The sequence below is a fragment of the Vibrio sp. JZG120 genome (assembly GCF_053890955.1).
Genome location: NZ_JBSRRK010000001.1, coordinates 1211097 through 1268113, shown reverse-complemented (window position 1 = coordinate 1268113; position 57017 = coordinate 1211097). Strand labels below are relative to the sequence as shown.

The 57017-nt window shown below is 44.7% G+C and carries 53 protein-coding genes (2 of these 53 cut by a window edge); 25 read left to right on the top strand and 28 right to left on the bottom strand.

Features of this window, described 5'->3' with window-relative positions; translation table 11 throughout:
* A protein-coding gene (locus ACWPOD_RS05495; RefSeq protein ID WP_047008435.1) for a cupin domain-containing protein crosses the window boundary here: on the bottom strand, positions 1-563 show its 5' portion. Its footprint begins 46 nt before the window's first position; only the first 563 of its 609 coding nucleotides appear in the window; the start codon lies at positions 561-563; its stop codon lies beyond the left edge, outside the window.
* A 191-nt stretch (positions 564-754) separates the two neighbouring features.
* On the opposite strand from ACWPOD_RS05495, the gene ACWPOD_RS05490 reads away from it, so the two are divergent.
* Positions 755-1864 (top strand): 1-acyl-sn-glycerol-3-phosphate acyltransferase, encoded by a 1110-nt coding sequence (locus ACWPOD_RS05490; protein WP_006742201.1) that lies wholly within the window; start codon positions 755-757, stop codon positions 1862-1864.
* Positions 1865-1938: 74 nt separating this feature from the next.
* Here ACWPOD_RS05490 and ACWPOD_RS05485 read toward each other — a convergent pair whose 3' ends face one another.
* Positions 1939-2538, bottom strand: a complete 600-nt coding sequence (locus ACWPOD_RS05485) for a hypothetical protein (RefSeq protein WP_104972836.1) — start codon at positions 2536-2538, stop codon at positions 1939-1941.
* Between the two features lie 317 nt (positions 2539-2855).
* Here ACWPOD_RS05485 and ACWPOD_RS05480 point away from each other — a divergent pair, with 317 nt between their 5' ends.
* Positions 2856-3128 carry a YnjH family protein gene (locus ACWPOD_RS05480; RefSeq protein WP_005392505.1) on the top strand — a complete coding sequence of 91 codons (273 nt, stop codon included), beginning with the start codon at positions 2856-2858 and terminating at the stop codon, positions 3126-3128.
* A gap of 74 nt (positions 3129-3202) precedes the next feature.
* Here ACWPOD_RS05480 and ACWPOD_RS05475 read toward each other — a convergent pair whose 3' ends face one another.
* Positions 3203-3502, bottom strand: a complete 300-nt coding sequence (locus ACWPOD_RS05475) for a YfcZ/YiiS family protein (RefSeq protein ID WP_074189865.1) — start codon at positions 3500-3502, stop codon at positions 3203-3205.
* Between the two features lie 607 nt (positions 3503-4109).
* On the opposite strand from ACWPOD_RS05475, the gene ACWPOD_RS05470 reads away from it, so the two are divergent.
* Positions 4110-4571, top strand: coding sequence for a TetR/AcrR family transcriptional regulator (locus ACWPOD_RS05470; protein WP_456231637.1), 462 nt, complete (start codon positions 4110-4112; stop codon positions 4569-4571).
* A gap of 191 nt (positions 4572-4762) precedes the next feature.
* Here ACWPOD_RS05470 and ACWPOD_RS05465 read toward each other — a convergent pair whose 3' ends face one another.
* From ACWPOD_RS05465 to ACWPOD_RS05440, 6 genes are read right to left on the bottom strand one after another with little or no spacing between them, the layout of a single operon-like run.
* Positions 4763-5545 carry a heme ABC transporter ATP-binding protein gene (locus ACWPOD_RS05465; protein WP_046873763.1) on the bottom strand — a complete coding sequence of 261 codons (783 nt, stop codon included), beginning with the start codon at positions 5543-5545 and terminating at the stop codon, positions 4763-4765.
* Complete coding sequence (locus tag ACWPOD_RS05460) at positions 5545-6582, bottom strand: FecCD family ABC transporter permease (RefSeq protein ID WP_109169155.1); 1038 nt, start codon at positions 6580-6582, stop codon at positions 5545-5547. Before ACWPOD_RS05460 ends, ACWPOD_RS05465 begins: the two co-directional genes overlap by 1 nt.
* Before the next feature lie 9 nt (positions 6583-6591).
* Positions 6592-7461: a heme/hemin ABC transporter substrate-binding protein gene (locus tag ACWPOD_RS05455; protein WP_456231636.1), complete on the bottom strand. Its 870-nt coding sequence runs from the start codon at positions 7459-7461 to the stop codon at positions 6592-6594.
* Between the two features lie 28 nt (positions 7462-7489).
* On the bottom strand, positions 7490-7903 hold the full coding sequence (locus tag ACWPOD_RS05450; RefSeq protein WP_048625312.1) for an ExbD/TolR family protein: 414 nt from the start codon (positions 7901-7903) through the stop codon (positions 7490-7492).
* Positions 7900-8598, bottom strand: coding sequence for a MotA/TolQ/ExbB proton channel family protein (locus ACWPOD_RS05445; RefSeq protein ID WP_005392513.1), 699 nt, complete (start codon positions 8596-8598; stop codon positions 7900-7902). The genes ACWPOD_RS05450 and ACWPOD_RS05445 overlap by 4 nt, the downstream gene beginning before the upstream one ends.
* Positions 8598-9347: an energy transducer TonB gene (locus ACWPOD_RS05440; RefSeq protein ID WP_395195086.1), complete on the bottom strand. Its 750-nt coding sequence runs from the start codon at positions 9345-9347 to the stop codon at positions 8598-8600. Before ACWPOD_RS05440 ends, ACWPOD_RS05445 begins: the two co-directional genes overlap by 1 nt.
* Positions 9348-9507: 160 nt before the next feature.
* On the opposite strand from ACWPOD_RS05440, the gene hutW reads away from it, so the two are divergent.
* From hutW to ACWPOD_RS05420, 4 genes are all read left to right on the top strand, one after another.
* Positions 9508-10878, top strand: coding sequence for a heme anaerobic degradation radical SAM methyltransferase ChuW/HutW (hutW, locus tag ACWPOD_RS05435; RefSeq protein ID WP_456231635.1), 1371 nt, complete (start codon positions 9508-9510; stop codon positions 10876-10878).
* Between the two features lie 29 nt (positions 10879-10907).
* Complete coding sequence (gene hutX, locus ACWPOD_RS05430) at positions 10908-11411, top strand: heme utilization cystosolic carrier protein HutX (RefSeq protein ID WP_047008487.1); 504 nt, start codon at positions 10908-10910, stop codon at positions 11409-11411.
* A 56-nt stretch (positions 11412-11467) separates the two neighbouring features.
* Positions 11468-11998 carry a heme utilization protein HutZ gene (hutZ, locus tag ACWPOD_RS05425; RefSeq protein WP_065645732.1) on the top strand — a complete coding sequence of 177 codons (531 nt, stop codon included), beginning with the start codon at positions 11468-11470 and terminating at the stop codon, positions 11996-11998.
* 97 nt (positions 11999-12095) lie between these two features.
* A complete protein-coding gene (locus ACWPOD_RS05420; protein WP_048625311.1) occupies positions 12096-12632 on the top strand; it encodes an ATP:cob(I)alamin adenosyltransferase in 537 nt (178 codons plus the stop codon).
* Positions 12633-12732: 100 nt separating this feature from the next.
* Here the strand turns inward: ACWPOD_RS05420 and ACWPOD_RS05415 are convergent, their stop codons facing one another.
* On the bottom strand, positions 12733-13647 hold the full coding sequence (locus ACWPOD_RS05415; RefSeq protein WP_005392519.1) for a chemotaxis protein: 915 nt from the start codon (positions 13645-13647) through the stop codon (positions 12733-12735).
* 214 nt (positions 13648-13861) lie between these two features.
* Between ACWPOD_RS05415 and ppiC the strand changes: the two genes are divergently transcribed.
* Positions 13862-14203 (top strand): peptidylprolyl isomerase PpiC, encoded by a 342-nt coding sequence (gene ppiC / locus ACWPOD_RS05410; protein ID WP_074189873.1) that lies wholly within the window; start codon positions 13862-13864, stop codon positions 14201-14203.
* A gap of 124 nt (positions 14204-14327) precedes the next feature.
* Here the strand turns inward: ppiC and ACWPOD_RS05405 are convergent, their stop codons facing one another.
* The 3 genes from ACWPOD_RS05405 to rcnR form a co-directional block, all read right to left on the bottom strand.
* Complete coding sequence (locus ACWPOD_RS05405; protein WP_167427671.1) at positions 14328-14756, bottom strand: hypothetical protein; 429 nt, start codon at positions 14754-14756, stop codon at positions 14328-14330.
* Entirely contained in the window at positions 14753-15679 is a 927-nt protein-coding gene (locus ACWPOD_RS05400; protein ID WP_256949617.1) for a zinc dependent phospholipase C family protein, read from the bottom strand. Before ACWPOD_RS05400 ends, ACWPOD_RS05405 begins: the two co-directional genes overlap by 4 nt.
* A 196-nt stretch (positions 15680-15875) precedes the next feature.
* Complete coding sequence (gene rcnR, locus ACWPOD_RS05395) at positions 15876-16148, bottom strand: Ni(II)/Co(II)-binding transcriptional repressor RcnR (protein ID WP_046873754.1); 273 nt, start codon at positions 16146-16148, stop codon at positions 15876-15878.
* A gap of 136 nt (positions 16149-16284) precedes the next feature.
* Between rcnR and ACWPOD_RS05390 the strand changes: the two genes are divergently transcribed.
* From ACWPOD_RS05390 to ACWPOD_RS05380, 3 genes are all read left to right on the top strand, one after another.
* The gene (locus ACWPOD_RS05390; RefSeq protein ID WP_456231634.1) at positions 16285-17361 is read left to right on the top strand and encodes a nickel/cobalt efflux protein RcnA; all 1077 of its coding nucleotides are present in this window, start codon (positions 16285-16287) and stop codon (positions 17359-17361) included.
* Positions 17362-17412: 51 nt separating this feature from the next.
* Positions 17413-17763 carry a DUF3147 family protein gene (locus ACWPOD_RS05385; RefSeq protein WP_167427669.1) on the top strand — a complete coding sequence of 117 codons (351 nt, stop codon included), beginning with the start codon at positions 17413-17415 and terminating at the stop codon, positions 17761-17763.
* 345 nt (positions 17764-18108) lie between these two features.
* Positions 18109-19668: a methyl-accepting chemotaxis protein gene (locus tag ACWPOD_RS05380; protein ID WP_048625305.1), complete on the top strand. Its 1560-nt coding sequence runs from the start codon at positions 18109-18111 to the stop codon at positions 19666-19668.
* Between the two features lie 139 nt (positions 19669-19807).
* Here the strand turns inward: ACWPOD_RS05380 and ACWPOD_RS05375 are convergent, their stop codons facing one another.
* Positions 19808-20707: a LysR family transcriptional regulator gene (locus tag ACWPOD_RS05375; RefSeq protein WP_167427668.1), complete on the bottom strand. Its 900-nt coding sequence runs from the start codon at positions 20705-20707 to the stop codon at positions 19808-19810.
* 142 nt (positions 20708-20849) lie between these two features.
* Between ACWPOD_RS05375 and accD the strand changes: the two genes are divergently transcribed.
* Positions 20850-21713 (top strand): acetyl-CoA carboxylase, carboxyltransferase subunit beta, encoded by an 864-nt coding sequence (gene accD, locus ACWPOD_RS05370; protein ID WP_047008421.1) that lies wholly within the window; start codon positions 20850-20852, stop codon positions 21711-21713.
* Positions 21714-21744: 31 nt separating this feature from the next.
* On the opposite strand, the gene ACWPOD_RS05365 is transcribed toward accD, so the two are convergent.
* Positions 21745-22722, bottom strand: coding sequence for a hypothetical protein (locus tag ACWPOD_RS05365; RefSeq protein ID WP_167427667.1), 978 nt, complete (start codon positions 22720-22722; stop codon positions 21745-21747).
* A gap of 448 nt (positions 22723-23170) precedes the next feature.
* Here ACWPOD_RS05365 and ACWPOD_RS05360 point away from each other — a divergent pair, with 448 nt between their 5' ends.
* Positions 23171-25597: a M9 family metallopeptidase gene (locus tag ACWPOD_RS05360; protein ID WP_167427666.1), complete on the top strand. Its 2427-nt coding sequence runs from the start codon at positions 23171-23173 to the stop codon at positions 25595-25597.
* Between the two features lie 284 nt (positions 25598-25881).
* Complete coding sequence (locus tag ACWPOD_RS05355; RefSeq protein WP_005375384.1) at positions 25882-26112, top strand: PAS factor family protein; 231 nt, start codon at positions 25882-25884, stop codon at positions 26110-26112.
* Between the two features lie 82 nt (positions 26113-26194).
* On the opposite strand, the gene ACWPOD_RS05350 is transcribed toward ACWPOD_RS05355, so the two are convergent.
* Together ACWPOD_RS05350 and ACWPOD_RS05345 are read right to left on the bottom strand one after the other, a co-directional pair.
* Entirely contained in the window at positions 26195-26572 is a 378-nt protein-coding gene (locus ACWPOD_RS05350) for a carboxymuconolactone decarboxylase family protein (protein WP_167427665.1), read from the bottom strand.
* Positions 26573-26630: 58 nt separating this feature from the next.
* Positions 26631-26987, bottom strand: a complete 357-nt coding sequence (locus ACWPOD_RS05345) for a MerR family transcriptional regulator (protein ID WP_005392533.1) — start codon at positions 26985-26987, stop codon at positions 26631-26633.
* 518 nt (positions 26988-27505) lie between these two features.
* Here ACWPOD_RS05345 and ACWPOD_RS05340 point away from each other — a divergent pair.
* On the top strand, positions 27506-28855 hold the full coding sequence (locus ACWPOD_RS05340; RefSeq protein WP_167427664.1) for an alpha-amylase family protein: 1350 nt from the start codon (positions 27506-27508) through the stop codon (positions 28853-28855).
* Between the two features lie 108 nt (positions 28856-28963).
* On the opposite strand, the gene ACWPOD_RS05335 is transcribed toward ACWPOD_RS05340, so the two are convergent.
* Complete coding sequence (locus tag ACWPOD_RS05335; RefSeq protein ID WP_047008415.1) at positions 28964-29257, bottom strand: ArsR/SmtB family transcription factor; 294 nt, start codon at positions 29255-29257, stop codon at positions 28964-28966.
* 245 nt (positions 29258-29502) lie between these two features.
* Here ACWPOD_RS05335 and ACWPOD_RS05330 point away from each other — a divergent pair, with 245 nt between their 5' ends.
* Complete coding sequence (locus tag ACWPOD_RS05330) at positions 29503-29796, top strand: hypothetical protein (protein WP_005392536.1); 294 nt, start codon at positions 29503-29505, stop codon at positions 29794-29796.
* Positions 29797-29895: 99 nt separating this feature from the next.
* On the opposite strand, the gene ACWPOD_RS05325 is transcribed toward ACWPOD_RS05330, so the two are convergent.
* The 3 genes from ACWPOD_RS05325 to ACWPOD_RS05315 all read right to left on the bottom strand — a co-directional run bounded on the left by ACWPOD_RS05325 (position 29896) and on the right by ACWPOD_RS05315 (position 33061).
* A complete protein-coding gene (locus ACWPOD_RS05325) occupies positions 29896-31854 on the bottom strand; it encodes a monovalent cation:proton antiporter-2 (CPA2) family protein (RefSeq protein WP_253651306.1) in 1959 nt (652 codons plus the stop codon).
* A complete protein-coding gene (locus tag ACWPOD_RS05320) occupies positions 31851-32468 on the bottom strand; it encodes an NAD(P)H-dependent oxidoreductase (protein ID WP_005392538.1) in 618 nt (205 codons plus the stop codon). Before ACWPOD_RS05320 ends, ACWPOD_RS05325 begins: the two co-directional genes overlap by 4 nt.
* 167 nt (positions 32469-32635) lie before the next feature.
* Positions 32636-33061, bottom strand: coding sequence for a universal stress protein (locus ACWPOD_RS05315; protein ID WP_005392539.1), 426 nt, complete (start codon positions 33059-33061; stop codon positions 32636-32638).
* Positions 33062-33452: 391 nt separating this feature from the next.
* On the opposite strand from ACWPOD_RS05315, the gene ACWPOD_RS05310 reads away from it, so the two are divergent.
* The 7 genes from ACWPOD_RS05310 to ACWPOD_RS05280 all read left to right on the top strand — a co-directional run bounded on the left by ACWPOD_RS05310 (position 33453) and on the right by ACWPOD_RS05280 (position 45316).
* Entirely contained in the window at positions 33453-35024 is a 1572-nt protein-coding gene (locus tag ACWPOD_RS05310; protein WP_456231633.1) for an ATP-binding cassette domain-containing protein, read from the top strand.
* 206 nt (positions 35025-35230) lie between these two features.
* Positions 35231-37390, top strand: coding sequence for a prolyl oligopeptidase family serine peptidase (locus ACWPOD_RS05305; RefSeq protein WP_456231632.1), 2160 nt, complete (start codon positions 35231-35233; stop codon positions 37388-37390).
* Between the two features lie 529 nt (positions 37391-37919).
* Positions 37920-38711: a hypothetical protein gene (locus ACWPOD_RS05300; protein WP_021450687.1), complete on the top strand. Its 792-nt coding sequence runs from the start codon at positions 37920-37922 to the stop codon at positions 38709-38711.
* 90 nt (positions 38712-38801) lie between these two features.
* Entirely contained in the window at positions 38802-39944 is a 1143-nt protein-coding gene (gene vmeP, locus ACWPOD_RS05295) for an efflux RND transporter periplasmic adaptor subunit VmeP (protein ID WP_005391278.1), read from the top strand.
* 10 nt (positions 39945-39954) lie between these two features.
* Complete coding sequence (gene vmeQ / locus ACWPOD_RS05290; RefSeq protein WP_456231631.1) at positions 39955-43095, top strand: efflux RND transporter permease subunit VmeQ; 3141 nt, start codon at positions 39955-39957, stop codon at positions 43093-43095.
* Between the two features lie 116 nt (positions 43096-43211).
* Positions 43212-44342: an OmpP1/FadL family transporter gene (locus tag ACWPOD_RS05285; protein WP_225461242.1), complete on the top strand. Its 1131-nt coding sequence runs from the start codon at positions 43212-43214 to the stop codon at positions 44340-44342.
* 176 nt (positions 44343-44518) lie between these two features.
* A complete protein-coding gene (locus ACWPOD_RS05280) occupies positions 44519-45316 on the top strand; it encodes a hypothetical protein (protein WP_074189888.1) in 798 nt (265 codons plus the stop codon).
* 48 nt (positions 45317-45364) lie between these two features.
* Here ACWPOD_RS05280 and speG read toward each other — a convergent pair whose 3' ends face one another.
* On the bottom strand, positions 45365-45904 hold the full coding sequence (gene speG, locus ACWPOD_RS05275) for a spermidine N1-acetyltransferase (RefSeq protein ID WP_041853120.1): 540 nt from the start codon (positions 45902-45904) through the stop codon (positions 45365-45367).
* 245 nt (positions 45905-46149) lie between these two features.
* Here speG and ACWPOD_RS05270 point away from each other — a divergent pair, with 245 nt between their 5' ends.
* Positions 46150-46302, top strand: a complete 153-nt coding sequence (locus ACWPOD_RS05270; RefSeq protein WP_005375418.1) for a hypothetical protein — start codon at positions 46150-46152, stop codon at positions 46300-46302.
* A 118-nt stretch (positions 46303-46420) separates the two neighbouring features.
* Here the strand turns inward: ACWPOD_RS05270 and ACWPOD_RS05265 are convergent, their stop codons facing one another.
* Positions 46421-47470 carry a sensor domain-containing diguanylate cyclase gene (locus ACWPOD_RS05265; protein WP_048625291.1) on the bottom strand — a complete coding sequence of 350 codons (1050 nt, stop codon included), beginning with the start codon at positions 47468-47470 and terminating at the stop codon, positions 46421-46423.
* 291 nt (positions 47471-47761) lie between these two features.
* A complete protein-coding gene (blaCARB, locus tag ACWPOD_RS05260; RefSeq protein ID WP_456231630.1) occupies positions 47762-48613 on the bottom strand; it encodes a CARB family carbenicillin-hydrolyzing class A beta-lactamase in 852 nt (283 codons plus the stop codon).
* Between the two features lie 239 nt (positions 48614-48852).
* Here blaCARB and ACWPOD_RS05255 point away from each other — a divergent pair, with 239 nt between their 5' ends.
* Positions 48853-50202 carry a ferredoxin reductase family protein gene (locus tag ACWPOD_RS05255; protein ID WP_456231629.1) on the top strand — a complete coding sequence of 450 codons (1350 nt, stop codon included), beginning with the start codon at positions 48853-48855 and terminating at the stop codon, positions 50200-50202.
* Positions 50203-50299: 97 nt separating this feature from the next.
* Here ACWPOD_RS05255 and copI read toward each other — a convergent pair whose 3' ends face one another.
* The 4 genes from copI to ACWPOD_RS05235 all read right to left on the bottom strand — a co-directional run.
* A complete protein-coding gene (copI, locus tag ACWPOD_RS05250; RefSeq protein ID WP_456231628.1) occupies positions 50300-50881 on the bottom strand; it encodes a copper-resistant cuproprotein CopI in 582 nt (193 codons plus the stop codon).
* A 63-nt stretch (positions 50882-50944) separates the two neighbouring features.
* Positions 50945-54085, bottom strand: coding sequence for an efflux RND transporter permease subunit (locus ACWPOD_RS05245; RefSeq protein WP_456231627.1), 3141 nt, complete (start codon positions 54083-54085; stop codon positions 50945-50947).
* Positions 54086-54087: 2 nt separating this feature from the next.
* On the bottom strand, positions 54088-55803 hold the full coding sequence (locus ACWPOD_RS05240; RefSeq protein ID WP_456231626.1) for an efflux RND transporter periplasmic adaptor subunit: 1716 nt from the start codon (positions 55801-55803) through the stop codon (positions 54088-54090).
* Between the two features lie 102 nt (positions 55804-55905).
* Positions 55906-57017, bottom strand: the 3' portion of a protein-coding gene (locus ACWPOD_RS05235; protein WP_053313547.1) for a TolC family protein. The gene runs 310 nt beyond the window's last position; only the last 1112 of its 1422 coding nucleotides appear in the window; its start codon lies off the right edge, out of view; it ends in the stop codon at positions 55906-55908.

Here is a 57017-nt window from a genome sequence, read left to right as displayed (position 1 = left end):
TCTGTGTTACCCGCAAAAAGCGTATCGACAATCTGCTCTTCTTTTTTTCCCGACAGCTTCATTTTTCTTGCTTCACGGAGTGTGAGTACCAAGCACAGCTCTTTAGAAATGTCCATGTCACAACCAGGCGTCCACTGATTGATGGTTTTTGTTAACGTTGAGTGCGCTAGTTTCGGAGAGAGAGTCAATACTTCATGTCTTACTACCGTCAGTAGATCGGTTTGCAGATCTGAGCGCTCGGCTGTTGTTGCTAGTTTCTCGACGAGGGCTTTTAGCAGCGGTGAAGGTTTCACAAAACCTGCTTGTTGTGAGAAGTCATCATTTAAACGCACAGAAAAATCACAACGATATACACGAGAATTAGGTAAAAAGGTGAGGGAGCTCAAACATCCTTGAGGAATCCAAAAATATTGGCCTGGTTCAATGGCATACTCCTGCTTACCCAATTTAATGACGGCTAACCCTTCTACGACAGACAGTAGACTGTGCTTCAGTGCTTTTTTGCGCGCAGCTACTTCAAGAAAGGGGTATTTAGCGTCGTGAAATTCAATTGCGTAGTTCATTATGAGTACCAGTGTTTTTTGGCGCTAAGGGTAACGTTAAACCTATACGATTCCAACCAGCTGAGAGAATTTTTTAGCATGAGAAATTGTAGCCTAACTGGTATGACCATGTTAAAAGTATGGGTTGAAATGCTGCTTGTCAGCAAAACTATGCGTAAAATGTGCCAGCTTTTTTTGATATGTAATGAACAATGACTGCCAATACCGATCCTTATATTGAAATTCGTCCTTACAATGACGAAGAAATTCCAGCAGCGCTGGATCGTCTAATCCAAGATGATGAATTTATCACTGCTATTCTCGATCATCGCTTTGCTAATAAAGCAGCGTGGTTTAAAACGCTAATGAGCCCGATCCTGCGCATCTACCTGAAAGCTAAATGGAGCAAGCTTGATTCTGTAGAAGCGATTCAGATTGAAGTGAAGAAGTATCTGAAAGATACATTGAATAAGACAACGGATGGCGTCACTTTTTCTGGTTTGGATAAGCTGGATAAAAACACGTCGTACTTATTCGTTTCTAACCACCGTGATATTGCGATGGACCCTGCGCTAGTAAACTATGGCTTGTACCAAAGTGGGCACCGTACAGTTCGTATTGCGATTGGTGACAACCTGCTGAAGAAGCCATGTGCGACCGAATTGATGCGACTCAATAAAAGCTTCATCGTTAAGCGCTCTGCTAAGGCGCCTAGAGAAATGATGAAAGCATTAGGACAACTGTCGAGCTACATTAAACACTCGCTTGATACCGGTAATTCAATTTGGATTGCCCAAAAGGAAGGTCGTGCCAAAGATGGAAACGACTTTACTGATCCTGCGATTTTAAAAATGTTCCATGTTGAAGGCCGCAAGCAGAAGATCAGCTTTGGTGAATACACGCGTTCTTTGAAAATCGTTCCTGTCTCGATTGCCTATGAAAATGATCCATGTGACATTGCCAAAGCAAAAGAGCTGTACGAAAAAGCAGAAAATGGCCGTTATGAAAAAGGTGAATTTGAAGATATCGAAAGCATCATTCAGGGCATCATTGGTTATAAAGGTCGTGTGCATGTCGCGTTTGGTGATGTGATTGATCAAGAGTTTGAAACGCCAGAATCTCTTGCCGGTGAAATCGACCGCCAAATTCATAATAACTACAAGTTGTACCCAATCAACTTGTTAGCTGCTGGACGCGAAGATTCGAGCATCATCACAGAGGCGGTGAAGCGTCACCTCGCGGATAAATTGGAGCAGTTACCTGAAGGTGCAAGACCTTATTTGGTGGCGAGCTATGCCAACCCAGTGAACAATCAAGAGTAATATTCATCACTGAACTTGATGGATTATGAACGCCTTAAAGCCTCGGTTTTCCGGGGCTTTTTTTCGTCTACTTTTTAAGGAGCAACAGCCCCGCCAAGGGTTAAATTGCTAGGCCACTTGGTAATCTTGTTGCCACCTAAAAAGATATTCCCTTTCACCGTCATCGTGTCTGGAAATACTTGTAGCGCGGATCCTCCTATATAAAGGTTACCATCAACCACCAATCCTTCAGGAAGAGCAGAGATAGGAGTGCGAATAACACTTAAATCGCCTTTGACTCGAAGTTTAGCTGGGAGCGTTTTTAATGGTGTATCCGTCAAGTTCAGATAACCGCCGAGTTTGATGCCCCTAGGCCAGTTTTCGATCTTACTACCCAGTAGATTCGCATAACCTTTTATCTTTGTACCTGAGCGAATGGTTTTGAGTGCGCTGTTGGTTGCTTCCAAACTGCCTCCAACATCAAGCCCCTTAGGCAGCTTTTTGATCGGGGTTTGCGAGATATTTAAGTTGCCTTTGACCACTAAGCCAGAAGGTAATTGGGTGTAAGGTTTGTTTCGTAGATCAAGATTACCGTAATTATCGGTGTGACCAAACTTAGAGTAGTAATCTAGCTCATATGCGAAAGATGAGAAGCAGAGCAGCATCAAGGTAAGGAAAAGGGAAACAATACGCATAGCCAGAGACTTAGTTAAACATAGAGATCTTAAGTGCTCATCTTATACTTAAATAGACTCATTCTGCATACTTTGTTAACAGTTTTTGATTTTTAGCCCAAGAACTTCAAATTAGGGCTTTATCTGAAAGCATACACGCGCTCACGATGCCGAGTTGCTTCAGTGTGCAAGTTAGGGAATGATTAAGTGATTGATTATATAGTTTATTTAAAAGTAAATGTGAGAAAAATATCAGTAGAGATATGAAGAATATGAGGTTCTGCCAAGAACTGAACAAGCGTCCTTGTTAGTATCATGAGCGTCTGAGGGAGATTTTCATGAAGTTAAAAAGAGTGTTTATTTTTGCCGCTGGTGTTGTAGCAGTACTACTATCTGGGGCCGCTTTTGCTAAATCATACAGTACGCCAGAAAGCAAAGCGCTGGTGGTCGCTGACGGCAAGGTAGGTCAGCGTATCTGTTACTACGATGATAAAGCCTACACCACCGGAGCCGTGATTAATGTTGAGGGTGTATTACTGATGTGTACAGCTGAGAACGATTTTGAAACGAATGGTTCGTTAAAGTGGGTGGTATTCAAAAAAGATAAATAAACGCCAAAAAACGGTCTGTTTAATATTAGGATAACGGAAAAATAAAAAAGCGAGCACAGAGCTCGCTTTTTCCATTAACGCGCGATTGAGCGAGTTTTTAATTCAAAGATAAGCTTTTCAGCACTTACTTCAAATTTGAATCGAGCCGTCGCTTGGTTTGACTCTTCTGTTATTTCAGAAACATTGTATTCAACATCAGCACATACTGATTTAGCGAGCTCAATGTATTTTTGTAGTTCAGACTCTAGCTCTGTTTTTGTCTGTGCGAAAACCGTTACGTCGGCAACTTCGTCACCTTCTTTGATGATGAAGCCAATCTCGCCTGCGCAGCCGCAAGCTTCACATACTTGGTTTTTTTCTAATTCGACACTCATAACGAATCCTCTTGTAAATACTAAGGGTATTCTATCAGGTATTTGATCTGTATCTACAAAAATGACGAGTTTTGAATAAAAAAAGAACAGAATAGGCGCTTGTTAAGTAAGGGTTAAAGATTGGATTACTAAATCATCAAGAACGTTAATGTGATATATATCAACATTTAAAATCAATTAACGAACATAGTGACGAGATTTCGCTCAGCCCAGTTGAACTAATGGACAATTTATAAGACTATTTCTTGATTGATTATTTTTAATAATTATCATTCTTGGTCTTTGAATAGTTTCGATGAATAATTGGCGCAAGGTTTTGATGAGACTAACTTTTCGCCTTATTTTGAGTAGCATGTATTGACAAAAACATAACTGCAAATTGCACATTACGCAGTGTAAAGACGTTATGATTTGGAACTTAACTTTATATTAAGTAGTCGCAGTACATATATCCAAACGGCCTTAATGCGCAGGTGTTAGCGGTTCAATTTTTAGGTTTCGCTTAACGAAGTGCCTTGGGCTAATTGGGTATAATGCTAAGAATGATTTCATTCTGGCCTCATTTAATAGTGAGTTAGATGGATTTACAAAGAGAAGAGCTTAAAATATGCCAAAGCGTAGTAAAGAAGATACCGAAATCACTATCCAAAAGATCATGGATGCCGTTGTTGATCAGCTACTAAGACTAGGTTACGACAAAATGTCGTACACGACTCTAAGTCAGCAGACAGGTATATCTCGTACCGGTATTAGCCATCACTTCCCTAAGAAAACGGACTTCACCGCCGCACTGGATGGCCGTATCTTTAAAATGTTTATTGAACACCTAGAGTTTGATAAAGGGCTAAGTGCATTTTCACAAAGTTGGATTAAAGCACTGGAAGAGGCTGAGTTCCTCGCGATTTTACGACTGCTATTCCATCACATTGTCACGGCCGAAAATGCGCAAGAATTTGCTGCTAACGGTATTGACCGTTTATACAAAATGGTTGAAAGCCAGTTTGGCGCAGGTGGTGACAAAGAGCTCGAGTGGTTGATTGGTCGTTCATTGATCCAAATGAGTAAGTAATCGCAATTGAGAGCGCTAGATGAACACTTGTTTGCTGCTTTGGTTGTAAAGCCAAGGCAGAACACAGTAATTTTCTCGCCGCTCTTTTGAGCCCAAGATTCGATTAAATATCAAAGCAAAGGCCCGCAATATGATTATTGCGGGCCTTTGTCGTTTGGAAAGCAGAAGAGACGGCTCAGAAGAGATACACGCTAAGCGGCGGCGTGAACTTGAGGAAAGTCTAAAGTTGGATGTTTTGTCACGATGGAGCGGTAGCCATAAACGTGCTCAATGCGCTCTGGCGTCAGTGCATTCCATGGTGTGTCATCACAAACCAGTTTTCCGTTATGCAAAAGTACAAGTCGGTCTGCGTACTGGGAGGCTAAATTCAAGTCATGCAACACGACAACGACCGCGGCGTTCTGTGTTTTCGCAGCCTCACGAGCAATCTTTAACGTGTTGTGTTGGTGGGCGAGATCTAACGCAGAGGTTGGCTCATCAAGCATCAAGATTCGTTCCTCGCCAGATTGGTGTAGCTGTGTCATCACGCGTGCTAGATGTAATCGTTGCTTTTCGCCGCCAGATAAAGATGGGTAGAGGCTTTCTGCCAAATGCATTACATCGGTTTGTTCCATGTAATGTAAAGCTAACTTAGTGGTTTCTTTATTGGACAGCGATAGCGGAATCGCGCCTAATTCGACCACTTCTCTGGCTAAAAATGGGAAGGTCAACGTACTGTGCTGAGGGAGCATCGCAATGTGTTTTGCGCTTTTTTCTGGCTCCCAATCATGCTTTTGTTTACCGAAGTAGGCGATGTCATGATTTGAAGAGATTTCACCACACAGAAGCTTGAGCAAAGTACTTTTGCCCGCACCGTTGGGGCCGAGTAGGGCGGTCACTTCACCAGCTCGGATATCAATATTGATGTCATCGAGAACAACGCGCTTGCCAAATTTCATCGAAATGTTTTTACCCGATAAAACGATCTGGTTCATTACAAAATCTTCCCTTTCTGCTGGAACAATAAGTAGATGAAGAAGGGCGCACCGATCAAGGCGGTCACGATACCGACGGGTAATTCTGCTGGTGCCACGGCAATACGAGCAAACATATCAGCCGCGGTAAGAAGCAGCGCTCCCATGAGTGCAGAGATTGGCAGTAGCGTTCGATGGTCGGGGCCTGCTAGCATGCGTCCTAAGTGAGGAATAACGAGCCCGATAAAACCAATTGCGCCACTAATACTCACCGTAATACCAACCCCCAATGCAGAGAGCAAAATAAGCTGTCGTTTGAGTTTTTGGACTGGAACTCCCAAGTGTCTTGCTTCTGATTCCCCTAGCAGCAGAGCATTTAGCGCCATCGATTTTTTCTGGAACCAGAATAACAGGATGACCAGCGTAACAGCGGATAGGCCTATCCCCGACCAATTTGCGCCAGCTAATGAGCCCATCGACCAAAGTGTCAGATCTCGTAGCATCTGATCATCAGCAATAAAGTTCATATAGCCGATCGCCGCTCCTGAAAGCGCGCTAATGGCGACACCAGCTAACAACATAATCGTAACTGAGGTACCAAACTTACTTGTGCCGAGTTTATAAACGAGAATGGTCGTCAACGCACCACCTAGGAAAGCAAAAAGAGGCAGCGCAGCTAAGTTCATTAGTTGCGGATAGTTTTGGCTAAACTCTGCAAATACAACAATAGCGAACGCACCGCCAAGTGCAGCACCAGCAGACACGCCAATGATGCCGGGCTCGGCCAACGGGTTACGGAATAAGCCCTGCATAACCACGCCACAAATCGCCAAAATGGCGCCGATGAACATACACAAAATGGTGCGAGGCAATCGGATTTCGTTAATGACCAACTGAATGTGAGGAGCGAGATCAGAACTGCCTCCCGTTAGGCTACGCAAACTGTCAGTAAAGCTAATGTTCATTGGGCCAACGGTAATAGAGGCGATAGCAACAAATGCTAAAAAGCCACTAAGTACGGATAACGTCGTTGAAAGGGAGATATGTCTTAACAACATGTCATGTCTCTATGGGTAAAGCCGCGCATTCAAACGCTCGGCTTCTGCAAGGCTTTTAAGACCCAAACCACCAACAAGGGCGTGACCGTCAATCGTGATGATATTTTTATTCATTCCCGCAGGTGTTGCGGCGAGAAGTGGCATTGCTTTTAAAATCGCATCGGCACCGCCCAGCGTTTCATAGCTGCGACCGCTAACGAGAATAACGTCAGGCTGCATCTCTACCATGGCTTCTGTGGATAAAGGCTTGTAAGAAGACAGCTGGTCAGCAGCTGGGTTTAGTCCGCCTGCTAGCTGAATAATTGCATCGGGTGTGGTTTCTGATCCTGCAACGTTCGCAGGTCGACCTTCATGGATGAGTAGAAACAGTACTTTCTTTTTCTGAGCTTGAGCAGGTTGATTTGCATTGAGTGCTTGAACTTGCGCTTTCACATCTTGCTTTAAATCTTCCGCTTTAGCCTGGCGATTCATAAGGTTCGCAATTTGATCGATACGTTGGTAAAGGCCCTCAACGTTGGCATCGGTATTGACGATTTCTACATCTACCCCCGCCGCTTTTAATTGGTTCAATGCTGTTTTCGGTCCCATCTCATCAGAGCCAATGACTTTTGTCGGACGTAAGGCGAGCAACCCTTCTGCTGAAAGGCGGCGATGGTAGCCTACTTTAGGCAGTTCCATGCCTTTTGGTAACTGACTGGTTACGTCGATAGCAACCAAGCTATCTTTGGCGTCGAGTTCAAGCAACAGTTCAGTGACGGCACTGCCTGCACTAACAACACGCTCTGATGATGGTGTTTCATTGGCAAAAAGTTGGCTACTCGCAAGTAGGGAAATGGCTGCCGTAACAACAGCATGAATGGTGGCACGTGTGTTCTTCATTTTGAAAGGATCTCTATCTTACTTATTTTTATGATGGCTCTTCAGTGAGTAACTGAGTTGCCTGAATTCCGTTTTCTTGCAAAAAGCCGAGAAGTTGAACTAGCGACTGAATGTTCGCGGTTTTTTCTGCTCCAATCACAATCGGTTTATCGCTTGATTTACTCTCTTCTAGCAGCGCGAGGGTAAAGTTGTCCCAATCGATGTATGTCTTGCCGTTAATGGCCCAGTAAGGCTCGTCTTTGAGAATATTTACCGTGATGGATTGCTTATCGACATTTGCAACGGCCTGAGATTCTGTACTCGGTAAATTGACATCTAATGAATCGAGCTTGACCGCTGCAGTTAACATCAGGAAAACCATTACGATAAAAATGATGTCCAACAGCGGTGTTAAATCAGGAGTTAAGTCGTTACGAGTGTTGTCTTGTGGCGTTTTAATCATTGTGCTTCTGCCTCGACCTTTGCAGAAGAGCGCACTGCTAATGTTGAATTGTCTGGCGACACGTGTTGCAGAGAGATACCTTCAAGCCATAAGTTGACATAGTTTAATGTGTGTTCGAGTTTGGCGATCACACGATCCGCCCACAAACCAATGATTTGTGCTCCTGAAATCGCAGGAAGGGCGATAATAAGGCCTGCTGCAGTAGTTCGCATGGCCAAACCTAGACCGTCTGCCAAATCATTCGGGGTGATATTCCCCGTTGAGACAGCGATGCCTTTGAACATCTCAATTAAGCCAAGTACCGTACCAAGCAAACCAATCAAAGGGCTGATGACGCCAATCAACGTCAGTAAGCGAAGGCCAGAATGCAGCTGATGACGTTTTTCTTGCAGCCAAATGCCTGCGGCATCTTCTCTTAGAGACTTTGAGAAAGAGTGATGGGCAAGCAACATGGCAACGCCACGATAAAGGAGCGGTCGCTTATGCGACAATTCTTCTGCAAGCGTCTCAAGATCGTTTCCATTCGTTGGGTCCAATCCAATGAGCTTTTGGCGAATGGCTCGTTTCCCGACGCCAAGGCTAATCAAAACGTGGAATAACCGCTCGGTAATGATCATGACGGTGAGGGCTGAGCAAATGATCAAAGGCCATGTCATTAGGCCAAGTTGAGTTTGTAATTCTTGTAGTTGTTCCATTATCCATCCAACTTAAAACGAACAGGTACTTGTACTCGGTGAGCCACTTTTAGCCCGCCCGAAATATGTGGTGTAAATTGCCACTGTTTGATGGCACGAAGCGCTGAGGCGTCCAGCGATTCTGTGCCGGAAGACTCAATCAAAACCTGTTTAATTTGATTGCCATTTTCATCGAGCCATATTTCATATAAGGCTACGCCTTCGATACCGCGTCTTTGTGCAGATCTTGGGTAGCGAGGCTGAGTTGGTTGATTCACAAACGTTGGTTTGTCGACCAAAATAGGTTGAGACGTTGCCCCTTTGGATTGGCTCGCTGGCGCGGTTTGCTGAGCGACCATCTCTTTCTTCGCCGGTTCCGTTTTTTTCTTCGGTTTGGCTTCGGGCTGATTCTCTTGTTTTGTTACGGCTTTGGCTGGTTCCACCGTCTTAGGCTTAGATTGTTTAACCGGCTCTGTTTTTTTCTCCACTACCTTTTTTTTAACAGCGTCTTTCTTGACGACCTGTTTCTTTACGATCTTCTTTTCTGGCTCAGGCTGCTCCTGAGTCTGCGGCTCTTTTGGTGGCGCCACATTTCCTGGTGTGGATTTTTCGACGGCAGGTGGTGGTGCCGATACAAGGTTTAAACTTACCGAACTTGCTGGATTTCCAGCAGGCATCGCGAACACTTTCGTATCTTGAGAAACAAAAAGAAGTGCGGCATGGATGGCAAGGGAAGCACCTCCTGCAATGACATATCTTTGTACGTTCACGGAATATCTCGGGAAACTATGAAAACTTGAGCAGATTATTACTCACAACCGAAATAAGATCAATTATCAATTGCATTATCATTACGCTCAAATTATGATTCTTGCAGATTTTTAAAGACCAGCCTCCATCCCTTATATGGTGGGAGCTAAGCGAGTATATATGAGCGTCGATATCGATAAATTTGACGAATCAGTGTTGGGAAGCGATAGCCCTGACCCATTGCGATTTGCCTTTGTTAAGAAACATTCGGCACACGCTGGCGGAGCGAGCGTGCCTGTACCTCCACCTCAGCAACAGGCAATTTTTTCAAGCGTTACCGCTAACTCGGTTAAAGCGACCAATAAACGTTGTCTTTATATTCACGTTCCATTTTGTCGCGTACGTTGCACCTTTTGTAACTTCTTTCAAAATGCTGCGAGCCGCGCACTGGTTGACGAGTACTTTGACGCACTGATGCAGGAGCTCAAGGAGAAAGCTGCATTGCCTTGGACACAAAACGGTATTTTCCATGCTGTGTATATCGGTGGTGGAACGCCAACTGATCTGTCTCCAGCACAGGTTCGCGTGTTAGGTCAGGCGATTCATGATCACTTTCCTTTGGCTGCGGATTGTGAAATCACCTTAGAAGGTCGCATCAACCGTTTTTCTGATGAGCTATACCAAGCCGCTCTCGACGGTGGATTTAATCGTTTCTCTTTTGGTGTACAAAGTTTTAATACACAAGTGCGTCGCAGCGCGAAACGATTAGATGATAGAGAAGATGTGCTAAAGCGAGTTAGCGAGATTGCCAACGATGACAAAATTCCTGTCATTATCGATTTACTCTACGGCTTGCCTTATCAAACCAAAGAAGTGTTAGAGCAAGATTTAAATGATTTTCTCTCGACTGGCGCACACGGGTTGGACTTATATCAGTTGGTAGTCGGTGGTTCTGCACCCATGCTTAACCTTGTAGAAAAAGGAAAAATCCCCCCACCAGCTACCACGCCAGAAAAAGCAGGCATGTATGAGCTCGGTGTGAACTTTATGGACAAACACCATATGAAGCAACTGAGTGTGAACCATTGGGCAATCGATAACCGTGAACGTAGTTTATACAACAGTTTAGCCAAGACATATGCAGAGGTACTGCCAATTGGCTGTGGCGCTGGAGGTAATATCGGTGGTTACGGAATGATGCAACATCGCACATTGGCGACCTATATTAAAGCCATCAAAGAAGGGCAAAGCACCATCGCTATGATGATGAAGCAAAGCCCTCTAGAGCCACTATTTGCTGCACTCAAATCCGGGTTTGATCGCGGTATCGTTCAGGCAAACCAACTGCCATCGTTTATGGGGGAGGACACGTTCGGGTTTTTAATGCCTCTATTTAAAGTGTGGCAGCAAAAAGGTTTAGTGGAACTGCATGAACGTAGCCTACTTCTTACTCTTGCAGGCAGTTTCTGGGCCGTTTCATTGGCTCAAGGTTGTATTCAGGTACTTACGTCAGAGATGAACGAAACCGTACCGAAAGTATCCAATAATTAATGAAAAAATTGAAAAAAGACGGAAAACATATGGAATCAATCAAACAACAAGTTGAAGCATTACTAGAGCAAGAACCGCAATTATTGCCAGCAGCGATGGCAGAACGTCTCGGTATTTCTGAATTTGAGGTTGTTGCGGCTTTGCCGCAGGAAATGGTGGCCATCGCTCCAGGAGCGCAAGCACAAAGCATTCTAGAAGGTTTGGTTGGTTTCGGCCCAGTGACGACTATTGTTCACTCTTTTGGCTCTATTTTTGAAGTCAAAGCGCCATTCCCAAAGGGAAAAGTAGCGCGTGGCTATTACAATTTAATGGGCAGAGAAGGTGAGCTACACGGTCACTTGAAGCTAGATAATGTTAAAAATGTTGCATTGGTCAGCAAACCGTTTATGGGCAGAGAGAGTCACTATTTTGGCTTTTTCTCTGAGTGCGGAAGCAATATTTTCAAAGTTTATTTAGGCCGTAACGAAAAGCGCGAGCTACTTGAAGATCAAGTCACGGCATTCCGCGCCCTGCAAGCCGAATTGAAAAAGTAATCACAAACATAATCGAGGCTCAACTCGAATACTAATTAGTAAAGTCAGGTATCAATATGGATCAACAAGTTAAACAAGAGCGTTTGCAAGGTCGTTTAGGGCCAGAGATCAAAGAGTTTCGTCAGGAGCGTCGTACGCTTCAGCTTGCAACTGTCGATGCAGAAGCTCGCCCTAATGTAAGCTACGCGCCTTATGTCCAAAATCAGGAAGGCTACTTCGTACTCATTTCTAAAATCGCTCGTCATGCTCGTAACCTTCTAGAAAACCCAAACGTTTCTTTGATGATGATCGAAGATGAAGAATCTTCAAAGCAGTTGTTTGCTCGTAAGCGCTTAACTTTTGATGCTGTGGCAAATGTGGTTGAGCGTGACACGGAGATGTGGCACCAAGTTGTTGGACAAATGAAAGAACGTTTTGGGGAGATAATTGATGGTCTCAGCCAACTAGAGGATTTCGTGTTGTTTAACTTAAAGCCAGAGTCGGGGCTATTTGTTAAAGGCTTTGGTCAGGCGTATCAAGTGTCTGGTGATGATTTAGTAGATTTTGTTCACCTTCAAGAAGGTCACAAGAAAATCGAAAGTGCTTGATTGTAAATCGGTCATGTAAATATCGATCATTCGGAATAATGAACGCATAAGGGGAGTTAGGTTATACTGGCTCCCTTTTTTATATTGGAACAAAAGCATGAAGCCTGTGAGCAAGGAATTGAGCGAGATTTGCTATCCGTTTATTTACGAGGACAGTCCGGTTTGTGACTTTGAAATCACGGCAGATGAACTTTGTAGTCGTATTGGTTTAGTTCTCGCGATGGATCTGGACGAGTTTAGCCGCGATATACTGACAAGAATGCAGCCTAATGTTTATCACCTAAATGGTTCGGTTCGCGGAAAGCTAGCGATTACAGAAGCGGAAGTTGAAGAGCTAAAGGCAGATTATGAATTACTTAAGCAACGCATTGATGGTGGATTCAAAGGTTTCGTTCTACCTGGAGGGCACCCAGCATCCAGTCAATTGCATTTGTGCCGTTGCCAAGCTAAAAAAACGGTACGAGCATTAGTTGCGATCGAACATGCAGGTAAGAAACAACCTGCCCCCATTCTATTTCGTTACGCGAACTTATTGGCGAATGTACTTTATAGCTTGGCTTCTTATATTAATCACATCAATCAAGTCGAAGAGACAGAGTTTGTATCTCGTAGTTACTCGATGCCAAAGAAGTGACCTGAGAAACTAGCAGCTGCGAACATCAAAGCTTCTGCGCGAAAAAATGGCCGCAAAACACCATATTCGACAATTTGCTTCTTGGCTGTTTAGTTAAGAGTTAAGAAGCCATAGCTTTGGCTTCTAGTTCTTTTGCACCGCGCAGCATGGCTTCAATCAGCTCACCAGCATTGAACTTCTCAAGCGCCTCGTGTGCGCCAACTTGGTGAGCTCTGTCTACACAGATTTCGCTCGATAACGACGTATGCAAAATGCGGTATGAGTGATTAAGAGCGGAGTCATTTTGTACTTCGAATGCTAGCTCGTAGCCGTCAAGCCCTGGCATCTCAATATCACTGACCAAAATATCGATTGGTCGATGAGCCTCAGCCTCGCTTTTCATCAGCTCTAGTGCGTCTAAACCATTTTTACAAATTTGGTATCCGATATTGATACTATCAAGAGCATCACACAGCTGTTTACGAGCGATGGAAGAGTCATCCACCAAAAGAATGCTTAATGCTTTTAGGCGCTCACGTTCAACATCTGTCAGCATCGGGATCTTTGAGTTTTCGTATTGCGGATAAATTTTGGAAAGCAGCAGTTCTACATCCAGCATCTGAACCGTTTTGTCTTCGTAGCGAGTAATACCCGTTACGAAAATATTTTTCCCGGCACTCGCTGGTGGGGTTTCAATGGCTTTCCAATCGCATTCAATGATCTTCTCAATACTACGAACCATAAAGGCGACCACGGTTCGCAAACAGTCTGTCACGATCAAGTAGCAATTTTTGTATTCTTCTTCACTGATAGGACGAAAGCCGACAGCCGCTGACATGTCGATCACAGGCACTGTTAAGTTACGTATTGTAACGGTGCCAATGACGTGATGATGCGAGTAAGGGATCTTCGTGGTTGGCATATACGGAACGATTTCACGGACTTTTAGCGTGCCTATCGCGAAACTCTGTTGCAGGGTGAGTTTGAACATCAACATGCCCTGAGATTGATTCGCTTTACTAACGACTTTTGCCATGAAATAACCTTATAAATACCACCGAATTGTGTCTAATCTAATCTTATCAGACGAAGGCTTCAACCATCGGAGAGACAAATGTGAGCTTTTTAGACAATCTCTTAAAGAATAGTGATTAACTGAGCAAAACTTGGTTGTATTTTAATCGTGTTATGCCGAAAGTTTGATAGTCCCATGTATTTGAACCTTGAAGCCGCCTAGGTATAAACAAGAAATGTTTGGCGTGTTAAAAGGGATTGGGTACACTTGCGCGACCAGAATAGTGAGAGATAGATCAATGGCAAATACAGCAGCCGCATTACATATTCTTGTGAAGCACAAAGAGCAAGCAGAAGACATTATCAAGCAACTGAAAAAAGGCGCAAAGTTTCAGACACTAGCGAAGAAGTATTCCACTTGCCCGTCAGGTAAGCGCGGTGGTGATCTTGGTGAGTTCCGCCGTGGTCAAATGGTACCTCAGTTCGACAAAGTGTGCTTTTCTGGCGAGGTTCTGACGCCACATCTAGTCAAAACCAAGTTCGGCTGGCATGTTGTAAAAGTGCTTTACAGAACGTAGTGATTTCTTACAGGTAAGCTTGAGCTTTTTAAATATTACCTGTTTCTGCATATTGTGAGTAATACATGACAGGCATAAGTTAAAGCCATGTATTACTCATAAATTTCCTCTATTTTCCCTACTGTTAATCAGTACAAATAGCCGCCGCATCAAGTTTGATTTGGCATGAGTAAGGTTTTGGGGAGTCCCAATAGATCTTATCAAATTCTGAGTTGCAACCTGCATCTTCCATTAATGCTGTATCCCCGTCACATATCAACATAACTGCATTATTATCTTGAAACTCTGAAAGAATTCGATAATTAGAAATGTTTCCATCGATAGCTAACTGTGAGAGTTTGGTGATTTGAGCTGGATTAGCTGACATCGCATTTTCGAATATTTCTTTCTCTGTTAGTCCTGCTGTGTCTCCAAACTTGAGCTCACCGTCAACAGCTTGGGCTACATCTTTTAAAATCGAGGCCATATCAAACATGACTTCTTCAGAATATTGAGATTTGGTGGCGCAAGAAGTCAATGAGAGAAGAAGGGTGATAACGATGATTAGCTTCATAGATTTCCCCAAGCACTAAGCTGTCCGTTTTCATTTCGGCCAGTGTCTAAATTCCAATTTTCAAAAAAGCCAGTATCTTGGTTTTCATAAATGGTAGCTGCCAGCTTTTCCCAAAATATTTGGATTGTCTTAATCGCCTTATCAAAAATTTCATCGTAGTGCTTAATACCATCTGGCGTTTCTAAATCTTGAATATAAGTAGAGTCAACTTCGTTTGGAAGCGGGTAAGTTAACCCTAGCTTGGAAGCCACATGCCTCGCCCAAGGAAATAAGCGATGCGACTCCTCAGCATTATCCACAATGGATTGAAATCCTTCGTGCCAGACGTTTACGTCAGGTTCGCATTCTTTAGCATATTCAGGGTAAGTAGCTGAAAGGGCACTAGACCAAATAGTACGAATAACTGGATCTATTAGGTTGTTGTTACTCTGGTCCACACAACTGCCGATGTTTTCTCTTACTCTATCTGCAAGGCCAATACTTCCGAGTTGCATCCTGGATGGCCAAATATAAGCATCTTGGTGCATTTCGCAAATTCTGTGGTGCTGGGCGTTCTCTGCGTAAGGGCCCACTTTTAATTCAACAACAGGATGAAGAGTAATATCGGTTGCTACATGTGCTACAAAGCCACATAACCATGAGAAGGCTTTTTCAAAGTGTTCGTTATCTTCGGCTTTTACCTGTTGAATAAGAGCATCAATTAGCTTACCAACGTGGTTGTAATGCATTTTATCTGCCCACTTATTTTGCGCAGAACTCATTAGAGCAAGGTAAGGATAGTCGGGGCTTACACAACCGAGCTCTAAATACCGTTTATTTTGAGCTAAAGCCTTTTTTGCTTCTCGAGGTATGTTTAACTTCATCAATGCATTATTAGCAGAAGCTTCATTTACCGCTGTGATATGTGCGAAAGCACCAGGCATAGTAACCTCCATGTACAGTTTAAATGCATGGAGTTTACTATGCAGGCAATATGTTCGTTGCGACTCGAGTCTTATAAAAATAAATGTTTATGTATTGGATATCGAGCGAGGCATTTGCAAATTATCGCCTTAGGACTTGCGTTATCTATTTTAATGAAAATCGATAATGGCACTTCAAAAAATTAATGAAATCGTGTTATTTGATATAGGAGTCCAACACTTTAAGTACAACTTCCATATCAGCTTCACGCTTTTCTAATTCTTCCTCCAATACGACGTGTTCGATGAGATGGCCTTTGATCACCTCTTTCATTAAGCCATTTACAGCCCCTCGAATTGCAGCAATCTGCTGCAACACATCTTGGCACTCATGTTCTTCTTCCAGCATTTTTTTAAGACCATTCACCTGACCCTGTATTTTGCTGACACGGGTATTGAGCTTCTTTTGATCTCTGGTTGTATGGGACATGACTTATCTTCTTTAAGTTACTGACTGCGAGATTCTAACTGATAATGTAGCACTCATCTTATACTGGGGGGTAGCATTAAATACTAGGGGGGAGTATAGTTTAGGGCAACTTTAGAAGAGCATATTGAGAATAACAATGGATTTCGTCACATTATTACAACAAGGTAACGGATGGTTTTTTATACCCAGCGCCATTTTATTAGGAGCGTTACATGGATTAGAGCCAGGACATTCAAAAACGATGATGGCCGCGTTTATTGTGGCCGTAAAAGGAACAGTGAAGCAGGCGGTGATGTTGGGGTTGGCTGCAACGCTTTCCCATACGGCGATCGTATGGATAATTGCTGCGGGTGGGATGTATATAAGTCAAAGATTTACTGCAGAAGCTGCGGAGCCATGGATGCAGTTTATCTCTGGGGTGATTATCGTTTCGACGGGTTTATGGATGTTCTGGAGAACGTGGAGTGATGAGCGAGCTTGGCACAAAGCTCATAAGCAAGCTCGAGACTGGAGAACGCAAGTTGTCGATACTGGTCATGGGCATCTATCGCTTTCTATCGTAGAAGAAGGGCATCACTGCCGTTTTCAGTTACGCACACTTAACGGTAAGCCTTTAACGGCTGAAAACGTTAAACTAGTGCTACCCAACGCAATCAGACAGCCTTCTGATATTTATCACTTTATTGAGCGCGATGGCTATTTGGAATCTGCCTCCTGTATTGAAGCCTCTGATGATTTTTTCGTCACATTGATGGTCGGGCACCATGATCACACCCACGATTTCGAGGTGCATTTTCATGCGGATTCCCATTCGGAAAGTGAGAATAAAGAGTACCAAGATGCTCATGAGCGTGCTCACGCTCTAGATATTCAAAAGCGCTTTGGCGATCGAGATGTTACCAATGGACAAATACTTCTGTTTGGTTTGACTGGTGGGTTAATACCATGCCCGGCGGCGGTCACTGTTTTACTCATTTGTTTGCAACTTAAGGCCATGACACTTGGTGCAACCTTGGTGGTGTCGTTCAGTATTGGTCTAGCGTTAACTTTAGTTGCGGTTGGTGTTGTCGCGGCAGTGGGCGTTCAAAAAGCAACATCGAAGTGGAGTGGTTTGAACGATGTGGCTCGTCGTGCACCTTATCTATCGGGGATCTTGATTAGTGCCGTTGGTATGTATATGGGCATGCACGGGTTTACGACGTTAATGAGCTAAGCTCTGTTGTAATTATTACGTCGCTTTTTGTTTATTAAAGGTAGCTCTTTCATGTTGTGGATGATTACTAAGTACGCGTTAACCGCAGGAATAGTGGTGCTGATATCTGAAGTTGCCAAGAGAAGTGATAAAGCGGGAGCGCTGATTGCCGCGCTCCCGACGGTCACTATTTTAGCTTTAATTTGGATGTATATTGAAGGGCAAGGTCAGGAAAAGCTCGCGAACCACGCGTTTTATACTTTTTGGTATGTACTGCCTACATTGCCGATGTTTCTAGTTTTTCCTTTCTTACTGAGCCGATATTCGTTTTGGTTCTCTTTGGGAATTTGCGCCATTATTTCAATCGTTTGTTTCTTCATTGTGACCATCGTTATTAAAGAGTTTGGAATAGAATTCACTTAATTGAGCAAAGGAGAATTGTAAGAATATAGGTCGAAGCGCTCGCTTATTTATATTTTCAAGGCTCTAACTAGAACTCTTTTTTTAACTCTCGATGCTAGTGTGGCCGCTTACTTGAAGTTATCGATTACTCTCTTGTTTTTCAGTCAAACCTCGTAGAAATGTGACGTTTTGAAGACTTTTCTTCCTTCATTCTAAAGTTATCGGTAATCAGGCAGATACAGTGGCTACAAAGTTACGTCTAGCTTTGCCAGACAGGCTAAAAATACAGTTTGTGTTGGTTATAAGAGGCGAAAGGCTTAACGCTCTGTCGTGAGCATCACATTGAATTGTACCGAGACAATTAAAATGAAAAGAATCATCTTATTAGCCGTTTGCGCCATGTTTGGTATTGCTGTCGTGGCAAGTATGGCATCAACGTACCTAATTTCGAGTCAGAAAATCGATGACATCATCTTAAACAAATCCCAAGTTCAAGCTGAGTTTTTAGCAGGAAATGCAAGTTATATTTTGGAGAACTCAGCCAATCCAATGCAAGACTTACAATCGCTCGTTGAGGGTTTGAAACAACGTTCAGACGTAAGCTATGCAGTCGTAATTGATCGCAATGTGACGGCGGTTGCTCACAGTGATAAGCAAAAGCTAAATAAAACCTACAATGATAACTACACCGTTGAAGGTGCAACCAAAGGTGTACAACAGTATTCAAAGTGGTATGCCGATGTCCAGAAAGTGTGGGTGTTTGATATCATGGCGCCGATCTACGTGAATGGTCAGTTGTACGGCACGTTTGATATTGGTATTCCTATTACAGAAGTAAGCCAAGCGACGAATGGAATTATTACTTCCCAACTGATTTCCATGGTGGTGATCTTCGTTCTGTGTGTTTTGGCTCTATCGCTGCTACTCAACAAGCTGATGCGACCGCTATCTGCGCTTAAGGAGGCGTTGCAAGACATCTCGAAAGGTGACGGAGACTTAACGGTTCGTTTACCAGCAAAAGGTAATGACGAAGTCGCACAAATTTCTTCGGCGTTCAACGTGTTTGTTGGCAAGGTACATGAAATCATTACACAAGTTGTAAATACTGGTGTAGAGCTGAATGGTTCCGCTGTCGCGCTGCGTGGACAATCTCAACAAGCGCTTGCAAGAGGGCAGGAGCAGAATGAGCAAACCATGCTGGTTGTCACGTCTATGAACGAAATGATCGCGACCGTCAACGAAATTGCGTCAAATGCTGCTGGTGCAGCGAGTGCTGCGAGTACGGCAAGTAATGAGACTCAAGATGGCTACAAGACGCTAGAACGCACCAAGACGGCGATGACGAATCTTGAAAACGAGATGAACAGTACTTCCAATATTATCGTAAGCCTTGCGGACAACACTCAGTCGATTGGTAGTATTCTCGAAGTCATTAGAGGGATCTCTGAGCAAACTAACCTACTAGCGTTAAATGCCGCTATTGAAGCAGCGCGCGCCGGTGATGCCGGACGAGGTTTCGCCGTAGTGGCAGACGAGGTTCGTAATCTTGCAACTAAAACGGCTCAGTCCACTGATGAAATTGACAACATGATCCATCAGTTGCAAACCGAAGCCCAAAGTGCGGTTAATTCAATGAGTAATAGTAGAACCCTAATTGAAGAAGGCACTGCAGAAACGGAGCTCGCTCGACAAGCACTAGAGGCTATTGCAGATCAAGTGACCACCATTTTGGATATCAATACTCAGGTGGCAACGGCAACAGAACAGCAATCGACGGTAGCAAATGAAATTAACATGAATATGGATACCGTCAGTCACTCCGTGAAAAACGCGCTAACGGCGAGTGAGCAATTGGAAGAATCAAGTCAACAACTTGCGGAATTATCGAGAACTCTCGATCGTCACGTAGGAGCGTTTAGAATTTAAACGCCAACGGAAATCCTTTTGCAAAAGCCAGTAAATCTCGATTGCTGGCTTTTTGGCTTTTTTATTTGAGAAAATCTCATGTCGAATTGCTCTACTATGCCAGTTTTTATATTTATTGGGATAAATGATTAGTGATTAACTAGGCGTTAAGTTTCGCGAGTTGTTTTAAGTGCTCAACAAACATAGAGGTTTTCTTGGCTAAGTGCTTTCTAGAAGAGTAAAACGCATAAAGCACTAAATCTTCAGGTTCGTATTCTAGAGGGATGACTTCAAGCTTGCCGCTCTCGATCTCGTCTTTGCATGACTCTATTGGAAGTATTGCGTATCCAAGCCCTGATAACGCGCCAGATTTAGCGAGATGACCACTGTTTACTTTGAACGATGATTGTACTGTTTGCGTAATATGACCTCCGTCGGGGTTTTTAAACACCCAGGGAGCGCCATTTACAGCAGTAAGTGTCGTAATACAGGGAACATGATTTAAATCCGTAATTTTGTAAGGGCGGCCGCACTTATTAAGCAGTTGAGGCGCAGCCAAAATAGCGCTGGGCCAGCGTTTTATTTCCCTTGCTACCCAATTGCTGTCAGACAAAGTCCCTCTATGAAAACTCAAAATGACATCAAAGCTATCAATAACCTCATCTTTTGGGTTTAGCGTTGTATCGCAAGACAAAGAGATTGACGGGTATTGCGTGCAAAAGGTGACAAGCGCTTTGGCCAGTACAGGTGTGTCTGGCATAAGAATACGTAGCTCTCCCGTTACAGTGTGCGAGTGGCGAGTCACGGTTTCTAGCGCGTTGTTGAGTTGTTCCAATAATGGACGAGTGCTGCTATAGAGCTCTTCTCCAGCCTCGGTAGGCGTCATTCGCCTTGTCGTTCTATTGAACAACCTGATGTTTAACTTTTCTTCAAGCAGGGCAATATGTCGGCTGACATTCGATGTTGGTATATTCAAACACTCAGCGGCTCGCTTAAAGCTGTTGTTTTCATACACACAGTGAAAACTTTTTAACCAGATTTGGTCGACGTTATCAAACATTCTATTGTCCCACTTTATTGGATTATCAAGCCAGCATATTGCACTTTATCCTCAGACTGAGTTGCATACAATTTTATTTAACAGTCAGAGCGGGCAAACGATGCAGATGTCGTGCTACGAGGTGATCAATAATGAGGTACTCATGAGTTGGCTAGAAAGGTTATTTGAGAATAAGAATATAATAGGTTCGCGCAAAGCGTCTATTCCTGAGGGCGTTTGGACAAAATGCCCTGAATGTGAACAAATACTTTATCGCGCGGCATTAAAAGAGAATTTGGAAGTATGTCCTAGGTGCTCTCATCACATGAGAATGGCTGCACGTCAAAGGTTGAACACTTTTCTGGATCATGGAACACAGCAAGAGTTGGCAAGTGAGTTGGAACCGCAGGATATTTTGGGTTTTAAAGACTTAAAGCGATATAAAGAGCGAATTGCCATCGCGCAGAAAACGACTGGAGAAAAAGATGCCTTGGTTGTGATGCAGGGGAAGTTGCTAGGCTTGCCTGTTGTAGCTTGTGCGTTTGAATTCTCTTTCATGGCTGGCTCGATGGGGGCGGTGGTTGGCGAGAAATTTGTCCGCGCCGTTGAAACTGCGATTAATACAAAATCTGGGCTAGTGTGTTTTTCTGCTTGCGGAGGGGCGCGCATGCAAGAGTCTTTGGTAGCACTAATGCAAATGTCAAAAACCAGCGCCGCGTTAAACCATTTATCTGAGCACAGATTACCCTATATCTCAGTATTGACGGACCAAACTTATGGTGGCGTCTCGGCGAGTTTAGCCATGTTGGGAGACATCAATATTGGTGAGCCTAAAGCAAGCATCGGCTTTGCGGGAAGGCGTGTTATTGAACAAACGGTACGTGAAAAGCTACCAGACGAGTTTCAAAGAAGTGAGTTTTTATTGGCACATGGCGCATTAGATATGATTGTGGACAGACGTGAAATGCGTGATCGCGTTGGCGGCTTATTGGCTAAGTTAACCAACGCGAGGGTGGTCTCAGAATAGGTTGTATTAAAGTTAGACTTAGTACTTGCGTTTATTGAGCCGTAATCATTACAAACCGTTCATTTTGGCCCCATCTTGGTTCCGCATTCATTAGGCTGAGATCCAACGCCGTTTGGTATGGGTCAACAGCAAAATGGTCGCTTACTAAACCCCAGAGCATCCAGTTGATTGCGGTTTCATTCTCGGTAAGCTCTTCGAGTGGCGCTCGGAGGAAAAAGTACTCATCTTCGCCATCGTAACCGAGCCGATCATAGATAATGTTGCGTAGCTCTCGATCCAAATCATGTTGGAGATTGATTGAGTCGCACAGTTGATCTTCTGTTGGGCCATTCTCATGGCGATAAACATTGCGTTTTGACTCTTTGCGTAAAGTACCTGAGCCAGTTTTAATGCTTACTTTCTTTTGCGAGTGTTGCTCAAGAACTTGAATGATTTCATCCTCTAGTTGATCGAGTTTACTCAGCAAAACTTGATTGTTTATGTCACCAGCGGGGGATGCCATCGTTTGGAAGGCTTTCACTCTCTCGTAGACTGCTTTCCCGTGAGGAAGGGCTGAAAAACACTGTTCTCGGAGCGCTTCATTGGCTTGCCAAATGCCCGAGTAGAGCTCGTAATCATGTGGATATGGTGGAAGATCTTCAGTATCTTCCCCTAATAATTCTCGCCAGCGCTTTTGCCACTGTTCTTCTTTTGCGTGTTTTACACGCGCGTATTGCTTAACCCTGCGGTTACGAAGTTTTACCCCAAAAATGGCAAGTCCCCATGGAGCGAGCAAATAAAAATAATAGTGAGAAGAGTTATCCCAAAAGTAACCGTAAACGTAAACACCAAAAGCAAGCACCCAAGTTCCAATAGTACAAGCAATAACCCCGGACATTATTGATGATTGGCGCTTTGTTTCTCTTAATGTATTACCTTCAGCACATAACCAAAAAATGCCGCCAAAAACAAAGGCAAACGTTGTCATGAAGTAGGCAATCCCCGCTCCCAAAAATCCCCAAAGTGACATGTATTATCCCTAGCCAAATATCTGCTTTATTCACTCATCAATGACTCGAGGAGTAAATGTGTTTGATTTGGCGGAGAATTTACCATTAATGCCAACCTTTTGATATGCACTCGATGACTTATTGGGAATGAGTCACAAATAAAAATAGATGGTATCAAGCATCAAAATTTAATTTAGAACCTTTGATTGTCGTGAACTCTATCTGGAAGAGTTAAGGGGGGCGTTTAAGGGCAATTTTCCTCATAAAGTCGTTATTTAGAAAAAGGTAAATTAATGTTTTTATTGATAATTGTGAGAAATCTTGGGTTGGGATTGATCCCATAAATTTAGAGTAAAAAGCCTATTTTTGGGAGCGATTTCATAAATTTTATGACACTGATTTCACTGTTTGAGCTGTAAAGAATATAAACCCCCACTCCATGTATGTTAATAATCAATGAGTGTTGTTATGTCTCATATCCGTTTTTTCCCGCGCCATCGTTTGGCGCTTGCTTGTATGCTAGCGAGTGTGTCTAGCTTCTCTTTTGCACAAAACCAGTGCGCTGTTGCTGATTTACAACAATCGAGAGACTTGGCTGCTGCCGTTTCTGGTGCTGAGTATGATTGCTACCACGCTTGGTTTTCAGCTCCTTCCGCAACGCTGAACGATATTTACAGCGAAGCGAGCTTAAGCCGTATCCAAGTCGCGTTGGATCAAGAAATTGCACGCTATCGTGGAGAAGCAGAGCAAGCTCGTGTTCTAGAAAATCTGGGCGAGTTTATTCGTGCTGCATACTACGTTCGTTACAATGCTGGCACAGGTACACCTGAGTTTTCAGAAGCGTTGAGTCAGCGTTTTGCTCAGTCGACGAACCTATTCCTTAACAACCCTCATGCTTTGGATCAAGGCCGTGAACAAGTTGGCGCAATGAAGAGCTTGACTTTGATGGTTGATAACGTGAAGCAGTTGCCGCTGACCATGGATAGCATGATGGCCGCGTTGATGCACTTTAACCGTGAAACCGCGCAGGACACGCAATGGGTCGATGGTTTAAACAACCTGTTCCGTTCTATGGCAGGTCATGTAGCAAACGATGAGTTCTACCGCTACATGGCAAACAATACTCACCATATTGATACATTAGCGAGATTCGCATCTGATAACGCTTGGGCATTGGATACGGATGCGAGCTTTATTGTTTTCAATGCATTACGTGAAACTGGTCGTTTGCTTGCGAGCCCAGATCAGGAGACCAAACGCAAAGCCTTGGCTGTGATGCAACAAGTGATGCAGCGTTATCCACTGGGTAGTGAGCATGACAAACTGTGGCTTGCTGCCATAGAGATGATGAGCTACTACGCACCTGAAGGTTTAAACGGTCTGGACCTAGATCAAGCGAAGCAAGATCTAGCAGCGCGCGTGATGCCAAATCGTTTTGAGTGTCAGGGACCTGCCATCATTCGCTCTGAAGATCTGACCGATGCTCAAGCTGCGAAAGCGTGTGAAGTGCTGGCTGCGAAAGAAGCCGACTTCCATCAAGTGGCGAATACGGGCAATCAACCTGTCGCTGATGACTTGAATGACCGTGTTGAGGTGGCGGTGTTTGCTAGTAACGACAGCTACGTTGATTATTCTTCGTTCCTGTTTGGTAATACAACGGACAACGGTGGTCAGTACCTTGAAGGGAATCCATCAAAAGCGGACAATACCGCCCGTTTCGTGGCTTATCGCTATGCGAATGGCGAAGATTTATCGATTTTGAATCTAGAGCATGAGTACACGCACTATTTGGACGCGCGATTTAACCAGTACGGCTCATTCAGTGATAACTTAGCCCACGGTCATATCGTGTGGTGGCTGGAAGGTTTTGCTGAATACATGCATTACAAACAAGGCTACCAAGCTGCGATCGAACTGATTGCAGGCGGTAAATTGAGCCTTTCAACTGTGTTTGATACCACATATTCTCACGATACTAATCGTATCTATCGTTGGGGTTACTTGGCCGTTCGATTCATGCTGGAAAATCATCCGCAAGACGTAGAAAGCTTGTTGGCGTTGTCGCGCACTGGTCAGTTTGAACAGTGGGCGCAACAGGTGACGACATTAGGTCAACAATATGACGCAGAGTTTGAACGCTGGTTGGATACGTTAGAAGTGGAGCCAGAGCAACCAGGTACTGACCCAGAAGAGCCAATAGAACCAACAGAACCTGAAGCACAAGTGACTGAATTGACGGCGAACCAAAGCATTCAACTCAGTGGCGAAGCATACAGCGAAAAACTGTTCTACGTTGATGTTCCAGCCAACACCGTTAACTTCAATGTATCTATTGAGGGCGCGGGTGATGCGGATCTTTACATGAGCTACAACAAAGTCGCGCATTACTATGATTTCGAAATGAGTCAATATGCTGATGGCAGCAATGAAGAGATTGTGTTTGAACCAGAGCAAGATGGTTACGTTAAAGCGGGTCGTTACTACATCAGTTTAACTGGCCGTGATAGCTATGACTCTGTGAATCTTGTGGCTGCTTTAGACGTTGAAGCGCAAACACCGCCAACACAAGTGCAAGACGATTTGGCACCGGTGGTACTAGAGTCTGGTGAAGCAAAAATGCTGACCGTTCACAAGCAGCGTTATGCGGCAGTGTATGTACCTGAAGGTGTTGAAGAGATTCGTGTATGGCTAACGGCTCACTCTCAAACGGGTAATGTCGATCTATACGCCAGCAGAGAGCATTGGCCTACGGTTGAGCAACACGAGTACGTGTCCAACTATGCAGGTAGCAACGAATACCTTGCGATTCCTGTTACTGAAGCTGGTTATGTGCACTTCTCTCTTCAAGCACCAGAACAAGGTGATGACGTTGAAATGTTAGTGCACTTCAACTAAAACATGCTTGATTAGCTGAAATCGAGATAAAAACGTCGCTCATTGAGCGGCGTTTTTGTTTGTATCGGACGCTATTGTGATCAAACAGCGGCGAATGCTAGTTAATCGGCTGATTTATCGAGTTATCCTTTGCTCTTTTTCTAAACGGCTTTAGGTTTGTATTACAATTTACCGTGCACATAAACTTTTTTAGCGACGCGTTCTGTGACCTAGCTTCTGATTTGTGCTTTCCAAACGGATACAATATATATGCACCCCGTGCAATAAAGTGAAAAGGGAAAGACATGAAAACGCTTATTTATGAAACGTTGATTAGCCTTGCTAACCAAGAACCAGAACAACATGCAAGAATCCGACAAAATCTATATGAACAGTTGGATCTGCCGTTCGATAAGCAGCTGGCTTTGTATTCTTGTGCCCTTGGTCCTGCAAGTTCAGGCAAGTTGGAGAGTAGTCAAGGCATTAACAACGCGGTAGATTGCGCGGTTAAACTGCTTGAAACCCCTGAGCGCTAATTCACTCGTTGTTTAAATCACGGCCCGATCCCCAAGGGCCGTTTTTAATTTAATTGCCTTTAAATTGATTTCAACGTCGTGATTACTCTGCTCTTTCCGCTAGCACTTCTTTGAAGGCAAACATGCCGTTTAATGCCGCTGGAAACCCTGCGTAGACGGACATCTGTAAGATGACTTCTTTAATTTCAGCCTCGCTGCAGCCTACATTCAGTGCTGCATTGAGATGTATTTTCAGTTGTGGTGTACAATTCCCCATTGCCGTTAGCGCGGCGACGGTTGAGACTTCTCTCGATTTTAGGTCTAAGCCTGGGCGTGCATAAATATCGCCAAACGGATACTCAATGGTGTACTGAGCTAAATCTGGGCAAATATCTTGTAAGCTTTCGATGACGTTATGACCAGCGTCGCCATCAATGTGAGAGAGTAGTTCTAATCCTTTGTTAAAGCGTGATTGTTCCATCGATATGTTCCTAGTGAATAAATGCAAACATACCTTAATCCTTAGAGTTAACTCTAAGTCAACGAACTTTTCCGCTTTTATACAAGGCAATTTTTTCTTCTAGAGCCGTTAAGTGCTTTTGCTGCTGTTCAATGTGGAGCTTGAGGTTTTCTTGGTGTTGCTCTAGCAAGGCTTGGCGTTGTCGTACAGACTCTGAGCCGACTTCCCTTAATTTTGCATATTCCAGAATCTCTTCAAGCGGCATTGCAGTTTCTTTTAATCGCTTTACGAAGCTAATCCAGCTTAGATCTTTCGCACTATACACTCGATGCCCACTCGCGTTTCTATGGACATGTTTAAGTAAGCCAATTTTTTCATAGTATCGAAGTGTATGAGCAGACAAGCCGACGAGGCTAGAAAACTCTTTGATATTCATGATTACCCTCCAAGGTAATTCATACCAATAGGCATAAGCTAAGTTCCGCATTTTGAAGTCATTTCGGGATAGATACAAACGGTAATCTTCCATGTTTTAAGGTGGGATACGCAGAAGGGGGCTGTTTTGAATACGCGCCAAACGTGATCCACCTGCCAGTTTCACTTTATTAAAAATTAGTTACTCAATAGAGTGGTTTGGCTGTTTTTAGTCTTTGGCCTCCTTTAGGGCGTACCCGGGCATTTTCTTTTATATATTTTGAATGCAATTTTTTGCAATACAAAACAATGATTTAGTTTGTTTTATGTGCGGTGTGCTTGAATGTCATCTACTCGTTTACGTCCAGAGCCGTTTCTACTTGGGCAATGGAGGAGTCACTACGCCTTCATTTTCAGCCTTGAGTTAGGGCGAAAAGGGTGAGGGCGTCTGATGAATAGCTCTTATAATTTCGACTATTGAATTCACTCACAAAAAAATGCAAACAAGTAATCGTGAGTGAAAACGAGTAGGAGAACAACATGAGTGGCTCACAGGAAATACAATCATTCGGTGCGAATGTTATCTTACATGCGTTTGATTGGAAGTATGCTGACATTGCCCAACGAGCAAAAGAAATCCACGAGCTAGGTTACGGCTCCGTGCTGGTTTCGCCACCAATGAAAAGCGCCCAGGATGATCGCTGGTGGCAGCGCTATCAACCTCAAGATTACCGTGTCATCGACAATGCGTTGGGTGATACCAAAGACTTTATCCGTATGGTTCGTGAACTGGAGCAAGTTGGCGTGTGGGTTTACGCTGACGTGGTGTTTAACCATATGGCAAATGAGGCCCACCTTCGCCGAGACCTCCAATACCCAAGGCAAGAGGTCCTGGAGGAATACCAACAAAACAAACAGAAATATCAGTCGCTAACGTTATTTGGCGACTTATCTCAACCGCTTTTTGATGAAGAGGACTTTGTTGAAGCATTCGGTATTAAAGACTGGAAAGATAAATGGCAGGTACAAAATGGACGCATCACAGGTGGACCAACCGATCCTGGCTTGCCAACCCTCCGTGTTTGTGACCATGTCGTTGAGCAGCAACGCGCTTACCTAAAAGCATTGAAAGCCATTGGTGTGAAAGGTTTTCGTATTGATGCCGCGAAACACATGACGCTAGAGCATCTTAAACGTGTTTGGACAGACGACATCACGCGCGATGTGCATATATTTGGCGAAATTATTACCGATGGCGGTGCGACAGAGGAAGAGTATCAGTTGTTTCTTGAGCCGTATTTACAGGAAACTCGCTTAGGCGCTTATGATTTCCCGTTGTTCTCGACCATTTTTAAGGCGTTCGCTAAAAAGGGCAGTTTCAAGTCGTTGATTGACCCATACTGTTTCGGTCAGGCCCTTTCGCCCGGTCGCGCGATTACATTTGTTGTCACGCATGACATTCCTAACAATGACGTTTTTCTTGATCTGATCATGGATGAGGAAAATGAATGGTTAGCTTATGCCTACATTCTAGGCCGCGATGGTGGTGTGCCATTGGTTTATACCGACTTAAACACTAGCGGTATTACAGATAAAAATGGCAAGCCAAGATGGCAAGGCGCATGGAACGATCCGCGAATGGCGAAAATGATCCAATTCCATAATATGACGCATGGCGAGTCGATGAGTGTTCTTGAAGGTAACGATGATATGCTGGTACTTAAGCGAGGGAGCAAAGGCATTGTCGTGCTTAATAAATCGCAGCGTCAGCAGTCTTTGGCATTGAAAATGGATGGCGACTGGGTGGATTTGATGACGGAGCAGGACGTTCCATCTGACGGTAAGTTAATTGTGCCACCTAAAGCCTCAATGTTGCTCGTCGAAAACTAAAAAATAAAACACCGAGCTTAGCGAGCTCGGTGTTTATGTTTGTCGGCGGTCATTCAAGAACGGGTAAAGTCTAATGTAAAACCGAAGTCTTTCGCCTCTGCTATGAGGTTATGAGCACTCATTAACGCAACATTCAGCCTTTAAAAAGCCGATCACATCATCTAAACATTGGTACTCTGCAACGCAAAAAAGGGTTCGCCCCTCACGACGTTGGGTGATAAGCCCGGCTGAGGCTAGACTAGAAATATGATGAGAGAGAGTGGAAGCAGGAATGCCAAGCTTTTCTTGTACGCCGCCTACCGCGATACCTTTGTATCCAGCTTTGACAACTTCTTTGTAAATACTTAAACGAGTAGGATGACCTAACTCTTTTAGTGCTTTAGCGACGGCTTCAAGCTCCATACTGACCTCTAAAGAATGACTACAGTAAATTTGTTTCGATAATAGGGAAAGTCTCGGTAAATGCCAACTCTTGTGATCTAGGAACGATTTAAATCAGATGAGATTCATACCGGCTCATACCAGCACAACAATAATTGTCTACTCCAATGAGACAGATCAATCTTCATTATTATTTCACCCCACGTTCAAACTCCCTCGTCTACACTCATGGGTGAGTTGTCAGTTGGCAGACCAAGGAGGCGGCCATGATTGCGGTTCATAGAGATTATTGTTTGTCTAACAGTTCAGATTTACATGCTCACGTTAAAGTTAACCCTGTCGGTAAATTAGAAGTTGAGATTGTAGAACTTCAAGAGCGCCATACCACAGAGTTTGATGATTTGTCTTTTGAGAGCCGTGGGTGTGAAACTCGAATCTGTGGTAAAGAAGACACAACTCCGTGGCAGTTCAATCTTGCAGTTACTGATGCGTTAGAGCTTTCTCACTTAGTGGAAGAAGCAAACGAAGAGTATGAGATTTTAATGAATGATCTTATGTAATCTCGTGAGAAGATCATTTTATCCTGCACGGCATGTGACTCGGTACTGAAAAAGAAAAACCTCCCAAACGGGAGGTTTTTAATATTGAGCAAGTTACCGTCAGAGCGGCTCTTCTCTCGGCGGTGTTAGTTCTTGAACGTTATCTTCATTGAAGTCATCGGCGTAACCTTTCGGCGGTGGCGTCCAACCACGTTCTGAGCGCGAGAGTTTGTCATGGCGATCTTTTTGCATCTCTTCCGCCATTTTTTCCTCTAACTGAATAAACAGTTGTCGGAAATTGTTGTCATAACGTTCGCCTTCAGAATCATCTTCCCAAGCTTTGTAGAGTATCTCGGACTTGCGTGCTTCAACACGCTTGTATGTCGCTTTTTGCTGCTCAACAAAGAAGGGATGAATACCAAGTGCTTTCATCGTGTGACCGCCCATCTCCAATGCGGAATGGTAGGTTTCCGATTCAATAATATCAGCCCCAGCTTGACGCAATAGATAGCCGTGACCACGGTCAAAGGCGCGTGCGATCACCGTTACTTTGGGGTACGTGTGTTTGACGTACTTCACCAATTCCACACTCGATTCTTGGTTATCAATTGCGACGACCAACGCAGCCGCATGCTCGATGCCTGCAGTGTGCAGCATATCTGGTCGAGTCGCATCGCCAAAATAAGCGCGAGTGCCAATCTGGCGCATGTTATCGACTTGGTTGGCTTGGTGATCGAGCACCACTGTTGTTACACCATTAGAAACAAGCAAGCGGTTAACAATCTGACCAAAGCGGCCGATACCAGCGATGATTACTGTGCCTTTTTCCTCAATCGTATCGCTTTCTCTTTCGTTTGATTGGGTTTCAAAACGCGGCAGTATTAATTTGTCAAATAGAATGAACAAGCCTGGCGTTAAGAACATTGAGATAGCAACAACCAGCGCAAGAGTTTGCGAGAGTTCAAACGGAATGACGTGGTTTTGCACAGAGAAGCTTAGCAACACAAAACCAAATTCACCCGCTTGAGCCAAGCTTAAGGTAAACAGCCAGCGGTTGCTGCCTTTCACTCTAAATATCAGCGCGAGAATAAACAGCACCAAGGCTTTCAATACCATCACGCTAATGGTCAGTGCCATGATCAACCAGAAGTCACCAAATAGAACCGAGAAATTGATCCCTGCGCCGACGGTGATGAAGAACAGACCTAGCAACAACCCTTTAAATGGTTCGATATTGGATTCTAACTCGTGACGGAATTCGCTGTTCGCCAATACAACGCCGGCCAAGAAGGTTCCCAAAGCTGGAGACAAGCCCACTAAACTCATCAGTGCTGCGATGCCGATCACCAGCATCAATGCGGTGGCGGTAAAAATCTCACGCAGCCCAGAGCTAGCAACATAGCTCAGCAGAGGTCGACTTAAAAAGTGACCACCAACGACAACAATCGCAATCGATGCTGTGATGACTATTCCGTACGCCCAGCCCGGTAAATCTGCCACGAGGTTTAAATCGTCATGATGCTGAGCAGCAGTTTGAACAGCATTTTGTGCTTGTTCGACTAACTCCGGCAGTGCCAACAATGGAATAAAGGCCAACATCGGGATAACAGCGATATCTTGGAAAAGCAAAACAGAGAACGCGTTTTGTCCGCCTTCTGTCTTCGTTAACCCTTTTTCGCTAAAAGTTTGCAAAACAATCGCGGTAGAAGAGAGGGCGAAAATCAAACCGATGGCTAAGGCAATGGTCCAAGGCTGCTCAAAGTACAGGGCAATACCCATAATCGCCGCGATGGTACCGCCAACTTGAAGACCGCCTAAGCCCATTAAACGATTTCGCATTGACCAGAGCATTTTAGGCTCTAGCTCTAATCCCACTAGGAATAGCATCATCACCACGCCAAATTCGGCAAAATGCTGAATTGTCGTTGTTTCCTCACCGACTAAACCGATAATTGGACCAATTACCACACCAGCGATGAGGTAACCTAAAACGGAACCGAGCCCTAAACGCTTGGCAAGTGGTACCGCAATCACAGCGGCAATCAAATACACGAAGGCTTGTAAGAATATCCCTGTCATGAAGCCTCCTTGATGAGCTTCGGAAGTGCGCTGTTGAGTTTGATTAATGACGCAGCTGCTTCAACATCCAGTCTATCTTCGACTAATGCTGTTAGCAGGCTTTTGTACCGTTCGACATGACGGGGAATTCGTCCTTCTTCTTCGGCTGTACGTGCGCCGAACAAAGCAAGAGGCGCAATGTAGTGCATACCCGTGAGCGCTGACATTTGCTCGATAGGAGCGAGCAGTTCCCGAATCGTAAAATGGTTGTAGCCTTCGGCTTTATAGGCTTCTTCCTTGCCGCCGGCCGAAAGCACGCACAGCATGGTTTTACCTTGTAGTTCGGTTCCTTCAGTGCCGTAAGCAAAGCCATACTCCAAAACCAGATCTTGCCACTCTTTTAAAATTGCTGGGGTTGAATACCAATATAGTGGGAATTGAAAAACCACTACATCATGCTCACGCAAGCGTTGTTGTTCACGGTCGATATTGATATCGAAACGAGGGTATTCACCATAGAGATCAACACATGTCACGCCTTCAATTTTTTGAGCTTCTTTGAAAAGTGGAGTATTCACTTCTGAACGATGCTGGGAAGGATGAGCAAAGAGAATTAATACTTTTTTATTCGCCATAAGGATCCTTGCTATCTAAATAACCATGCCCGGTAGGAGCGCAGGTTGGTTAGAAAATGTAACTCATAAATGGCCGTCAAGCTAGCTTGGAAAAGTGCTTAAGCTGTTTCAATATCAATAAAAAACCACCAAATAAGTTGGTGGTTTTGGCAAGCGTCAAATTCTAATTAATCATGAATAGGAACGACTAAAATATCGACTGGTGACTTGTTGATAAGATGTCTTGAGTAGGAAATGATTTTGCTCCAGAAATCTTGATGATGTCCACAAATCAACAAGTCCACTTCTTGCTCTTTGATGGTAATTTCGAGCTTATCGGCTAAATCACCAGTACCCACGAAGAAGTGTTTGAGTGGATAATCCATGTACTCACTGAATGTTCTCAAACATTCCATAGAGTGCTCATTCAGCGGCCTTTGGTCTGGGTTCTCTTTAATGTCTACGAGCTCACGATAAATTTCCCCGTGAGTTCCATCAATATGGATGAATGAAATATCGGAGTCGAGATAGTTAGCCATCGCTACGGCTCTGTCGATCAGAACAGTGCTCTCATCGGACAGTTCGAGTGCAACAAGGATATGTTTGTATTTCATTACCACGCCCTTATGTGGATTAGCTTTACTGTAAGCATAGTATGGCTTGGGCAAAATTTGTGTAGATAAGATCTCGAAATCGTTCAAAGTTTTGATAAATAATGCTGCTTGCTTTTTAGTCAGAAAACCCGCTAAACTTCGCAAATCATTTCTCTAGGAGATTACGCCAACATGAAGAACTAAACCTGTTATCCATATTTTTACTTATTTTTTGGATCTGCAGGGTTAGTAGGCGTAGCTCACTTTCCGATATTTCTTTGCAACAAGACGACTTTTTGATTTGACGTTTATCGTCGAGCTGTACATAAAGCTTAATGCGTTTGTGCACGCGTTTTGTTTCAATCTCAAATCATAGCTACGGCTGTTGTCCCTGTCATACAGGAGGCAAATTATGCCAGTTTTACAAGCTTTTAATGTTAGCCATCAGTTTGATAATGGCGAGACGCTATTCCAGTCTATTTCTTGTTCCATGACTAAACGACGTGTTGGTTTGGTTGGGCGCAATGGCATCGGTAAGTCGCTTTTGGCTTCCATTTTGGCGGGCGAAACTCAACCTGCCAGCGGTGTTGTGACTTCTCCCTCTTCTTTCATGATGTATCGCCAGCAGCCGTCTGATCTTCTTTCAGGTCAGCAATCGATCGCCCAGTTTCTGGGAACAGACTCGGTCTTACATGCTTTAAAGCAGATTGAACAAGGTGATGTTTCTGAGCATTGGTTCGAACTGGTTGGCGAACAGTGGGATATTGAACTGAAACTCAAACAGCAGCTTGCTGCGATGGGCTTACCGCAAGACCCTGATTTCTCTTGTGCTCGGCTCAGTGGTGGTCAGTTGGCGCGTTTGCAGTTATGGCAGTTGTTTGAAAACGAAACGGAACTTTTGATTCTCGATGAGCCATCCAATCACCTCGATACCGAGGCGAAACAATGGTTGATAGAGTCTATGACGCATTTCGGTGGCGCGATTTTACTCATCAGTCACGATCGCGAGCTGCTTCGAGCAATGGAGGAAATTTGGGAACTCTCGGGCCTAGGCTTACAGGTTTTTGGTGGAAATTACGATGTGTATGCCGAGCAAAAACGCACTGAGCTACAAGCGGTCGAAAGGCAGTTAGCGCAGGTCGATAAACAGAAAAAACGGTTAGCTGAGCAAGCCCAGAAAAATCGCGAAAAAGCAGACCAACGCGCCGCGCAAGGGAACAAACTGCGCAAAGACGGCAGTCAGCCCAAAATTTTGCTTGATGGCAAAAAGGATAGCGCGACCGCCAGCGCCTCAAATCGCAATAAGAATGAGCAACTCAGACAAGTGCATTTACAAGCCAAAGAGCGGGCGTTGCAATCGCGACATGAGCAGCTCAAAGCGCAAAAGCTTTATCTTGCAGATAATCCGAACCGTTCGAAAAAAGTGTTGTCGATACAAGAAGGTATATTGCCTTTTGGGGATTCTACTCCTATCACTTTGCAGATTTTTGCGAACGACAAAGTCCATCTCAAAGGGAAAAATGGATGCGGAAAGTCAACCTTGTTAAAGACGTTGCTTGGCGAGTTGTCGTTGCTGAGTGGTGAGCTGCAAGTGAATACTCCCTTGTATTATCTCGACCAACACTTTGGCGCAGTGAATCCAAATCTTTCGTTACTTGAGAACGTAATGGAGACCTGCCAAGAGATGACGGAAAGTGAAGCGAGAACCTTACTGGCGGGGATCGGTTTTCGTCGAGACGCTGTGTTTCGGTTGGGATGCGTACTAAGCGGTGGCGAGAAGATGAAGCTCGCAATGCTGATCGTCAGCCATCAACACTCCCAGCCTTTGCTGCTGCTTGATGAACCAGATAACCATCTCGATCTCGAGTCAAAAATAATGCTTAGTCAGGCGTTAAATACATACAAAGGTGGATTTGTTCTGATTAGTCACGACCAAGATTTCGCTTCTGAGTCTGGGGTTTTGCGCCAAATCGAGCTGACTTAGACGAAAGAGAGTAAACGCCATCGTAGCTCTTCAGTGTTGTTCCCAAGTTCTACACTTCCACTTACTAGTTTGTAGAACTGGCAGGAAATGAGGGAGTTAGGATGGCTTTCACAACTCGTTTAATGAAATTAGATTCATTTTGTCGATATATAGTAGAGTTCTGATGTATTGCACAAAAAGACAACAGAAAAATAAAAAGGAATTTCATGAAAAAGAACACCCTAGCGTTCGCAACGGCTCTCGCACTCGGAAGTGTGTTGTCTGTGGCGCATGCAAATGAAGCGGCGCAGTCGTCGGTTGAACAGGTAAACCCGAAAGCCATCACGTATCCAACCACGCAAAAAGTGGATGTTGTCGATGACTACTTTGGTACAAAAGTGAGTGATCCTTATCGCTGGTTGGAAGACGATCTCAGCCCAGAAACCGCAGAATGGGTGAAGGCACAAAATGCAGTGACGTTTGATTATCTGTCGAAAATCCCTTACCGCAAGCAGATTGAAGAGCGCATTACTAAGCTCATGGATTACGAAAAACAAAGCCAACCGTTCAAAGAGGGTAAGTTCACTTACTTCTACAAAAATGACGGGTTACAAAACCAAGACGTGCTTTATCGGCAGCTAGGTGATGGTGAAGCAGAAATTTTCCTCGATCCAAATACTTTTAGTGAAGATGGTACCACATCGTTAGCGGGAGTGAGCTTTTCACGAGATGGATCTTTAGTTGCATACAGCATTTCGGAAGGCGGTAGCGATTGGCGAAAAGTCATAGTTCTAGAGACAGAAACCAAAAAGCCCGTCGGCGAAACGCTGGTGGATATTAAGTTCAGCGGCATCAGTTGGCTCGGCAATCAAGGCTTCTATTACTCAAGTTATGACAAGCCAAAGGGGAGTGAACTTTCCGCGAAGACGGATCAACACAAGCTCTACTTTCATAAGCTTGGGACGAAACAAAGTGAAGACCAGCTGATTTTCGGCGGCTTTGAGGAAGAGAAATACCGTTATGTTGGCGGCTATACGTCGGAAGATGAACGCTACTTGTTTATCTCAGCCAGCATATCGACATCGGGTAACAAACTGTTCTTTAAAGATCTGAGTAAGCCAAACAGCCCGCTTAAAACCATTTTAGATAACACCAGTTCTGATACTTGGGTAATAGACAACCAAGGCACGAAACTGTACTTGGTTACGAACCTTAATGCGCCGAACAAACGCGTCGTGACGGTGGATGCGAGTCAGCCGCAGCCCAAAAACTGGAAAGATTTGATACCTGAAACAAAGAACGTGTTACGTGTTTCTACCGCGGGTGGTAATTTGTTTGCGAGCTATATTGTTGATGCGATCTCGATGGTGAAGCAATACGACATGAACGGCAAACTCATCCGTGAAATCAAGCTGCCTGATATTGGTAGTGCGTACGGTTTTTCAGGTAAAAAAGAAGAAACCGAAGTCTACTATTCTTTCACCAACTACAAGATGCCAAGCACTACGTATCGTCTGAACATCAAAGATGGTGATAGCGAGGTGTACTACAAATCTAAAGCGCCATTTGACCCTGCTTTGTATGAATCTCGCCAGGTGTTTTACACCTCAAAAGACGGAACAAAAGTGCCGATGATCATCACCTATAAAAAAGGGACACCGATGGACGGCAGTGCACCAACCATCCTATATGGTTATGGTGGTTTCAACATCAGCCTCACACCATCTTTTAGCCCGACACGTGCGGCTTGGCTGGAGCTTGGTGGTGTTTACGCGGTAGCGAACATTCGTGGCGGTGGGGAGTATGGTAAAGAGTGGCACAACGCTGGCATTCAAATGCAAAAGCAAAATGTGTTTGATGACTTTATTGCGGCGGCTGAATTCCTAATCGATGAAAAGGTAACGTCATCAAACAAGTTAGGCATTAACGGTGGATCGAATGGTGGCTTGTTAGTGGGGGCTGTTATGACGCAACGTCCAGAGCTGTTTAAAGTGGCGCTGCCAGCAGTCGGCGTACTGGACATGCTGCGTTATCATACTTTTACCGCAGGTGCTGGTTGGGCGTATGACTACGGTACGGCAGAGCAAAGTAAAGAGATGTTCCAATATCTGAAAGGTTATTCGCCAGTGCACAATGTAAAAGCGGGGGTGGAATACCCAGCAACATTGATTACAACGGGTGATCATGATGATCGTGTTGTTCCTGCTCACTCTTACAAATTTGCTGCTGAGTTGCAGTCAAAACAGGCGGGTTCAAATCCGACCTTGATTCGCATCGAAACCAATGCAGGACATGGTGCTGGCACACCAACGCGTAAAATAATTGAGACAAATGCAGATATTTATAGCTTTGCACTGTTCAATATGGGGATAGAGAAACTGCAATAGTGCGAATCGTTTGCGTTTTTAGTTAACGAAAAGCATTGGTTCTTTGCACTCGAAAATAAAAGGGAATCACAGAGTGTGATTTCCTTTCAATTTATTGTGGAGTAACTATTCTAAATTGACCGCAAGGCTAATTAAATTAAGGTATTTGCAATTTATTACAACTCTCTTCTTTACCTGAAGAGTAATATACGATACAAATAAAACTTGATCGCGATCACCTAACACCATTGCACTCCTTATTTATATGGTAAATTTAATTAATCATTTGCTCTAATGATAATTGAATTTTCATAAGTTTTAATACTCCCTTCTTCGTAAAGCTTACCAAATTTCAAGTTATATAAGATATAAGTAGCAGTGATTGAACTTTTACGACGCTTTATTTTATTTTAATTAAAACGTCTAATGTTTCGTCATTATTAAATTTGCTTTGATAATTTATATTATCCAAAGCGAGTTGTGTTGCTTGCTATTTATGATGACCTCATGACGTGAATAATTTTATAATCATTAAAATGGATACAGTTTTATGAATTTAGTGAAACCGTCTGTTGTTATCATGGCAGCAGCCCTTCAACTCGCGTCTTCTGCTTATGCTCAGACAAATAATGACGAAGAACTACAAGACATGTCTGACCCACTTGCGGTTTACACCCAAGCGGGCTTTGGTATTACTGACAAAGGCGCGAACATCAAAATCGGTCAAACTTACCAATCTAGCCAGCCTGGCACCATGGCGATGAACATCATCGAAATGAAAGGCATTGGTGGTGAGCTATTTGGCATTCGCGACAATGACGATCCAATGTATGCCAATGTTGATGACAGCATTGACTCTTTCCGACTACGTAATTTCCAAGTAGAAGTCGCAAAAGGTCTAGGCCGTCAATTGGATGTAAACTACGATGTTGATAACGATAAATTAGATGCATCTTATAGCTTTATTCAAGGCCTACCTAAGTTTGGCATGTTGCAGTTATTTCCTTTAGCTGGTGCGGGTGTCACTATTGCTAATGGTTTTAGTGGTGATGACAAAGGTTATGAAATTCCAGGTACTTTCACTGTTGTCGGTATGTACTCAAAAATTGAATTAACCGATAAAATCTGGATTAACTACAACCCAATGTATATGCATACATTGTCAGGGTCTAGTCAATATAAAGATACTTATTACGCGGGTGAAGATAATATCTTAACTCATGAGTTTGCGTTGTCTTATCAAATTAATCCTCGCGCAAATATTCGTTACTTTGCAAACTGGAATGAGCACGTTAATTTCGGTGATGGTGATCACCGTATCGAATTTAACTACCAATTCTAACTCCCTCGTTTATTTCCAGAATAGAAAGTGTGTTTATCCATATATTTAAACATTTAGGCTAGGGCACTTTCTACATAAAGTAGGTTTATCATGAAAGCCAAATATAAATTTGCGTTGGTATCTATTGCTATATCTTCTGCATTACTATCAGGATGCAAAACTGGCGATATCGCAACGAAAACAGCCCAAGCACCCTCTGTTGAAACCGTTACTCTAACCGAAACAAAAATCACTCCTTATCATACTTTTATCGGTCGAACTGAAGCGGTAAATGACGTTGATATTATGCCTCGAGTCGGTGGCGAATTAACCGCGATTCATTTTAAAGATGGCGATATGGTCGAAAAAGGCCAATTGCTGTTTGAAATCGACGACCGTCCTTACAAAGCGGCACTGGCGTATGCAAAAGCGTCGTTGCAAAAAGCCAAAGCACAACTCGTTCAAACTACGCGTGATGCAGAACGTGTGAAGAAACTCATCAAAGATAAAAGCATCAGTGAGCAGCAATACGATGATGCCATTGCTGCGCACGCCGCAGCGATTGCTTCGGTAGAAGAGGCGAAAGCGACGCTGGTTTCAGCAAGGCTCGATCTTGAATTTAGCTCTGTGCGTGCTCCTTTCTCTGGCCGCGTGGGTTTCAGCAACTTCCGAGTGGGTGACCGTATTTCGAAAATTCAACTCGTTCCTCTTGTTTCGATCACTCAAATCGACCCAATTCGCTTTGGCTTTGATGTGGATGAGAAGCTCTACCGCCGAGTAAGAAGTGCCATTGATGTGGCTCATCGTAACGATGACAAACTGGATGTTGATTTAACACTGACGCTTTCAGACGGTTCATTGTATCCACTTGATGGCAAGATCTACGCCGTTGGCAATAAGATCGATTTAGAAACAGGCTCAATTCGAGCAGAAGCACAATTCGATAACCCAACTTACGCGCTTATGCCGGGTGAATATGGCAACTTGACCATCAAGTTGCGCAACAAAACCATTGATGGTTTGCTTATCCCATCGGCGGCTGTTCAGCAAGACCAAGCGGGTGACTACGTCATGGTGGTTGGTGATGATCACGTGGTGTCACGTCGTAACGTTGAACTCGGTCAGACCTACGGTGTGAAACGTGCTGTGCTGACTGGCTTGGCGGCTAACGAAAAAGTCATCGTCAATGGTCTACAAAAAGTGCGTCCGGGTGCAACGGTGAAAGACGTTGAACTACAGAGTGAACAAGGCTGAGTGAGTACTGATGTTAAGTAAATTTTTCATTCACCGGCCGAAGTTTGCTTTGGTGATCTCACTGGCGATGACATTGATGGGTATGATCGCCCTGAAAGTCTTGCCAATTTCTGAGTATCCTCAAATCTCTCCAACGGTAATTACGGTGAGCACCATGTATCCGGGTGCAAACGCGGACGTGGTTAAAAAGACGGTAGCACAACCGATAGAAGCCAAAGTCAACGGCGTTGAAGACATGATTTACATGTCTTCTGTGATTGGTAACGATGGCTCATACACATTGCGTATTTACTTCCGAGTGGGCGCAGATGGCGATATGGCGCAGGTTCGTGTGAACAACTTGGTGGCACAGGCGACGTCGTCTCTACCACAAGAAGTAAACCAAATCGGTGTGACGGTTAAGAAGAAATCTTCCGACATGCTAGGCGTTATCACACTGCGTTCCCCGAAACAGTCTTACGACAGTATCTACCTTTCTAACTACGCGGATCTCAATATCGTTGAGCGTCTAAAACGTATCGAAGGTATGAGTGACATTACGCTGCTGGGTAAGAAAGACTACTCAATGCGTATTTGGTTGAACCCAAATAAACTGGCCACCTTGAAGCTTTCTGCTAGCGATGTTATTGGTGCAATTAAAACGCAAAACATCCAAGTGGCGGCGGGTAAGATCGGTGGTATGCCAGCTCCGGGTGACCAGCAATATCAATATGTTTTGCAAACCAAAGGCCGCCTTACTTCTGCGGAAGAGTTCGAGAACATCATCATCCGCGCGAGCAAGAAAGGTTCTTTGATTCGCTTGAAAGATGTGGCTCGTGTGGAAGTTGGCGCACAAGGTTACGAAGCTGATGGTCGTATGAATAACGAACCAGCCGCCGTTCTGGCCTTGTACCAGTTGCCGACAGCGAACGCGCTAGACGTGATGGAACGCGTGAAAGAGGCCATGAAAGAGTACGAGAAATCGTTCCCAGATGATTTGGTCTACGACATCGCGTATGACTCTACCGAATACGTAGAGACATCGATTGATGAAGTGTACGAGACGCTGGTGATTGCGGTACTTCTTGTAACCTTCGTTGTGTACGTTTTCTTGCAGAACTGGCGAGCGACCATCATTCCAACCTTAGCGATTCCGGTTTCCATCATTGCGACGTTCGCAATCATGGGCGTGATGGGCATGACCATTAACACCATCTCGTTGTTTGGCTTGATCCTCGCCATCGGTATCGTGGTGGACGATGCGATCATCGTGGTGGAGAACGTGGAGCGGGTTATCCATGAAGAGCATTTAGACCCGATTCCGGCCACGATCCAAGCCATGAAAGAAGTGACGGGTCCTGTATTGGCAACAACGCTTATTTTGTTGGCGGTATTCGTACCGGTTGCGCTATTGCCGGGTATTTCTGGTCGAATGTTCAACCAGTTCGCGGTCACCATCTGTGTGTCGGTGCTGATCTCTGCGATCAACGCATTAACGTTAACGCCAGCGCTTTGTGCGTTGATGTTGAAATCAACTCACTCGCAACCTATTGCGCCTTTGCGTGCGTTTAACCGAGGTTTTGAAGCAATAACGCGCAAATACCAAGGTTTAGTTGGCTTCTTGAGCCGCCGCATTGTGCTGAGTATCGGTGTGTATGGCGCGCTTATTGCGGTGCTAGCGTTTGCGTTCATGACCGTACCTTCTTCTTTCGTACCAAACGAAGATAAAGGCGTGTTCATGGTCGAAATGCGTTTGCCAGACGCAGCAGCATTGCAGCGTACTGCACCATTAATGAAGAAGTACGTTGATGAGCTAAAACAGATGGAAGGTGTGGAGAACGTGGTTTCGGTTGCGGGCTTCTCGGTAATTAACATGGCGTCGATTCCAAACTCGGGCATGTTGATCATCAAACTGGATAACTGGAGCAAACGTAAAGACCCTGAGCTACACCAACGTGCGTTGATGAACAAAGTTAACCAAATGCTGAACTCAACGCCAGATGCCACTTCGTTCGTTTTCGCGACGCCGGCAATCAAAGGCATGGGGGCGGTGGATGGTTTCAACCTTGTGCTGCAAGACAACTTGGGCCGTTCTCCACAAGAATTGGCAAAAACAACCGCTGATTTTGTTGCCCAAATCAATCAACTGCCTGAAGTGGCGCGAGCGTTCTCGATTTTCCGTGCGAACATTCCGCAACGTTACATCGATATTGACCGCGATAAAGCGATTTCGATGGGCGTACCGTTGAATGAAATCTTCAGCACACTGCAAGCACAGTTGGGCGGCGCCTACATTTCTGACTTCAACTTGTTTGGTCGTTCGTACCAAGTGAAAGTGCAAGCAGAAGAGCAATATCGTGACAACATCGACGACATCGACCATCTGTTTGTTCGCTCAAGCTCTGGAAAAATGGTGTCACTGGCAACGTTAGTGAAAGTGAAGCCGATCTTCGGCCCTGATACCTTATCGAACTACAACATGTTCAGTTCTGCAACCGTGAACGGTGCGCCAGCGCCAGGTTACAGCTCGGGTGATGTTGTAAAAGCCATTGAAAAACTGGCTGCGGAATCTTTGCCAAGTGGTTACTCGTACGAGTGGTCAGGCATGACTTACCAAGAGATGAAAGCAGGCAACATGGCACCAATCGCGTTCGCATTGTCTTTGCTGTTCACCTACTTGTTCTTGGTGGCTCAGTACGAAAGTTGGACCATTCCTGCTGCGGTAATGATGGCGGTTCCAGTCGCGATTCTCGGCGCAATGGGCACGCTACTGCTGGTGGGACAACCGTTCGATTTGTACGTGCAGATTGGTGTGGTCATCTTGATTGGTATGTCCGCCAAAGTGGCGATTCTTATCGTGGAATTTGCCAAAATTCTGCGAGAAGAAAAGGGCTTATCAATCATTGATGCTGCCAAAGAAGCTGCTCGAATCCGTTTCCGTGCAGTACAGATGACTGCGTTCGCCTTCATCTGGGGGGTATTCCCGTTGGTGATTGCATCGGGTGCCGGTGCGGCATCTCGTCACTCACTGGGCTTTGCGGTATTCGGCGGCATGATTCTCTCTACGTTTGTAGGCACGTTGCTGACGCCGGTGTTCTTCGTGATGATGCAATCTCTGCGCGAGAAGTTTAAGCGAAAGAAACCCACTGAACTTGAGGTGAGCGAGCAATAACGCTGATTTCAACTGACTCCACAACCCCCCCACGCTGTGTGCGATTGGCCAATGCCTTTCATTGATATACAACCACCGTCGCAGCGTGGGTTCCCCTAACAATAATAGGTTTTAACATGAAAAATCTTTCAAAAATCGTCGTAGCGAGCTCTCTACTGACGTGTGCTTCTGCGCAAGCGGGTGGGTTATACCTTTACGAAACAACAGCATCGGATATTGGTTTGGCATCCGCTGGTATGGCGGCTCGTGCGCAAGATGCCTCAGTAATGGCTGCAAACCCGGCTGGTCTGGCGAATGTTTCTGGTAAATCTTTCTCTGGTAACCTGATTGGCCTTTACGGTGACGCGCAACTAGACAAGATGACTGGCGATGCTGGCAACGTGATTGGTTTTGTTCCTATGGCGTCGGCATTTTACAGCCAACAAGTGAACGACAAATGGACGCTGGGTATTGGTTTATATGGCAACTACGGCCTTGGTCTCGAGTACGAAGGTCTTTTGGATAATCATTTAGATATTCCTACAGCAACGACACAAGCCTTGACCATTCAACCTTCCGCTTCTTACCGCATCAATGATCACTGGTCTGTGGGTGCGGCGCTTGGCATTCAGTACGGTATGTATGAAGTTGAAGCTGAAGGGACGTTGGCTAGCTCTGACATGCATAAAAAATACTTAGACGAAGACCAAGATACTCAAGTCAACGGCCGAGTAGGTGTGCTTTATGAGGCAACACCAGGCACGCGTCTTGGTCTGTCTTACTCTTCTGAAACCGAATTTGAATTCGACAATAGTAACTCCATTGCTCCGCAACAACTGATCTTCAGTGCTTACCATGAAGTGAATGATGACCTAGCGGTGATGTGGAATGTGAACTGGCAAGACTGGAGCGAATACACAACTGCGCTTAAGGCTGCAGATTTGGTCGATGTAGAGACACAAGACACTTACCAAATCGCATTGGGTACTCAGTACAAACTGAATGAAAAAATGATGTGGAATGCAGGCTTTGCATTCGATACCAGCATGTATGAGAGCCAATCAAACGGTGACATTACCGTCCCTACTGGCAAGGCGTACCGCATTGGTACAGGCATTGATTACAAATTGGATTCAGAAAACTCAATTGGTTTCGCGTTTGAAGCGGTCTTGATGGAGTCTTCAGAAACAGAAACGCCACGCTTACAAGCTGGCTTTGATGAGCCTGCTCTGTACTTCATGAGCATGAGCTACAACTGGAAAAACTAATCACTCCTAATCGCTAAAACGCCTTCCTTACAGGCCATTCTACCCTAACTACCTGCACTGGATGTTGTCATGCCACTTAAGGTAGTTAGGGCGCTTCTGTCACATCCAGTGAGTGATGATTCAAAAAGTATCTGCGCAGCTAAGTGCGGGTATTCAACATCTCAAAGGACTAAAAAATGAAAAATAAACTAGCGTTAGTGTGTACGACTTTGTTGGTCAGTACGCTGGCTCATGGTGCCGAGCATCGAGTAAAAGACAATAAAAACAAGTTGGCGGATGACCCAACAAAAGTCATCACGAAATTTGGCGCGTCTTACGCAAACAACTACGATTTTGATGATCAAAACATCTCATTCTCGGGCTCACTTGCGCTTGACCAAGCGCGCAAAATTAACCTGCGTATCAATGATGATGCGAGCGAGTGGCGTATTGGTGGCTCGTGGTTGTTTCCGGTCGGTATCGTGAACTTCAACTTCGGTAAAAATGAATACGTAAACGGCGCGGATCAAACCAACTACAGCGTTGGTACCTTTATGCCGCTAAGTTATTTCGGGATTGAGCCAGCAGGCTTCCAAATTTTCCCAATGGCAGGCTATACGTACAACACTGGTGATGTTCCCGTATGTGACGGTGCAGAAAGTAGCCACTGTAGCGAGCCTAATTTTACGGGCACTCCAAGTGCAGAGAATGGCTTCAATCTGATGAGCTCTTCTGGCAGCAGTGGTTACGTTGGTGCATTTGCGCTGAAATCGTTTACCAAAGAGCTGACGTTAATCAGCTTCGCAGCAGGCACTTACGGCTCAGAAAACAGTGAAGGAGAGAACTATAAAGGCTTCTTTGGTGGTATCGGCCTTGGTTATCTCGTGAATAAACGTCACTCGTTTAACGTAATGACGTTTGTCATGGACAACAACACCTATTTAGATGAGGCAGATAGGCGCGTCGCATTATCTTACCAATATCAATTTGAGTAAATTGAAAACGCAGCAACGATGGCTGCGTTTTTACTTTGATGGAATAAATTAGTGAATCGCGTTCTTTTCTTCGATCTTTTTCTGATATTGGTGTTTTAATATATACATGCGCTTAACATCGCTATAGGCTCCGTTAATAAAGTATTCTTCTACTAAATGGCCTTCTTCAATAAAACCACATTTCTTATATAAATGAATAGCGACTTCATTATCCACTGCGACCAATAAGTATATTTTACGTAGATTAAGAATCGAGAAGGAGTAATCCAATGCACGATTAATCATCTCTGTCGCATAACCTCGTCCTTGATGCTCTGGGGCGATGATTATCTGAAACTCAGCGCTTCGGTGAATGTAGTTGATCTCAATAAGTTCGACCAATCCAATCACTATGCCGTCTTCATCTTCAACCACAAAGCGTCTTTCTGCGTCATCATGTATATGTTTTCGGTACAGTTCTTCGAGCTCATCATAAGATTCATAGGGCTCTTCGAACCAGTAGGCCATGATATTTCGGTTGTTATTTAGTTCGTGAATAAAGCGCAAATCAGAGCGTTCTAGTGCACGCATTTTTAGGCCTTTCTTCATCATTTATCTCCAATGAGGCGGAGTAAACCTCCGCAATTGATGCTAGAAAATCTTAACGTATTTAACAAGAATAGCGCATCTGTTTTTGGGAAATATTGTGGTTTTTTCAATATGGAAACTTAGAGTTCACGCCAAATAAAAATTAATCTTTACGATAAAAAATTCGATTAGGTGGTTTGCCTAATATCATATTAAATACCGCGCAACGACTTAGTGTCTTAATCTAAATAAACAAGGTATTCAATATGTTTTCAATCGGTGACGTAGTAGTAGCGACTAAAGGTATCGATCTTGGCGAAATGGTTGTTACAGGTTTAAGCAGTGGCGGTTTTTACACACACGTAAAAGCAGGCGAGAAAACGCTAACTTACCCAGCTAAAGATCTTAAGAAAGCATAATTAAATTTGCTCACTCTTATTTCTAAACTGGCTTAAAGTTCGTATTACTTATTTTAGGCGGGTTAGAATTTATAAAAGGTAGCGCAACAAGTCGCTACCTTTTTTATCACTCTCTTTTCTAGTTTTCTTCTGTTTTATGAACCTCAACACGGTTTCTACCGGTTTCTTTGGCTTTGTAAAGGGCTAAGTCGGCGCGTTTTACGAGTGGTTCAAACGAGTCATCCAAGCTACAGACTTGAGTTACACCAATACTAGCGGTAAAGCTCATATCACGACCTGAATGTTGAATCGTCGTAGTTTCTAGCGCATTGCGAATCGTTTCTAATGTGTTTAGGGCTTCTTGCGATGACCGGCTTCTTAGTACGATGGCAAACTCTTCACCGCCAACTCTGGCAAGTAAGTCACAGTCAAGTAGATGGCTTTGAATGGTGTTGACTGCATGGATCAGCGATTTATCGCCAGCGTCATGACCAAACCGATCATTAAGGCTCTTAAAGTTGTCTAAATCTAGAATAGCAACATGGAAGTCAATGCCTTGGGTGCGGTATTCATTCAGGCGGCTTTCGATTTGTCGCATGAATTCTCTGCGGTTTGGAATGCCAGTCAGGTCATCCGTTGTGGCAAGATGCTCCATTTTCATAATTTGTATATGAAGAGCAATGTTTAAAGCAATCCAGTTAGCAATGCACTGAAGCTGTGCCGCTTGTTCGTTTGTATAAGTGTGCGTTTGGTGATGTGCAACATTAAGCGTGCCCAAACAGACTTTACCGTGCATTAAAGGCGCATCCATACACGTCCCCATGCCATTGGATGCCAGCATCACACAATCGACCTCATCAGATTGAGTGACATCGTCACAGATCATCAGTTGTTGTTTTTTGAACACTCGGCCAACAAAAGCTCGGTGAATAGGTACCAAGAATTCAGCCGGAATCGCTTTATTACCAGAGAAAGAGTAGACCTTTAGATGATCATCATTTTCATAAAGCGTGATACTCGCGCGGTCGGAATTGAATATACGATTTATCCATTCTGCGACTGTATCGAGCACCTGCTGCAATGTTTCCGATTGAGCTAAAAAGTGAACAAACCCTATCGGCATACAGATCGGACTTTCCATGTTCTGCATCGATAAGTCATCAGGGTTAAAAGTTCTTTCAAGTCTCAATAGACATCTCCTTGCGATGTTGCAAATACCAACAATAAGTTACACGAAGCTATTTTCAAGAAAAATGCGTTTCTACGTAAGATTATGGTTTATTTATCGCCATCTATGTGTGTTCAATTGCTTAATGTGGGCGTTAACTCACGCCTAAATGAATAAATGTTATACCTATTTATAAGTAAGTCATTACTCAATAAGGGGTGTTTTTGAGGTAGAACCAAAGAATGAAAAGCCCTTCAGGGAAGAGAAGGGCAAAGAGGGTGAACTTAGGAAAGTAAATACGTAAGCAGTGAATTAATTATCTTTGTATTTCTGTAAAATCAACTGACTGATTTGCGCGATGAGCTGGTCTCTGGCTTGAAGTGATAGTTCGGTTTCCGTGACATAGATACTAATGTAAACAGGACGATGGTTTTCCTTCCATATGATTGCGTTAATACCGCGCGAACCGTGACCACCCGCACCAGAGCGGTCGGCGATAGACCAACCTGTTGGTAATACTGAACGCATTAACGAGTCTGAAACCTTGTTGTCCTGCATCCAGATTTTTAATTGCACGCGAGACTCGTAAGACAACGTTTCTCCTTCAATCAGGGTTCGCAGAGTGTTTACTATGGCGTTAGGTGTGGTTGTGTCGCGGTAGTCTCCCGGTGTCGCTTCGTTCAAACGTGGTTCTAATCTATCTAGGCGCGTCGCTTTATCACCAATAGTTCGCAGAAACATTGTCACGGCCTTAGGGCCGCCGATTTCATTCAATACTAAGTTGGCAGCAGTATTATCACTCATCAACATCGCAGCTTCACAAGCGTGTTCTACGCGTGTGTTTTGGCCTGCGAGTTTGTCCATCACTGGAGACCACACAACGATGCTGCGCTCATCGACTTTCGCGGTCGCATTTTTACTTAGCTTACCGCTGTCCATATCACTTAGCATTGTGGCGCAAGCCAAGGTTTTGAATGTGCTCATGAGTGGGAAGCGTTCATCGCCGCGGTAATCCCAGCGCTCATCGGTTTGCGTATCCCAAACCGAGACCCCAACTCTGCTTGAGGTTTGTTGTTCGATGAGAGAAATGTCTTCATTCAGTTGGGAAGCGTAACTTAGGGTTGAGCAAACCATTAGCCCAGCCAACAAAAATAACTTTTTCATGCGTCGTGTTCTTCATTTTGGTTTTGGTTCGCACTGTGGCGATGTTACGCAAACTATAACGAGCGAATACTCTAACCACTGTTAAATCCATGTCGATTTTTTGTAGGATTCTGCGCAATACCTCCAAGTTTGTTATTGACCTTAGGTCTATTGTGGGTTTACTCAACTTTACGAATATTGACGTTGCATTACGCTAGAAAAACTAAACTAGAGTTGTCGTCAATTTGAGAGTGATGTTCATGAAAACTGTACGAAATTTTGTATGGATGATAATTGCCGCCGTGTCTGTGTTGTGGTGGATGAGTGAACCGCAACTGCTGTCCTCGACCCAATTCTTCCAATGGCGCTCCGCGCTTATTCAATATTCTGGTGTTTTGTCGTTAGCTTTGATGTCTATTGCGATGGTGCTGGCGCTGCGCTTACCTGTGATAGAGCAATGGGTTCATGGCATGGACAAGGCATATCGAGTACACAAGTGGTTAGGTATAGCAGGCGTCAGTTTGGGTGTGATTCATTGGCTTATGTATAAAGTGCCGAAATGGCTCGTTGCTGCTGGTTGGTTGGAAAAACCAGTAAAACACACTGGAGCAGGGCCATCAGGCAATAACTTCGTTGGTTTTGAGTTATGGGTTAAAGAACTGCGTGATATAGGCTTGGATTTAGGTGAGTGGGGCTTTTATTTGCTATTGGTATTGCTGGCAGTGTCACTCTGGACTGTTGTTAAATACAAACCGTTTAAGTTATCCCATCGTTTAATGGCTGTGGTGTATTTGATGGTTGCTGTTCACTCCGTTTTGCTGATCAAGCACGCGTACTGGGGCGATCCCATTCATTTTATCGCTTTTGGTTTTGCATTGATGGGCTCTGCGGCTGCCGTTTATAGCTTGTTTGGCTTTGTCGGACGAGCGAATCGCTATCCCGCCAAAGTGGTGTCGACTCGCTACTTCCCTCAAGCGCGCGTGATGGAGTTGGTTTTGGCGCCAAGCAATAACGGTCAAGGAAAACCTTGGCAAGGGCACAAAGCAGGACAGTTTGCTTACGTTCGTTTTGGTAATGAAGATCCACATCCGTTTACGATTGTTTCAGGTGAGCACGATCCAGAGGTTCGCTTTTTGATCAAAGAGCTAGGCGATTTCACGACCAATTTGTACCAGCGCGTGAAAGCGGGCGATGAGGTTGTTGTTGAAGGACCGTATGGGCGTTTAGAGTTTGATGTCAACAAGCCGCAAGTTTGGGTTGCTGGTGGTGTCGGGATAGCGTCGTTCTTTGCTATCTTATCTTCACTGAAAGCGTTAAAAAGACATCCGCCAGTGCATTTGTTTTATTGCACACGTGGCTTAGATAGTCATTTAGTGGATGAACTGTGGAATGCTGCGCGTCAGGCACAAGTGAAACTGAACGTGATAGATACTGCGGTTTCAACTCGACTTAATGTTGAACAAATTGCGAAGGAATGCGGCGATTTATCGCGTTATGAGTTTTATTTCTGTGGACCGGAGGTATTCTCTCGAACCCTGAAAAAAGAGTTAGAGGCATATCGTTTTGATATAGAACATCACTATCATGAAGAGCTGTTTGTGATGCGATAATCTAGTATTTGGAGCGAAATAAAAAGGAGCTGAATCGGCTCCTTTTGTATTTACATTTAACGTCTATGAACCGTGTGAATGCGTTAATCCGGTCTCACTACAGTTCCACTTTTTTGACCATGCCGGCTTCTGCATGACCGGGGATATTACACGCGAACTCTACATTTTTATCGCCATGGAAGTGCCACAGGAGTTGTTTCGCTTTGCCTGGTTCAACTGTGACCGCATTGCCGGAGTCATGCATGTGATCGCCAGACATGGTTTTCATCATTTCACGGTGTTTAAGCTGTTCTTCTGCTGAACCAATGGTAAATTCGTGATTGATTTTGCCAGTATTCATTACCACAAATTGAACCACATCATCCGGTTCTATTGTCACGTCTTTTTTGAATGTAATTTTCATATCATCCGTTAAAAGTACATGAACGACTTTGTCTGGTTTTGCGCCATTTGCAGGCATACCAACCGCTGACATGCCCGGCATGCCGCTCATACCAGAATGATCCATTTTACCGTGGTCCATTTTTCCATGATCCATCGGCATTTTATCCATGTTCATGGAACCGTGATCCATTTGATCATGCTCCATGTTGTCGTGGTTCATGTTTGAGTTATCCATTTGAGCAAATACGCCACCCGATACCATGGTTAGAGCAAGAGTGATAAGAGTCTTTTTCATGTTGATTTCCTTTACTATCAATGAGCTATCTCGCCATTATTTTCTGAATAATGGCGCTCGTTGTTATTTATCTTGGTGTTGAGTTGATTTCACTTCACGCTGTTTCCACAGCTTGAAGATGGCAGGTAACACAAGCAGCGTTAACAGCAGGGCAGAGGCCATGCCACCAATCATCGGTGCAGCGATGCGTTGCATCACTTCAGAGCCGGTTCCCTCACCGTACATGATTGGAATAAGACCAATGATTACCGTTAATACGGTCATCATGACAGGCCGCACACGCAAGCCAGCGCCTTCTCGAATTGCGTCTGTAAGATCCCGCGCTTGAAGCGGTCGTTGTTTCTCTTCTGCATCCAGTTTTCGTTGGTGCCACGCTTGGTTGAGATACACCAGCATGATGACGCCTATCTCCACCGCAACGCCGGCGAGGGCGATAAACCCAACCCCCACGGCAATAGAGAAGTTGTAGTTCAGATAATGCATCAGCCATAAGCCACCAACCATTGCTAAAGGCAGCGTCAGCATGATGATCAGCACCTCACCCACACGGCGGAAGCTGAAGTAAAGCAGCATCATGATGATCGCAATAGTGATTGGTACTACGACACTTAAGCGGTCTTTGGCGCGTTCCATGTATTCGTACTGACCTGACCAAGCCAGCGAGTAACCCGCAGGTAATTCAAGTTGATCTGCTACTACTTGTTGTGCTTCCACGACGTATGAGCCTAGGTCACGACCTTCGATATCCACGAAAACCCAACCGTTTGGACGCGCGTTTTCGGTTTTGATCATCGGTGGACCATCTTCATAACGAATATCTGCCACGTCTGCGAGTGCGATGCGTGCGCCGTTGGGGGTTACCAGTGGTAGGTTTTGCAGTTTAACAACCGAGTCACGGTAATCTTGCGGATAGCGGACGTTGATAGGGTAGCGCTCTAGCCCTTCAATGGTTTCTCCAACATTCATACCCCCAACAGCGGTTGAGATGACTTGCTGAACGTCTTTGATGCTTAAGCCATATCTCGCAGCAGCGCGGCGTTTAATGTCGATTGTTACGTAACGGCCACCGGCTACACGCTCGGCATATACAGATGAGGTGCCGTGAACGCTATTAAGAATAGGTTCCAGCTGAGCACCAATTTTTTCGATCTCTTTCAGGTCTGGGCCTGCAATCTTGATCCCAATTGGCGTTTTAATACCGGTCGCTAGCATGTCGATACGCGTTTTGATTGGCATTACCCAAGCGTTGGTGAGTCCCGGAAACTGAATCAGTTCATCGAACTCTTTGCGTAACGACTCTGTCGTCACGCCTTCACGCCATTGATCGTGAGGTTTTAGCTGAATAACTGTTTCAATCATGGTAAGTGGTGCAGGATCGGTGGCCGTTTCCGCACGGCCAATCTTGCCCCAAACCGTTTTGACTTCCGGTACGGTTTTGATCAGCTTGTTGGTTTGCTGAACTAGTTCACGTGCTTTACCAATCGAGATTCCCGGATACGTAGTCGGCATGTACATCAAGTCGCCTTCATCCAATGGTGGGATGAATTCGCTACCCAGTTGACTGGTTGGATAGTAAGCTGACGCCATTAGACCTAAAGCGATAACGATCATACTCTTAGGATACTTGAGGCTGGTATTCAGTAACGGGCGATACAGCGCAATTAAGCCTCTATTTACTGGATTCTTATGCTCTGGTAATACGTTGCCACGGATGAAATAACCCATGAGCACAGGTACGAGGGTAATTGCCAAACCTGCCGCTGCGGCCATTGCATAAGTTTTAGTAAAGGCGAGAGGGGAGAACATCTTGCCTTCTTGACCTTCCAGTGCAAACACTGGCACAAAGCTTAACGTGATGATAAGCAGTGAGAAGAACAGGGGCGCGCCCACTTCTTCAGCGGCTTTGCCAATCACTTGCCAGCGGTTCTTATCCGTGAGAGGCGTTCGTTCAATATGCTTGTGGACGTTTTCTATCATTACGATGGCACCATCCACCATTGCACCGATGGCGATGGCAATCCCCCCGAGCGACATGATGTTGGCGTTAATGCCTTGAGAATGCATGACGATAAACGCGGATAAAATACCGACGGGCAAGCTCAGAGCGATCACCAAAGACGAACGGATGTGAAATAGGAAGAGGGCACAAACAATCGCCACGACGATGAATTCTTCCGCCAATTTCTTCCACAAGTTTTCTACGGCAGCGTTAATCAGCGTGGAGCGATCGTAAGTAGGCACGATTTCTACACCATCCGGTAAGCTGCGCTGTAAATCTTCCAGTTTGTCTTTAACTTTGCTGATGACTTCACTCGCGTTTTCGCCGAATCGCATGACGATAACGCCACCAACCGCTTCACCTTCGCCGTTAAGCTCAGAGATGCCGCGACGCATTTGCGGACCTAAGTTGATGTCAGCAATGTCGCCCAATAAGAGCGGTGTACCTTTCTCTGTCACTGTGAGCGGGAGTGATTCAATATCCTCAATACTCGTTAGGTAACCTGTAGTGCGAACCATATGTTCCGCTTCTGCTACTTCAACAACAGAGGCACCCGTTTCCTGATTGCCGTTTTGGATCGCCATGTTCACTTGTTGCAGTGTCAGGTTGTAAGCACGTAGCTTAGCTGGGTCAATCTGAACTTGATATTGCTTCACCATACCGCCAACGGTTGCGACTTCAGAGACGCCATCGACGGTTTGCAGCTCATATTTCAAGAACCAGTCTTGCATACTGCGTAGATCAGCAAGATCATGGTTGCCAGTTTTATCTTGCAGTACATAGCTGTAGACCCAGCCCACACCCGTTGCATCTGGTCCTAATGTCGGTTTTGCACTCGGTGGTAATTTAGGTGCTACTTGGCTTAGGTACTCTAAAACGCGCGAACGTGCCCAATACATGTCGGTATCATCGTTAAAAATGATATAAACATATGAGTCACCAAAGAATGAATAACCACGAACGGTTTCCGCTCCTGGTACGGCGAGCATGGCGGTGGTTAGCGGGTAAGTAACTTGATCTTCAACTACTTGAGGTGCTTGGCCTGGGTAGCTTGTTTTGATGATCACCTGAACATCAGAAAGATCCGGAATGGCGTCTACAGGTGTATTCTTTACACTGTAAAGTCCGGTTAAAACAAGCGCTAAGGTTGCGATCAAAACCATGAAACGGTTTTTGATCGACCAGCGGATTATTGCTCCAATCATAGTTAGCCCTCAACCGCTTCAAGTTGCTTCAAGACGTAGTCAGCTCCTTGTTTTTCAACTAAAAACCGTACTTTCTGACCTTCTTTGAATCCGGATAGATCCACTTCATCACCCACAGAGAAGTTCATCTCTCCTGCCTCCCAGTTCCATTCTGCAACTGGGAGGTGGTTGAGAGTTATCATCCCAAAATCCGCCATCAACATGCTGATATCTCCGGTAATCCATACGTCAGTCACGACAACGCTGTCATCGGCTTTGTAGTCAACGACTTCATATTGACCGGACTCTGTTTTCTGAATTTCAAACTCGATAGCTTGGCCTTTTTGCAGAGTGCCCACATCAACGTCATCTGCGAGGGTAAAGTTCATGACCATACCCGGCCAATCCCACTCTGCTACGGGCTGATGATTAATGGTCAACATACGGTGATCTTTCATCACATCGGTGATTTCACCCTTAGCCCAAACTGTTTCTACTTTGGCTTCAGTAGGTGATGAAATACGGGATAGATCAGCCGTTTGGCTCGATTCCGAATCCAACATAAAGTGCGCAGAGGTTACGATGCGATCATCTTGAGACAGACCTTGCAGCACCTCGATTTTGTCGTCGGCTTCACGCCCAACTTTGATGCGCGTTGAGCGGTATTTACCATCGCCTTCAGACAACACGACTCGGGTCATACCGCCGGATCGAATAACGGAAGACTTAGGAATCGTCATAACCGCGTTATCAGTGACTGGTTGAAGGGCAATGTTGGCAAACATATTAGGTTTAAGATCGCCATTCGGGTTAGGGAACTTGAGGCGTACACGCAAGGTACGAGTTTTAGGATCCAGAATAGGGTATACGTAGTCGACAACCCCTTTCCATTCATTGCCTGGAATAGCATCAAGCGTCATAGTGGCGCTACTTCCTGCTTTCATCCAGTGAGCTTGGCGCTCAAATACTTCGGCATCTACCCATACATTTTCAAGTGGGCCCGCGCTGATCACCGCTTGAGCAGGGGATAGGTAACCACCTTCACGAACGTTCAAACTCGCGATGACGCCATCTTCCGGAGCTTTAATTTCAATAGTTTGCGATGCTTTCCCGCGTTGAGTGATGGCTTTTATTTGAGAACGATCAACACCCAGTGTCACTAAACGTTCTGTCGCGCCTTTCACCAGGCCATTACGCCCAGTTCGGTAGGCGTTCAGCAGTTCTTCTTGTGCTTTGACTAGCTCAGGAGAATACAGCGTGAACAGCACGTCGCCTTTGTTGACCTTTTCACCCACGGCATTGATGTAAAGCTTTTCAACCCAGCCAGCCACGCGAACGTTGGTTTGCCACAAATGACTTTCGTCAAACGCGATATATCCGACAGTTTCAATCCGAGGTGAAAGTTGCTCTACAGAGACTTGAGCGGTTTTTACACCTAAGTTGTTTTCAACTGATGGGTCAATTTTTACCGTGCCGGGTTTGTCTTGTTCACCCGCGAGATCTTCAGCGTACACTGGGATCAAGTCCATGCCCATTGGCGATTTGCCCGGTTTGTCGCGCTTATAATTTGGATCCATCGGCGCAACCCAATAGAGTGGCTCGTTTGAGCTGCTCGCAGCGCTACCGCCTGTGCCGCTCATGTCGTGGTTTGCACCAGATAGGTACTGATTAACGCCAAACCCTAGTGCCCCGCCAACAAGCAGAGCGATGGTTGCTATCTTGATTGAATTTGAACTCATTCCTAATTCCTTATTTTCCCCATGAGGCATGACAGCGATGTTGATTGTTTATTGGTGTGCATTCGCCATCGTCCCCAAACTTGGGTTCTCTCATGTTTTGTTTTAGTTCGCGCTTGCTTCAGTCGTGATGTTGGGTGCGGATACTTGATATTCGAAACCACCCAATAAAGCCGCTAAGTTGCTGTTTACGATGTTTAAATCGGTAATAAGACGTTGCTGTTCGAGCTTTAGCGCCAGCTCGTCTGTGCTTGCCATGATCACGTCGTTAAACTGTGCGGTGTTGTTTTGATAGCCCCTTTCTACCGCGTGAATACGAGCTTGAACTTGGGGAAGTAAGGTGGATTGATAACGCTCTAAACGCTGACTCAAGTTGGCGCGATCAACCAGCAATGTGTTGACCTTTGCGTTCATCTGAGTCAGTAACGTATCTTTTTGTGAACGAGCGGCACCCACTTGATACTGGGCGGCAGCTAAGTTGCGGTCTTGGCGATTGCCAGTGAACAGGGGAATGTCCATCGTTAGATACGCGCTCACCAAATCCGATGCTGGTTCGCCTTTCATATTGTTGGCTTGACGATAGGCATACATCACTTCCACACCAAATTGAGGTGTGTAAGCTTGCTCTGCAATGTCCACTTGAGTTTCATTGGCAGAAATACTTACGTCTGCCATTTTTACCATCGGGTGCTCACTCAACTGTTGGTAGTGCTTGGTCGTTTCGTTATTTGCAGACAACTTTTGGTTTAATGACGCCCAAGTCAGTGTGTTGCTGGCTTGAAGTGTTGAGCGTCCGTTTTGGGTATAGGTATTGAGCCAGTCAGAGCCCAACCATTCTGAGAGTTGCGAGACCAAACGGCGCTGCATTTGTGCGTTGGCTTGCAGCTTTTCATCCAACTTACTCACTTGAAGCTGTGCATTCAGTAAATCTTGCGCTTCGCTTTTGCCGATTGAGTAATTGGTTTGAATGAAGTTTTCCATTTCCGTCATGAGCCGACGGTTTTCTAGCAAAATTTGCTCTGCTTTCTGCTGATAGCCCAGCTCCAACCAAAGCTGAGTCATGCTGTTTGCCACTTCAAGCTCCCGTGCGTGAACTTGCAACGACAAACCATCGGCTTGTTGATTGGCTTTCTTTTGTTGAAGATCGAGCGTCGAGCCACGTTCGAACTGTTGCATCAAACCGACGGAGATATTGGTCATCGGATCCTCGTCAAATT

Excerpts from the sequence above, each read along its gene's own strand:
- ACWPOD_RS05345 (WP_005392533.1), bottom strand. The coding sequence starts at position 26,987 with ATGAATATCAAAGAGTTTTCTAGCCTCGTCGGCTTGTCTGCTCATACA.
- ACWPOD_RS05415 (WP_005392519.1), bottom strand. The coding sequence starts at position 13,647 with ATGGCAAAAGTCGTTAGTAAAGCGAATCAATCTCAGGGCATGTTGATG.
- ACWPOD_RS05480 (WP_005392505.1), top strand. The coding sequence starts at position 2,856 with ATGAAGTTAAAAAGAGTGTTTATTTTTGCCGCTGGTGTTGTAGCAGTA.
- copI (WP_456231628.1), bottom strand. The coding sequence starts at position 50,881 with ATGAAAAAGACTCTTATCACTCTTGCTCTAACCATGGTATCGGGTGGC.
- ACWPOD_RS05320 (WP_005392538.1), bottom strand. The coding sequence starts at position 32,468 with ATGGCGAATAAAAAAGTATTAATTCTCTTTGCTCATCCTTCCCAGCAT.
- hutZ (WP_065645732.1), top strand. The coding sequence starts at position 11,468 with ATGGATCAACAAGTTAAACAAGAGCGTTTGCAAGGTCGTTTAGGGCCA.
- ACWPOD_RS05340 (WP_167427664.1), top strand. The coding sequence starts at position 27,506 with ATGAGTGGCTCACAGGAAATACAATCATTCGGTGCGAATGTTATCTTA.
- ACWPOD_RS05325 (WP_253651306.1), bottom strand. The coding sequence starts at position 31,854 with ATGACAGGGATATTCTTACAAGCCTTCGTGTATTTGATTGCCGCTGTG.
- blaCARB (WP_456231630.1), bottom strand. The coding sequence starts at position 48,613 with ATGAAAAAGTTATTTTTGTTGGCTGGGCTAATGGTTTGCTCAACCCTA.
- vmeP (WP_005391278.1), top strand. The coding sequence starts at position 38,802 with ATGAAAGCCAAATATAAATTTGCGTTGGTATCTATTGCTATATCTTCT.
- ACWPOD_RS05465 (WP_046873763.1), bottom strand. The coding sequence starts at position 5,545 with ATGAACCAGATCGTTTTATCGGGTAAAAACATTTCGATGAAATTTGGC.
- ACWPOD_RS05470 (WP_456231637.1), top strand. The coding sequence starts at position 4,110 with ATGCCAAAGCGTAGTAAAGAAGATACCGAAATCACTATCCAAAAGATC.
- ACWPOD_RS05310 (WP_456231633.1), top strand. The coding sequence starts at position 33,453 with ATGCCAGTTTTACAAGCTTTTAATGTTAGCCATCAGTTTGATAATGGC.
- ACWPOD_RS05455 (WP_456231636.1), bottom strand. The coding sequence starts at position 7,461 with ATGAAGAACACACGTGCCACCATTCATGCTGTTGTTACGGCAGCCATT.
- ACWPOD_RS05400 (WP_256949617.1), bottom strand. The coding sequence starts at position 15,679 with ATGCCTGGTGCTTTCGCACATATCACAGCGGTAAATGAAGCTTCTGCT.
- speG (WP_041853120.1), bottom strand. The coding sequence starts at position 45,904 with ATGAAGAAAGGCCTAAAAATGCGTGCACTAGAACGCTCTGATTTGCGC.
- hutW (WP_456231635.1), top strand. The coding sequence starts at position 9,508 with ATGAGCGTCGATATCGATAAATTTGACGAATCAGTGTTGGGAAGCGAT.
- ACWPOD_RS05330 (WP_005392536.1), top strand. The coding sequence starts at position 29,503 with ATGATTGCGGTTCATAGAGATTATTGTTTGTCTAACAGTTCAGATTTA.
- ACWPOD_RS05245 (WP_456231627.1), bottom strand. The coding sequence starts at position 54,085 with ATGATTGGAGCAATAATCCGCTGGTCGATCAAAAACCGTTTCATGGTT.
- ACWPOD_RS05385 (WP_167427669.1), top strand. The coding sequence starts at position 17,413 with ATGTTGTGGATGATTACTAAGTACGCGTTAACCGCAGGAATAGTGGTG.
- rcnR (WP_046873754.1), bottom strand. The coding sequence starts at position 16,148 with ATGTCCCATACAACCAGAGATCAAAAGAAGCTCAATACCCGTGTCAGC.
- ACWPOD_RS05240 (WP_456231626.1), bottom strand. The coding sequence starts at position 55,803 with ATGAGTTCAAATTCAATCAAGATAGCAACCATCGCTCTGCTTGTTGGC.
- ACWPOD_RS05405 (WP_167427671.1), bottom strand. The coding sequence starts at position 14,756 with ATGAAGCTAATCATCGTTATCACCCTTCTTCTCTCATTGACTTCTTGC.
- ACWPOD_RS05485 (WP_104972836.1), bottom strand. The coding sequence starts at position 2,538 with ATGCGTATTGTTTCCCTTTTCCTTACCTTGATGCTGCTCTGCTTCTCA.
- vmeQ (WP_456231631.1), top strand. The coding sequence starts at position 39,955 with ATGTTAAGTAAATTTTTCATTCACCGGCCGAAGTTTGCTTTGGTGATC.
- ACWPOD_RS05380 (WP_048625305.1), top strand. The coding sequence starts at position 18,109 with ATGAAAAGAATCATCTTATTAGCCGTTTGCGCCATGTTTGGTATTGCT.
- ACWPOD_RS05305 (WP_456231632.1), top strand. The coding sequence starts at position 35,231 with ATGAAAAAGAACACCCTAGCGTTCGCAACGGCTCTCGCACTCGGAAGT.
- ACWPOD_RS05335 (WP_047008415.1), bottom strand. The coding sequence starts at position 29,257 with ATGGAGCTTGAAGCCGTCGCTAAAGCACTAAAAGAGTTAGGTCATCCT.
- hutX (WP_047008487.1), top strand. The coding sequence starts at position 10,908 with ATGGAATCAATCAAACAACAAGTTGAAGCATTACTAGAGCAAGAACCG.
- ACWPOD_RS05285 (WP_225461242.1), top strand. The coding sequence starts at position 43,212 with ATGAAAAATCTTTCAAAAATCGTCGTAGCGAGCTCTCTACTGACGTGT.
- ACWPOD_RS05280 (WP_074189888.1), top strand. The coding sequence starts at position 44,519 with ATGAAAAATAAACTAGCGTTAGTGTGTACGACTTTGTTGGTCAGTACG.
- ACWPOD_RS05445 (WP_005392513.1), bottom strand. The coding sequence starts at position 8,598 with ATGGAACAACTACAAGAATTACAAACTCAACTTGGCCTAATGACATGG.
- ACWPOD_RS05300 (WP_021450687.1), top strand. The coding sequence starts at position 37,920 with ATGAATTTAGTGAAACCGTCTGTTGTTATCATGGCAGCAGCCCTTCAA.
- ACWPOD_RS05315 (WP_005392539.1), bottom strand. The coding sequence starts at position 33,061 with ATGAAATACAAACATATCCTTGTTGCACTCGAACTGTCCGATGAGAGC.
- ACWPOD_RS05390 (WP_456231634.1), top strand. The coding sequence starts at position 16,285 with ATGGATTTCGTCACATTATTACAACAAGGTAACGGATGGTTTTTTATA.
- ACWPOD_RS05475 (WP_074189865.1), bottom strand. The coding sequence starts at position 3,502 with ATGAGTGTCGAATTAGAAAAAAACCAAGTATGTGAAGCTTGCGGCTGC.
- ACWPOD_RS05420 (WP_048625311.1), top strand. The coding sequence starts at position 12,096 with ATGAAGCCTGTGAGCAAGGAATTGAGCGAGATTTGCTATCCGTTTATT.
- ACWPOD_RS05375 (WP_167427668.1), bottom strand. The coding sequence starts at position 20,707 with ATGTTTGATAACGTCGACCAAATCTGGTTAAAAAGTTTTCACTGTGTG.
- accD (WP_047008421.1), top strand. The coding sequence starts at position 20,850 with ATGAGTTGGCTAGAAAGGTTATTTGAGAATAAGAATATAATAGGTTCG.
- ACWPOD_RS05270 (WP_005375418.1), top strand. The coding sequence starts at position 46,150 with ATGTTTTCAATCGGTGACGTAGTAGTAGCGACTAAAGGTATCGATCTT.
- ACWPOD_RS05255 (WP_456231629.1), top strand. The coding sequence starts at position 48,853 with ATGAAAACTGTACGAAATTTTGTATGGATGATAATTGCCGCCGTGTCT.
- ACWPOD_RS05355 (WP_005375384.1), top strand. The coding sequence starts at position 25,882 with ATGAAAACGCTTATTTATGAAACGTTGATTAGCCTTGCTAACCAAGAA.
- ACWPOD_RS05450 (WP_048625312.1), bottom strand. The coding sequence starts at position 7,903 with ATGATTAAAACGCCACAAGACAACACTCGTAACGACTTAACTCCTGAT.
- ACWPOD_RS05460 (WP_109169155.1), bottom strand. The coding sequence starts at position 6,582 with ATGTTGTTAAGACATATCTCCCTTTCAACGACGTTATCCGTACTTAGT.
- ACWPOD_RS05365 (WP_167427667.1), bottom strand. The coding sequence starts at position 22,722 with ATGTCACTTTGGGGATTTTTGGGAGCGGGGATTGCCTACTTCATGACA.
- ACWPOD_RS05490 (WP_006742201.1), top strand. The coding sequence starts at position 755 with ATGACTGCCAATACCGATCCTTATATTGAAATTCGTCCTTACAATGAC.
- ppiC (WP_074189873.1), top strand. The coding sequence starts at position 13,862 with ATGTTTGGCGTGTTAAAAGGGATTGGGTACACTTGCGCGACCAGAATA.
- ACWPOD_RS05350 (WP_167427665.1), bottom strand. The coding sequence starts at position 26,572 with ATGGAACAATCACGCTTTAACAAAGGATTAGAACTACTCTCTCACATT.
- ACWPOD_RS05360 (WP_167427666.1), top strand. The coding sequence starts at position 23,171 with ATGTCTCATATCCGTTTTTTCCCGCGCCATCGTTTGGCGCTTGCTTGT.